Raw genomic sequence first — 57,671 nt, forward strand, 5'->3', positions numbered from 1 at the left:
AAACAAGAGAAAACGTTAGTAAATAGAGGGAGTATAAAATTTGTTACTTTGGGATACCGATATAACGGAATAGCCACGTCCGGCGCAAGCGCCCAGAACTAGGCGACTTACGAATCGCCCTACGATAAGTCATCATCGGTTGTAGCTAAGAGGAAGACCGACTAAATACGGGCTTGCCGCTCAGGCGTCAGCATACCACTGGTTTTAGTGGCATGATTCCTAAAACTTCAGTTGCTTCGTTCCATTCGCTACGTTGCTGACCGGGCGCCCTGCGCCTTTGTTCAATATTCCATTGGTACGGGTGATTATAAACTAACCAGGTTTGGAAATGCTATTTATATAGGTCGTAAGAAAAAAATCATAATAAGGATAGCATGGGAGGGAACTATTTTGTCTACGAGAGATTATATACAATTTATCACCGAACAGTTCGTCACTTATTTGGATATGCCTGCAGATGAAAAAAGACGACGAAAAGAAGCGAAAAAAAGATCGAAATGGTCGACCACAAACAAGTGGTTTGGTACACTTCCACTAGCCTTGAGGATAATGCGTCAACCATCGAATAAGCAGGCGAAATAAACGCCTGCTTCAGGTCATATGCTTTATAGAACTAGATGGCCACAACAGGATTAAGCTGTGTCCGATGCTAAGTAAAATAATCCACCATTGACGACTTGGTATGTAATTTTGGGTTGGAATCGTTCCTGTATTTCCTTGAGTTCTCGTTCCATTGTCTCATCTTCCGTATCTTCGGTGTAAAAATGATGTAATAGCGTGGTTTCTTCTTCTAATGCCTGTAAAGCTTCTATTGCCCATGAATGCTCTTGACTTTCTACATACTGATCGAGTACTGATTCAATACGTTTATAACCGCTATGAAGCTTAATCATTGGCGAAAGTGTATAGCAATAGTCGGAAATAGTCGTTTCAAGCGAAATGGCTTTTAGCAGATCCATCATATCCGATTTTAAAACGCCATTGATTAAATTGAGACCAATAGAAAACAGTTCATCGCGCTTATGTTTTCCTTGATAACTAATTTTAATATTTGTCACTAGCCAAGGGAAGAGTGGGGTATTCACATTTGGATTGAGTTGCTGAAATAGCTTGGTGTACTTTTCTGATTGCTGTAAATAACGTATAATCTGTTGTAGGCGTGGACTACCAAAATGGATCCATTCCCCCTTTTCCTGCCGCTTATCAGGGTTCGTTATTAGTGTAAGTTGCATGGGATCTCCTGGATAGCCCATTTTTTTTATATAATGCCAATAAAACGGCCTGTTCATAAGCACCTTGTCCATCTCTTCCGTAAGCTGAATGGTCAATACCCCATCATGATTTGTTAAAATTGGACAGTGATGTGCTTTGAAAAAATCATATAGAAATGCATTTAAATCATGTATCTCCATATTGCTTTTCCTCCTGTATATCAGATCTTTGTGCTGACTCAATTACAGCCGAGAGATTTTGCAGTTTGATTTTAGCTTCACCAACAGTTGCTGATTCTGCATAAATTTGTTCAATTTCTTTTTCCATATTATCAATGGATAACTCGCTTAAAATAGCATCTAAATCACCAATGACATGCTCAAATAGATGAATCTTCTCATACAACAGCTTCATAATATGTTCTTCCACCGTATCTCTAATTGCAAAATTATAGACAAACACATCTTTCTCTTGACCATAGCGATGAATACGTCCAATTCTCTGCTCTAAACGCATCGGGTTCCATGGTAAGTCATAGTTAATCATATAATTACAAAATTGTAGATTTATTCCTTCGCCTCCAGCTTCTGTGGCAATTAATACTTGGGCATGATCTTTAAATAGTTGGCGCATCCAGTCTTTTTTCCCCCGCTTAAATCCTCCACGGAAAGGAACAGAACTGATGCCATTTTGTTGTAAATAATATTGCAAGTAAAATTGCGTGGCACGATATTCTGTGAAGATAATCACTTTCTCGTTGCCAATTTTATTAATTAGTTCCACCACTTTTGCTGCTTTTTGATGGTGAGGTAATTGTTCAATTTTTTGTACCACATCTTGAATGGAATCTAATTGAGGGTTTTCTGCAAGTACTTTTTGCAAAGATAAATAGCACGCTTCTCTCGATGAACAAAATTCACGCAGATACGTGATTTTAGAAAATGCAGGAAATAGTGCTGTACCTGCTTCAAGCTTTTGATAAACCTCTGCTTCTTCGTTTGAAAACTCTGTCCAAATCGTTTTAATATGTCGTTTAATTTGATTTAAACCTGTTTCTTTTCTTGTGTTTCTTATCATTACTTTTTGGATTAATTGTTTTAAAAACAAATCTTGTTTCATATTTTTTCGGTCGTTTCCATAGCTTGCTTTGAAAGAATCATAGTTCCCTAAATGTCCTGGTTTTAAAATGGACACGAGGTTAAAAATCTCCAGCAATTCATTTTGAACAGGAGTAGCCGTTAATAATAGGCAGTACTTCTTCTTTAGTGACCGTACAAATTGGTAGTTTTTCGTTTTATGATTTTTTAACTTATGTGCTTCATCCACAAGGACAAAATCATAATCTAAGTTAAGAATGGTCTCCTGGTGTTGTACCCTTTTAGCAGTATCTAAAGAAGAAATAATAATATTACCTTGCTCCCAACTCATATTTTTACGATAAGCTACTGCTGGAATGTAAAACTTTTCGTTTAATTCTCTTTCCCATTGGTTTACTAAAGAAGCAGGAACTAAAATCAGAGCTTTTTTCACTAATCCACGAATCATATATTCTTTTAATACCAGTCCAGCTTCAATGGTTTTTCCCAATCCAACTTCATCGGCTAAAATGGCTCTGCCATGCATTTGTTCCATAACTTGTTCTGCAGTCCGAATCTGATGATCTAAAAAGGAAACGTGAGGCAAAAATTCTAACGCTCGTAATCCTGTAAAGTTAGGCACCATCGTTGTTTGTTCAGTGGCATAGGCCATGGAGAACAACTCCCAAGAAGAAAGAGGGACATTTTTTTCAAGTTTATCTTCAAGTTCCTTGATGAAGCTATCATCTTTTTCTACATAGATCGATTTCATGGTAACATTCCTTTTTTGTTGAATATATCGTTTCTCTATTTTATCTTGCTAAATATGTGCTATAATAATACACAATAAAATAGATGTTTCATTGATGGATTAGTACATAGTATAACCAAAACTACATTTTTCATAAAAGCGAATGAATACAAGGGGAGAGCTTACATAGATCCCATATAGTGAAAGTCAAACTATGTAACGCCGAAGGAGCAAGCAAAAGCGAATCTCTCAGGCAAACAGACTCTTGTAGGACGCAACTCTGGAGAGTGTCTACAGCAACGGTTGGCTGTGGACCACCCACGAAGCAAATACCAATCCTTGTATTGGTATGCAACTTTCTGGTAGCAGGACAGAGATTTCATGAAAAAACGATGGAATCTCTCTTTTTATTGCGCGTAAAAACCTAAATATTTGCAAGAATGGACTCTAGATTGATCCGTTTTTGAAGTATTGGAGTTAAGCGTGTAATCGTGCAAATCGATGCTAAAAAAGATTTGGCCCCAAGTGAGTTTTTTAAAAAAGAATAAGGGAGTGATTGGGATGAGTGAGTTAAAAAAAACGCCTTTATATCCAATTTACGAAGAGTATGGTGCAAAAGCCATTGATTTTGGTGGTTGGAACTTACCTGTTCAGTTTAAAGGGATTAAGCATGAGCACGAGGTAACGAGGACAAAAGCTGGGTTATTTGATGTGTCACATATGGGGGAAATCACAGTTAAAGGTCCAAAAAGTTTAGAATTTTTACAAAAAATGGTCACGAATGACGTAGCCAAGCTTACTCCTAACCGAGCGCAGTATACGTTTATGTGTTATGAAGACGGTGGTACGGTGGATGACTTTCTTATCTATATGCTGGCAGAAAATGACTACTTGTTAGTTGTAAACGCGGCAAATACGGAAAAAGACTTTCAATGGCTGTTAGATCATAATAACTACAGTAGTGCAGAAGTGAAAATTGAAAATGTATCAGAATATTACGCGCAACTCGCTTTACAAGGTCCTCTCGCAGAAGAAATATTGCAATCGTTAACAACGACAGATTTATCAGCAATTCGCTTTTTTAGATTTGAGTTGGATGTTGCCTTTACGGGAATAGAGGGAAGAGCAATTGTGTCACGTACGGGATACACAGGTGAAGATGGATTTGAAATTTATGTCCCTGCAGCTAGTGGAATCCCACTTTGGAAAGCGATTTTAGAAGCTGGTAAAGAAAAAGGAGCAGAACCGATCGGTTTAGGAGCCAGAGATACATTACGGTTTGAAGCGGCTTTACCTTTATACGGTCAAGAATTATCACCAACGATTACTCCAGTGGAAGCTGGTTTAACATTTGCCGTAAAGGTGAATAAAGCGGTCGATTTCATTGGGAAGCAAGTTCTGCAAAAACAAATAGAACAAGGTGCTGACAGACAGCTTGTAGGCTTGGAAATGATCGATAAAGGTATTCCTCGAACTGGATATGACATTTACGATGACTCGTCAAAGGTCGGTGTAATTACTTCGGGCACTCAGGCGCCAACGCTTGAAAAAAATCTAGGACTTGCTTTAGTGAGAAGTCCTTATGCGAAAGAAGGAACAGAGCTCCTCGTGCAGGTTCGCAAGCGGCAGCTACAGGCAAGAGTTGTTCCTACGCCTTTTTATAAACGAGAAAAATAGGGGGAGAAATCAATGGAATTTCGTTATTTACCTATGACTGAAGATGACAAACAAGCAATGTTAGCTAGCATCGGTATCAAAGATACAGAAGAGCTTTTTGCTGATATTCCAAGCAATGTACGTTTACAGCGTACAATGGAACTTAAAAAGCCTGCCAGTGAAGCAGATTTGATAAAAGAATTGGCACAATTAGCTGCAAAAAATGCAAATTTGAAACAATATACAAGTTTTTTAGGTGCAGGTGTATATGATCATTTTATTCCATCTGTTGTCGACCATGTTATTTCTAGGTCAGAATTTTATACAGCTTACACGCCGTATCAACCGGAAATATCACAAGGGGAGCTGCAAGCGATTTTTGAATTTCAAACGATGATTTGTGAATTAACAGGAATGGATGTTGCAAATTCGTCCATGTACGATGGTGGAACTGCTCTGGCTGAAGCAGTGAATTTAAGTGCCGCACAAACAAAGCGAAAAAAAGTTTTAGTGTCTAATGCTGTCCATCCGCAATATCGAGCTGTTATTGAGACCTATGCAAAGGGTCCTAATTTGGAAATCATTTATATTGATACAAAGGATGGAAAAACGGATGTAGCGAAACTTAAAGCTGCTTTGGATGAAGAAACGGCAAGTGTTGTTATACAGTATCCAAACTTTTTTGGGCAATTAGAACCGATGGAAGAGGTACAGCAGCTGATTGAAAATCAAAAGAAAACAATGTTTATTACATCCAGTAACCCATTAGCGTTGGGATATTTGACACCGCCTGCAGCATTTGGCGCGGATATTGTGGTTGGCGATACACAAGTATTTGGTATTCCGGCTCAATTCGGCGGCCCCCATTGCGGTTATTTTGCAACAACAAAGAAGCTTATGCGTAAAGTGCCGGGAAGATTAGTAGGTCAAACGATAGATGAAGATGGCATTAGAGGATTTGTTCTTACATTACAGGCGAGAGAACAACATATTCGTAGAGATAAGGCTACTTCCAATATTTGTTCAAACCAAGCGTTAAATGCTCTTGCCAGTGCAGTAGCGATGAGCTCAATCGGAAAGCATGGACTGAAGAAAATGGCAGCTATGAATATGAAAAAAGCACGTTATGCGATGAAAAAGTTACAAGAAGCAGGATTTACCATTGTTAGTAAAGGCGTGTTTTTCAATGAGTTTATTATTCAATTGGATAAGCCTGTCGCAGAAGTCAATGAGCGATTACTTGAAAAAGGGATCATTGGAGGATATGATCTAGCAAGAGATTATCCTGACATGAATGGGCATATGCTTATAGCTGTTACGGAAAACAGGAAGATGGAAGAAATAAATCAATTTGTTAAAGAATTGAGGGATATTCATGGCTAAGCAAGACTTTCCATTAATTTTTGAACGGAGTAAAGCTGGAAGAATAGGCTATAGTTTGCCAGAATTAGAGGTTCCTGATATCGATTTAGCGGAAGAACTGGAAGAAACTTATATTCGAAAAGAAGCACCAGATCTCCCTGAGATTAGCGAACTTGATTTAATGCGTCATTATACGGCTCTATCAAACAGAAATTATGGTGTGGATTCTGGTTTTTATCCATTAGGCTCATGTACTATGAAATATAACCCGAAAATGAATGAAGATGTTGCACGTATGGATGGGTTTAGTCATATTCATCCAGATCAACCTGAAAGCAGTGTGCAAGGGGCAATGGAAATGATGTATGATCTGCAAACTGCATTGTGCGAGATAACGGGAATGGATGAAGTCTCATTGCAATCTGCTGCAGGTGCGCAAGGTGAATGGACTGCGTTAATGATGATTCGTGCTTTTCATGAGGCAAATGGTGACTTTCACCGTACGAAAGTGATCGTTCCGGATTCAGCGCACGGTACGAATCCCGCTTCTGCGACGGTTGCCGGTTTTGAGTCTGTTACAGTAAAATCGAATGAAAAAGGACTGGTTGATTTAGAGGATTTGAAACGAGTAGTTGGTCCTGATACAGCAGCGTTAATGTTAACGAACCCGAATACGTTAGGCTTATTTGAAACGGAAATTGAAGAAATGGCAAAAATCGTGCATGACGCAGGTGGAAAGCTTTACTATGACGGAGCTAATTTAAACGCAATTATGGGCTATACACGCCCAGGAGATATGGGATTTGATGCTGTTCATTTAAATCTGCACAAAACATTTACGGGCCCTCATGGAGGCGGAGGACCTGGCTCTGGTCCTGTTGGTGTGACCGAAGAGTTAAAACCATTCTTACCGAAGCCGTTACTAGAAAAGCAAGGGGAAGCATACCGCTTTAACTATGATCTTCCTAGCTCAATTGGCAGGGTAAAACCATATTACGGTAACTTTGGAATTTATTTACGTGCTTATACGTATATTCGTACAATGGGTGCGGAAGGGTTAAAGCAAGCGAGTGAGTACGCTGTATTAAATGCGAATTACTTGATGAGACAATTAGAGGAAGAATATGATCTGCCTTTTGATCAACATTGCAAGCATGAATTTGTACTCTCTGGCAGACGTCAGAAAAAGCTGGGTGTACGCACATTAGATATCGCTAAGCGATTGTTGGATTATGGGTATCATCCACCAACAATTTATTTCCCGTTAAATGTAGAAGAGGCATTAATGATAGAGCCGACAGAAACGGAAGCAAAAGAAACACTAGATGGATTTATCGAGGCAATGAAAAAGATTGCTGCTGAAGCAAGAGACGAACCAGAACTAGTACAGGAAGCTCCGCATGACACGATCGTTAAGCGAATGGATGAAACAATGGCTGCTAGAAAGCCGATTTTGCGGTATGAAAAACAATAGCATAGCAGGTGGTTTTCTGTTTCTGCACGCTGTCGTGAGCTCAACCAACTAAAGTCATAACCAAAACCCAAAGGCAGTATAGCTGGTGACCTTTGGGTTTATTTGCGTTGATAAACTGATCGAAACTAGAAGTTTAAGATTGTTTAATCTTACCAGTCCACTTCTTAAAGCCGCCTTTTAAAACACTAATATCTTTATATCCTTTTTTATGCAAAAGTTGTGCGGCTCTTGCAGATCTTGAACCACCTTGACAATAAAGATATACTGGTTTGTCTTTACGCATTTCCACTAAGCGTTGTCTCATTTGCGTTACTGGTATATTTCTAGCGCCAAGAATATGACCGCGTTTGAATTCTTGCGGTTCCCGTACATCAATTAATTGAGCTTTACGGTAACCTTCACGAAATTGGTCTTCTGTTAATGTTTTCAAATACATGCGTTGTCGAAAAAACCGAAATATAAGGAAGGCTGCAAGAACTACGATGAGTATTACTAAAAATTCCATTATTTTTCCCCCGTCTTTCACATTTGTACAATCTCTATTATAGGTGGTAGAACGGGATTTTTCAAAAATTATACGAAAGCTTTTTATTTGTAGTAAGGTATGATTCATACGATACACAGGTTAATATAGTATTTAGAATAGTCTCGAAAAATATAGAGGATGGAGTAATTTAAGTGAAAATGCCAGCATCAGCAAGCGTGAGCAAAGAAAACCATATGTAAGGCTTTACGAGCATGCAGTAAAGTTTTAATTCGATATGTTGCATCTGGTGAAAACGTATCCTTGTAAAGCTCAACTTTTTCAGAGATCATGGGGCAATGAGATCTCCTCAGTTGCTAGTGGCACGGAAAGCAAAGTATATTTTTGGCGGGTTATATATTCTAACCATTATTTCTAGATTCCTCAGAATTTACTTTGAGAAAATACTTTTCCCTCAGCCTCTTTACGAATATTCAATAAGTATTATTAAATTTCCATAATAGGAAGTAAGCTAGCTCCAGCAAATAAGTAACAGATTCTTACTTAAGATGGGAGATGAAAACAATACCGATATGTGGTACGATGTTTTAGCTTGTTTCCTTTTCGTATTTCATGTATTCTTAATACAGAAACAATTTTGCCTTAGATAAAAAATTATTCTTGAAATGGAGGATATATAAATGCCTACACCAAGCATGGAAGATTATATAGAACAAATTTATAATTTAATGGAGTCGAAAGGGTATGCACGTGTTTCAGATATTGCTGAAGCATTAGAAGTACATCCTTCTTCAGTAACAAAAATGGTGCAAAAACTAGATCGAGATGATTACTTAAATTATGAAAAATACCGGGGGTTTATACTAACAGCTAAAGGAAAAAAAGTTGGCGAACGGTTAGTATTCCGACATGACTTGCTAGAAGAATTTTTGCAAATCATCGGGGTAGAGGATGAAAATATTTATAATGATGTAGAGGGTATTGAACACCATTTGAGCTGGAATTCCATTGATCGGATTGGCGATGTTGTCAATTATTTTAAGCAAGACGAAGCAAGAGTTGAAGAGTTGAAACGTACTCATCAAGAAGCAGAGTTAGAAAATAACTGATAAAAAATATTATTTACTGGTTAATCCATCCATAATTGCAGTGCATCGCTATTAATTTATCCCTAGGCTATATTGTCAAGATGCCGCTTACAAAAAAGTAATACCTTCTCAGTACCCTACTAGCTCGTCCTTTGTGTCGAAGTTTTCCCATTTGCTTTTACATGATTTATGGTTTTCTATTAGTTCATAGGACGAGTGTGGCTTTTGGGGACGCATGTTATGTACAGGATAGAGAATAAGCTAACTCTGATTTTCTACTATAAAAGGTTCTAATTTGCTGCCCTTCTGCTTACTTATAAAACTAATAGGAACGTGTTCATACAGAAGGTAATAATACGTACTGGCAGCTTAAAGCCGATGAATTTAAGATCCATGCTATGTAAAGCTGTTTCCTACTTTGATAAAGGAAATGACTTCTTTGCGTGCGATGTATTTGCTGTGGAAGCCGTAAGCCTTCCTTGTCAGATTTCAATGAATGACTAACGAATTCTATGAAGCTGCACAAAGCGTACTTTATTTTACCGGACATTTGAATAACCCCTAAAAAATGAAGCTTGTAAGCGATGAGGGGAGAATGCTTATGCGGATTGATGGTGTTTTTTCTGGAGGCGGCGTGAAAGCTTTTGCGTTTATTGGTGCAATGAAGCGGATAGAAGAAAACGGTTTTACATGGGAGCGTGTCGCGGGTACATCAGCTGGCGCAATTATAGCTTGTTTATTAGCGGCCAAATATACGCATCGAGAAATACAAACATTTATGGAACAATTGGATTTAAAAGATTTCTTAGATCCTCCAGCAATAGCAAAGTGGCTACCTGTAACAAAGTGGTTGTTTTTATATTATCAATTAGGAATATACAAAGGGAATAAATTAGAAAAATGGATTGCTGCAAAATTGGCGGCGAAGAACATTTACACGTTCAAAGATATACAACTAGGGTATTTAAAAGTCGTTGTCAGTGATATATCTTTAGGTAAACTAGTTGTTATTCCTGATGATTTGGAAAGAATTTACGGTATTTCGCCAGAAAAGTTTCCTGTAGCTAAAGCAATTCGCATGAGTGCAGGTTTCCCGTATTTTTTCATGCCCAACAAAATGACAGCAAGTAACCAAGGGAAAAGTTTGATTATTGATGGTGGTCTATTAAGTAATTTTCCACTATGGGTGTTTGAAAAAAAACCTCATAAAAGGACTCGTCCAATAATCGGTGTGAAATTAACTACTACCCCAATTCAAGAATTAAAACCTCGAAAAATTAAAACAGCACTCCATATGTTTCATGCTTTATTTCTTACTATGAAAGAAGCACATGATGCCCGATATATTTCCACAACAGATGCAAAAAACATCGTTTTTATTCCTGTGCGAAATATTGAAAGTACTGATTTCTATATTGATCAAACTACAAAGGAAACGCTTATTCAAGCAGGATATGAATATACAGATACATTTCTCGATCGATGGCCCAAGTAGTTTTCCTGATTTTCTTTTAGATAAGCAGACAAAACATAAGTACTTATCATCTGCGCGATATTTTCTGAAAATGGAAGTGAAGGCGTAAGTAGTAGATCAAGGTGAGTATAAAAGGATAAAGGATAAAGCAATTAATTAAATGCAGGTCATCACAACTAAGCTAAGATGAACAAAATGGATAGCTTCCTAGGAACAAAGACTCGGGGGCGTCCGGTTAGCAACGTAGCGACTGGAACGAAGCAACTAAAGTTTTAGGAATCACGGTGAGGTACGAACCAATGATGACTTATCGTAGGGCGATTCGTGAAGTCGCCTAGTTGTTGGGTTCATGCGCCGGACGTGGCTAGTCGGTTATTTCGTTACCCCCAAGCACCTCATTTATGCTTTCTTATCTTTTGAAAAAGAAAGGATCGTGCGTTAAAAAGACGCACGATCCTTTCTTTTATGTTTATTACCATCAATTACCCGTAAATGAGCTGCACGCTTGTTTCTTTTCTTTCGAAGTGCGTTAGATGGTTGTTCTTTTGTAGCGGTTGCTTTATGAACAGGTTTTTGTTGATGGTATTTGGCTTTTGATTGCTTTACCGCTTGCTTATATTTCTTCATTTCATTAGAAGAATTCTTTTTTCGAATAAACAAAAAATAGATAATCGTAAATAGAACGACTCCGACTCCGATAGAAATTAACATACTATTGATAAAACTGACGGTGTTTGTAAGTAGCTGTGTCGTTAGTCCAATCACAGCTAAACCAATAATTATATACACTGGAATAGAAATAGATTTTCGCTTCATGACGTGTCCTCCTATCTATATTTATATTTTAAATCTCATAAACTGCTCCGAGGAATCATTGCTTTTGATTGACTCTTTGGAATGAAACAAACCAAGTGTGGAAACCGGTGTTGCATGATTTATTGTTCTAAAAAGTATACTCGAGTATAGTTCCTGCTTGCTTCCTCTTTTTCTAGTGAGCGTATGGACGATATCTTTAAAACGATATATGTTTATGACCATCATTTATAGCATTACCTGTTTGATGATAAAATATTCCACTTTTATTCTTTGTAAGAAATAGATGGCGTAATTTTCTTATGTCTTCGCTTTTATTTTACTTCATTACTAGAGAAATAACTAGAAAAAACAGGATATAGTGAATGAATATATATTACCGGGATTGGTTCATCACAAATAGGTCATACTACATATTGGAGGTGTTCAGATTGAAAGAACAAAAGAAACAATTAGAACAAAACAAACATGAAACGCCAATGACTATATTGTCGAGATCGCTGTTAACAGGATTTATCGGGGGAGTAATTTGGAGCGCTTTTGGCACAGTTTTGTATTTTTTTAATTTTTCTCAAGTAGCTCCAAAATCGTTTGTTCTTAGTTCGTGGTTTCATGCAGATTGGATCGATACTTGGCTCGGAAATATTATGACCATTCTCATTATTGGAATCATTTCGATTGCAGTTGCGTTAGTTTACTTTTTGTTATTTAAAAAAGTAAATTCTGTTTGGATGGGAGTTGCTTTTGGGATTATATTATGGGGGGGCATTTTTTATGTGTTGAATCCCATTTTTACAACGGTTCCATCTGTTCAAAAATTGGATATCGATACTATTATATCAAGCCTATGTGCTTACATTCTTTATGGTACATTCATCGGCTATTCTATATCGTATGATTATCATGATTTACAAGGTGCTAATAATAACGCAAATCAACCTGAGGCAAAGCAGTCATAAGCTTTACACGGCAAATTATATTATTCAAATAGCTATCTTTATGATAAACTGGATACAGCCGATTTTTCTGTACAAAATGAACTAAGTGAAGGGATGAGAAGGATGAGCAAGCTTACCAAATTAAGACAATTGCTTCAAACAAAAGAAATAGATGGTATTTTAATCTCTAGTTCTATCAATCGTCGCTACATAACTGGTTTTACCGGTACAGCAGGTGTGGCATTAGTAAGTCAAACTGACGCTCGTTTCATTACTGACTTCCGTTATACGAAGCAAGCGAATGATCAGATTGCTGATTTTAAAGTAGTGGAGTATCAAAAGGGATTGAACGAAGAAATAAAAAGCCAACTAAAGGAAATGAACATTCAAACATTAGGATTTGAGAAAGAACATGTTACATATAGTCAGTATACAGCGTTTAAGGATACATTCGAAGTGGAATTGGTTCCTGTGGATAATATGGTGGAAGCATTACGGATTATAAAAACGAGCGATGAGTTGGACATTATGAAAAAAGCTGCAAAAATAGCAGATGATGCGTTTGAACATATTCAACCGTATATTAAACCTGGCGTAAGAGAGATAGATATTTCTAATGAATTGGAGTTTTTTATGCGTAAGCAAGGTGCGACATCTTCCAGTTTTGATATTATAGTAGCTTCTGGAAAACGTTCAGCTTTACCTCATGGCGTTGCCTCGGATAAAAAAATCCAATCTGGAGAACTTGTAACGATGGATTACGGCGCTTTGTATCAAGGCTACTGTTCTGATATTACCCGTACTGTAGCAGTAGGGGAAATCAGTGAGCAATTACATTCTATATATCATATTGTTTTAGAAGCACAATTACGTGGTGTAACCGCAATTAAACCTGGCATTACTGGAAAAGAAGCTGATGCTGCTACAAGGGATTATATTAAAGAGAAAGGCTATGGCGACTATTTTGGTCACTCTACAGGTCATGGTCTAGGTCTTGAAGTTCATGAGGCTCCTTCGCTATCTTTACGGTCAGAAAAACCATTAGAATCAGGTATGGTCGTTACCGTAGAGCCTGGTATATACATTCCTGAAGTTGGCGGTTGTAGAATTGAAGATGATGTGGTCGTAACAGAGATAGGAAATGAACGACTAACTTTAGCACCAAAAGAATTAATTCAGCTATAATGGAGGCATACTATGATTTCAGTGAACGATTTTAAAACAGGATTAACAATAGAAGTAGATAATGATATTTGGCAAGTAATGGAATTCCAACATGTAAAGCCTGGGAAAGGAGCTGCATTTGTCCGTTCTAAACTTCGGAATTTACGAAATGGTAATATTCAAGAAAGAACGTTTCGTGCTGGAGAAAAGGTAGGGAAGGCACATATTGAAACAAAGAAGATGCAGTACCTATATGCATCTGGTGATATGCATGCGTTTATGGATACCAATACGTACGAACAAATAGAGCTATCCAGTAGTCAAATTGACCATGAGTTAAAATTTATGAAAGAAAATATGGAAGTATCTATTGTGACCTATGAAGGGGAAGTGCTAGGAGTACAGCTTCCAAATAACGTTGAGTTAGAAGTAGTCGAAACAGAGCCAGGTATTAAAGGTGATACAGCAAGCGGCGGTTCAAAACCAGCTACGTTAGAGACGGGTCATACGGTTCAAGTACCTTTCTTTATTAATAAAGGAGACGTGTTGGTCATTAATACATCAGACGGAAAGTACGTATCAAGAGCATAAGTTTAAAAAACAGTCCATAGGGGCTGTTTTTTTAAACTATAAAATGAGGTGCTTGTGCCGAATAGCCACGTCCGGCTCCAGCACCCAGCAACTAGGCGACTTCACGAATCGCCCTACGATAATCATCATTGGTTCGTGGTTAAGAGGAAGGCCGACTAAAAACGGGCTTGCCGCCCTACGTCGGCATACTCCTGTTGCAGGAGCATGATTCCTAACTTTAGTTGCTTCGTTCCAGTCGCTACGTTGCTAACCGGGCGCCCCGAGTCTTTGTTCATACAGATAATTAACGCCTCTAGAAAAATGTCTATTATACTAATATATCATTTGTGAAATCTTACCATAGATTAAAAATTTTCTTTCAATAGCTATTCAAATTATCTTCCACATGTAATCGGCCGCTTCCATTTCACGAAGAACCTCAATAGGCTACTAAGCATAAAATCTAAATACAAGTCAAATGTTCCACTCATTTCTAAGATCCTTAGTTCGTGTCATTGCGATATAAACACTCAATAGGAAATGAAGAAAACCTCCATTCCATAAATTTTCACTAATTCATTATTACACGTTTACTGTAAAGTCATATTTCGTTTGTTGATGCATACATTTACTAATAAATGAAATTGCAAAAAAGTGAGGGTTAGAAGCTAATGGATGAAATAAGCAGACTTTTTCCTGAACGATTGCAAAAAGAATTAAATCGTATACTTGCACATAGATGGGACACTTTACAAGAAATTCGTTTAAGGCTTCAACAACCTATTGAACTTATCTTTAATCAGACTCATGAACAGCTTGCTCACTTAGTTCCGGACAAGCATGATTTTACTCATATCATTCAGCAATTAAGTGACTATTCCTTATATCGAATGGAAGAAGAGTTAAGGGAAGGATATATGACCATCGAAGGGGGACATCGCGTAGGATTATCAGGAAAGGTTAATACGTTACACGGGTCTGTAAAAGCTATTCAATATATTACGTTTTTAAATATTCGGATTGCCAAGCAAAAAGTTGGCACAGCGAATAAGGTGATCTCCTATTTATATCAACAAGGTTATGTTAATACGTTAATTATCGGGGCACCGCAAACAGGTAAAACAACTCTTATTCGCGATATAGCGAGAATGATCTCGTCTGGTTGGAAGCATATTCCATCGAATAAAGTCGGTATCATTGATGAACGCTCTGAAATAGCTGCTTCTATTAAAGGGATACCTCAACATGATGTCGGCGCAAGGACAGACGTGATGGATGCATGTCCTAAAGCAGAAGGAATGATGATGATGATTCGATCCATGTCACCTGAAGTTCTGATTGTTGATGAGATTGGCGGTCAGAAAGACGTAGATGCCTTAATGGAAGCTCTCCATGCAGGTGTTGCTGTGGTATGTACGGTGCACGGCCATTCCCTAGAAGAATTAAAGCGCCGTCCGGGTGTACAAGTATTGCTTGAAGGGAGGATTTTCGAGCGTTTTATTCTTCTTAACCGGACGGCAGCATCTGGGTATACGTACACGATTTATGATGCAAACCAAAGAAATTTGCTTACGGAAAAAATGGGGGGGTATTCATGATATGGATGGGAGCCATTCTTTTTATTACCACAACAACTTGGATTGGATTTGAATGGAGCAATCGGCTTGCCAATCGCCCCAAGCATATAAGACAAGTGAAGAATGCATTGCAAATATTGGAAGCAGAAATGATGTATAGTCACTTACCGTTACAAGAGGCTTTTTACACGATCCAAAAGCAGACACCTTTTCCCATTCATGCGTTTTTCGATCGGTTGTATAAAAATATGAATTATGAAAGTAAAGATTTTCAAGTTGTTTGGGAAAAGAGCTTAGATGCGTTTATGGATATATCTTGTTTAGGGAAGAACGAGCAAGAAATTTTGCGGCAATTTGGACAAACACTGGGAAAACATGATTTTCTGCAACAGCAAAAACATATCCAATTAGCTGCCAGTCATTTAGAACGGGAATTGGAAGCTGCTAATGAACAGTACCAGAGATACGGGAAAATGACGAAAAGTTTAGGCATATTATGTGGTGTATTTGTCGTATTGTTGCTTTTATAGGTGAAAGGAGTTTATCCCAATGTTTACTGACGCGACGATTTTATTTCAGATCGCAGGAATAGGAATTATTGTTGCTTTAATCCACACCATATTAAAACAAATGGGAAAGGAAGAAATAGCCCAATTTGCAACGTTAATTGGTTTTATTATCGTACTTGTACTCGTTATAGATGGTCTATCGGATCTATTTCAGCAGATCAAATCCGTATTTCTTTATCAAGGGTAATATGCGATGGATATTTTACAGATCGTGACGTTAGGTCTTGTAGCTAGTTTGCTTTATATTATTTTAAAAAATGTGAATCAAACATTTGCGTTTTTTGTGATTTTAATAACCGGTATTGTAATTTTTTTGTCTATTATCCAGCAAATCAATCATATATTTCAGCTGATTCGAACGTTAGGAGCTAAGGCGCAAGTAGATGGGATGTATTTAGAAACTATTTTGAAGATTATTGGTATTGCTTATATTGCTGAATTAGGGGCGAGTATAACAAAGGATGCTGGATTAACCTCGGTAGCAAAGAAAATAGAGCTTGCTGGAAAGATATTTATCTTATTATTGGCTATTCCAATCATAACCGCAGTCATTGAAGCCATTTTGCAATTTATACCTTCTGTATAATCGGGTGCTGTATTGTTGGCAAATAAATCCCGGAAAGGAGTTTTTATCGTGGATGAATTATAAACGTATATCTATGATTCTCTTATGTGCTTTTGGCTTTTTCTTTCTGGGATATGACAAAACAGCAGCAGAAACTACTAAAGAAACAGACGATTTAGTTGATGTGCAGGACAACATGTTAGAAGAGATATCTTTGGATGGAGTACAAGCTTATTGGAGTAAGCTTGTAAATGAATATGGCGGATATTTACCAGAACTTGAAAAATCAAGCGTGTATGAATTTATAAAAAACCAAAATTCCTTGTCGCCAAAAGCTATTATTATCGGTTTTATAGAATTTTTATTTCATGAACTTATTTTAAACGGCAAGCTATTGGGACTGCTTTTAATGCTAACCTTATTTTCAGCGATGCTGCAGACGATGCATAATGCTTTTGAGACGGGTACGGTTAGTAAAATAGCCTACTTTGTTGTGTATATTGTGCTTATCTTTTTGGCCTTAAATAGCTTCTATTCAGCAGTGACGTATACCAAAGAAGCAATTGACGGTATGAGCAGTTTTATGATTGCGCTTCTACCTTTAGTTTTAGGATTAATGGCATCCTTTGGAAACCTTGTTGCCGTTTCATTTTTCCACCCGATTATCATCTTTCTTATTCATGCGGGTGGACTGATTGTTGCTAATTTTATTTTACCGTTATTGTTTTTCTCTGCCCTATTAGTGATTGTTAGTAGTTTAACGGAACATTATAAAGTAACTCATCTAGCTAATTTATTTAAATCCATAGCAATTGGCACGCTTGGTATTTTTTTCACCATTTTTCTTAGCATTATGTCTGTACAGGGAGTAGCAAGTGCAATTCAAGATGGAGTAGCAATGAAAACAGCGAAATTTATCACCGGGAATTTTATCCCAGTGGTAGGCAGGACCATGACAGATGCGGCAGATACGATATTAAGTGCATCTTTATTGTTGAAAAATGCAGTAGGAATTGTTGGGTTAATCATTATTTTATTTATTGCTTTATTCCCAGCACTAAAGATTTTTGCTATTGCATTGATTTACAAACTAGCTGCAGCCATTTTGCAACCAATTGCAGACGGACCAGTAATTACTACATTGAATACGATTAGTAAGTACATTGTTTTTATCTTGGCATGTTTACTGGCAGTATCGTTTATGTTTTTCTTAGCGATTGTCATTATTGTCGTAGCAAGTAATATAACACTACTTTTACGGTAAGGTGGGCGAGCTTAAAATGGAAATGGTCATAGATTGGGTTACACAAATAATTTTATTTATTTTACTTGCTACAATTATCGATTTGTTTATTCCTGCTACTTCCATGAAGAAATATATTAAGCTCGTCGTTGGATTTATACTTATTTTAATCTTATTAAAACCAATATTTTTTATTTTTCAAATTGATGTTCAACGGGCATTAGAAACCTCTCTATCAGGGGTTTTTCAACAAAACAACCAGAATGATGCACTAGATAAATCCATTGAAACACAAAAAAATGAAATAGAAGACAAACAAGATGCATATATTTTAGAACAAATGGCTGTCCAACTAAAAGAAATTGCAAAAGATCCGCTTCAGGATAAATTCCAGACAGAGATTACAAATATTCAATTTCGATTTGCAAATGAACGAGAAAAGACGTATGAAAACTTGGATGAGGTCATTGTGCATGTAAATGAATCAAAAGATGGGGAGGGAGCAGTGCGAATCGTAGATGATGTAGTAATTGATTTAGACAGCCCGGAACAATCAAGAGAGGATAATAAGCTTCAAGACATAGAAGCGATGCTTAATGATTTATGGGAGATAGAACAAAAGAAACTTTCATTGCAGTGGGAGGGAGGGAGATCTTGATAGAAAAATTAAAGAAATTATTTCAAAAAGATGGGAAAAAACCACCTAAAAAAATTAGTTATATGATTATTTTAGCTTTAGTCAGTGTGATGTTAATCATCATCGGAAACATCTTTTCTTCCTCATCTGAAACAGATTTTGACGATCCAATACAACAACCGATAGAGCAGACTAGCGAACCAGATGCAAAGGAAACGGCATCTTCAAAGGAAACAACAACTTCAAATATGGAAGAACTGGAATCTATTTATACGAAGGACTTACAGGCATTATTAAATAAAATACAAGGTGTATCCGAAGCTGAGGTGATGGTAAACCTGGAATCTACAAGTATCAAGGTATATGAGAAAAACTTAATCAAAGGGCAACAAACAACAGAAGAAACTGATACAAATGGTGGAACCAGAGAAACAGAAGATGGTACAGAAGAAACACAGACAGTGTTGGTTAGACAAGGAGAAAAGGAAGTTCCCTTGCTTATTCAAACGAAAAAACCGCAAGTCAGAGGTGTATTTGTTGTAGCTAAGGGCGCAGATCATGCAACGGTTAAAAAATGGATTATTGAAGCTGTTTCCCGTGTGTTAGACGTACCTACACACCGGGTATCCGTAATGCCAAAGAATTAAGGGAGGAATAGAAATGTTGAAAAAACAAACTGTTTGGTTATTAACGATGTTAAGTTTAATGATTGTATTAAGTGTTTATTATATGACCTCACCTGATAGTGAAGATTTAGCTTATATAGACGATGGAAAGGACAATACGAATGAGGACGCGGTTCCTACTGACTCAGAAGCAAACGGTGATGCAGAGGTAGAGGAAATATCGAATGTAGGACAAGATGAACTTTTTACGACAATTCGTATGGAATTACAAGATAAGCGCAATATGGAAAAAGAGAGATTAACAGACGTTGTAGCTTCTAGCTCTGCCAGCGCCGCAGAAAAAGATGAAGCATTACAAGAAATCGATGCACTTGAAGATTTGGCATCGAAAGAAAAGATTTTAGAAGAGACCATTGTTGCTTCCGCTAATTATGAGGATGTACTTGTACGCTCTGATGATGATAGTGTAACTGTTCAAGTGAAAGTTGAAGAAAATTTACCAAAATCTGAAGCAGTTTCGATTATCCAAATGGTAAAAGATGAATTAGGGGATAAAAAAGTCAATGTATCCTACTTACCATCTGAAGTGCCAACCGAAAAAGATAAGTAAGGACATGAAATCCGGGGCAACTCGGATTTTTTGGTTTATCGTATAAGAAAGCATAAAAATTTTGGCTTTGGGATAACGATATAACGGAATAGCTACGTCCGGCTTCAGCGCCCAGCAACTAGGCGACTTTAGAAATGCGCCCTACGATAAGGCCTCAACGGTTCGAGGTTAAGAGGAAGGCCGACTAAAAACGGGCTTGCCGCTCAGGCGTTGGCATACTCCTGTTGCAAGAGCATGATTCCTAAAACTTTAGTTGATTCGATCCATTCGCTACGCTGCTAAACGGGCGCTCTGCGCCTTTGTTCTATTTAATACGCAACGATTTGTTTATCATTGGTTGAGCACCTCCTCCTTTACATGGAAGCTGATCGAAGCTTTGCTTTATCCTCGCTTTCCATTTATAGTTTGTTATAATTATATCGTAGGCAACTCTTCGTCAAGGATCTCTCATAATATACCTTGAAGTTTGTTCACCATTTATCGTAAAATATTAACAGGAGTTATTAGTACCTAATGATAAATTTAAAAATGAAGGGGTGCCCTAAATATATGCTAAATGTACAAGAAATACAGGAAATAATAAAGTTAATTGATCAAACATCCATTGAAGAATTCAAATATGAAACAAGCGGAGCGTCTATTTCGCTAAAGAAAGCTTCCGCAAATGGACAAGCACAAACAAAAAGCATTCCCGTGCAAACTGTATCTGGAACAGAGCAACTGGAAACAGAAAAAACGAGTGAAGACCATATACTAGATTCTGTTCAGGAGGAGCGTACGGTTGCTTTTGACCACGAAATTGTTTCACCAATGGTAGGAACGTTTTATGCAGCTCCATCCCCAGAAAAGGAAAACTTTGTATCGATAGGTAGTAAAGTGGATAAATCAACGGTAGTTTGTATCGTTGAGGCAATGAAGTTATTTAATGAGATTGAAGCTGAAGTTGACGGAGAAATCGTAGAAATATTAGTAGAGAATGGTGAGCTAGTTGAGTATGGACAGCCACTATTTCGAGTTAGTACAAAGTAAGGGGATGTAAAGTGTGATAAAAAAACTGTTGATCGCAAACAGAGGGGAGATCGCTGTTCGAATTATTCGGGCTTGTAAAGAAATGAATATTGAAACAGTAGCTGTATACTCCCAGGCTGACAGTGAGGCTCTACATGTTCAAATGGCTGATGAAGCCTATTGTATTGGACCAACTCACAGCAAGGATAGCTATTTAAACTTTACCAACATCATGAGTGTAGCGACGATGACCGGAGTAGACGCTATTCATCCAGGATATGGGTTTTTAGCAGAAAATGCTGATTTTGCAGAGATATGCCGTGCCTGTAAGATAACCTTTGTTGGCCCGACTCCAGAGGCTATTCAAAAAATGGGAATTAAAGATGTTGCTCGACAAACGATGAAAGCTGCAAATGTTCCCATTGTTCCAGGATCTGATGGGATTATTAAAGATGAAGAAGAAGCAAAAGCAATTGCTGATCAAATAGGTTACCCGGTCATCATTAAAGCTACTGCAGGTGGTGGCGGGAAAGGAATTAGAGTAGCCCGGACAGAGGAAGAATTAAAAAAAGGGATAGAAGTAACCCAAAAAGAAGCAGAAACCTCTTTTGGTAACGCTGGTGTTTATTTGGAAAAGTTTATTGAAGATTTTCGTCATGTGGAGATTCAAGTTCTAGCTGATAAACATGGCAATGTCATCCATCTTGGTGAGCGTGATTGCTCGATTCAGCGTCGGCTACAAAAACTAGTAGAAGAAGCGCCGTCTCCGGCAATAACGCCAGATATTCGTAAGAAAATGGGGGAGGCCTCTGTAAAAGCAGCTAAGGCAGTTAACTATGAAGGGGCTGGTACTATTGAATATATATTTGATCGGAAGACACAGCAATTTTATTTTATGGAAATGAATACACGTATTCAGGTAGAGCATCCAGTTACGGAATTAATTACTGGTATTGATCTGATTAAAGAACAGATTAAAATTGCTGACAACGAAGCATTAGCGTATACACAGGCTGATATTACCCTAGAAGGATGGGCGATTGAGTGTCGAATTAATGCGGAAAATCCGTTTAAGAATTTTATGCCGTCACCTGGAACCATCTCTATGTACTTGCCGCCTGGAGGACTTGGGGTCCGCGTAGACGCTGCGGTTTATCCTGATTACGGCATACCTCCCTATTACGATTCAATGATTGCCAAATTGATTACGTATGGTAAGACTAGGGAAGAAGCAATTCATCGTATGAAACGAGCTTTGGATGAATTTATTGTGGAAGGTGTTCATACAACGATTCCATTTCATCAACAGATAATGGAACATCCCGTATTTATAAACGGTGACTTTAATACAAAATTTCTTGAAGAAAATCCGATAGTCCAAGATAAAGCTGAATAAAATGAATAAAGGAGTGAGCATATGAGTGAACAACCATTACTAAACGTAAGTGATGACAATTTAGGTAAAGTTGAAATTGCCCCGGAAGTCATTGAAGTCATTGCAGGTCTAGCGGCATCGGAAGTGGATGGTCTTTATGCAATGCGAGGGAATTTTGCTTCTGGTGTAGTTGAACGATTTGGAAAAAAGTCTCATAGTAAAGGGGTAAAAGTGGAGTTAACCGATAATGGAATTGTGATTGATTTATACGTAATTCTACATTTTGGGGTTTCAATCCCAAACGTCGCCCAAATGCTTCAGTCCAATATTAGGCAAACGTTAAAAAATATGACCGCTTTAGAAATTGATGAGATTAATGTTCACGTTGTGGGAATTCAAATGGATGCTACAGAAGAAGGGTTAGAAAATAATTAGTCAGTTAGCTTCGAGTTAAGGCATATAGACGTTAGCATAACTTTAAGGAAGAAAGCCTTTCATGTGGAAACTACCTATTCTCATGAAAGGCATTTTCTTTTTCATTCTATATAAAGAAGTAAGCAAAGATAAAAGCTCGCGGCATATGGGTATGCTAGAACATAATTCTAGATAAAAGAACGGCTGTTACGATAAGCTATTTAGTGCAACAGAAAAAATGGTTGATTGTAGCGTTGCTGTTGGAATCGTGTTATGATTTTGGAAGAGATGAACTAAAGGAGTTAGTAAGGAATGAATAGACATGAAGCTAGAAAAAAGGCATTGCAAATTTTATTTTCTCTCGACATTAATGATATGCAACCCATCCATGAAATGGAGCATTTAGACGAACACGTAAAGAAGGATGCCTTTTTAAATATGCTTGTTAATGGTGTAGTGCATTACAAAGCGGAAATTGATGCAATGATCAGTGCAAAACTAAAGAATTGGAGCTTGGATCGAATCGCTTCTGTAGAAAAAGCAATTCTCCGTATTGCAGTATATGAAATGCAGTATGTAGACGATATTCCTATAAGTGTTTCTATCAACGAAGCAATTGAATTAGCCAATACGTTTGGAGATGAACAATCCGGGAAATTTATAAATGGTGTTTTATCACGCATAAATGAATAGTGTCACTTTCTATAGCCAGCTATACAGCATAAACGAAACCATCATACATAAATATGTGCCTGTTTAAAGCAGGAAAACTTATTGCTGATCGATCTTTCTTTCCATGGATGAGCAAAGGTTAGAAGAATGGTTCAGCTGTATTTGTTCACTTCCTTTTGACAAACTATGCCTGAGGTAAGTCTTTTTCAAAGTCACCTAGCACCACTCAAATTACTTCACGGAGATATTAATTTTTTCCCGCATATAAGGTGCTGTAAAAGGTGTTGTAAGACTTTCACTTCAGGATTAGTATAATCTTGTAATGCTACAAATCTAAGAGGGAGATAACAGCACTTTCATAAGCGGCCTTTACAGTATTAACAATCAGTGAAGGGATGAATGAAAATACCCTCCATTGACTGAAGATACACTTTATGAAGAGTTTGTCAAGGTAAACAAATGAACGGTAAAGTCCAATCACGGTGTCTATATATTACTGGATTGGAAAATAACTGGAGCTTTCATGTAAGTTAAAACTGAAGGGGGTACTTAAATTGCCAGCAGAAATCATAGATGGAAAAGCGTTGTCTTTCAAGTTAAAGGAGAAAATGAAGCAGGAAGTAGCTGATTTAAAAACAGTTGGTATCCATCCCCAACTTACTGTAGTACTTGTTGGAGATCATCCTGCTTCTAGGTCCTATGTGAATGGGAAGAAAAAAGCTTGCGACGAAACAGGAATAGGTTCCCGAATTATTGAATTACCGAAAACGGTTAGCGAATCGGAACTTCTCGACCATATACATACACTAAATAACGATCCTCAAGTACATGGAATATTAGTTCAGTTGCCACTTCCTGACCATATAAGTGAGCAACTGGTGATTGAAACTATATCCCCTGAAAAAGATGTAGATGGATTTCATCCAGTGAGTATTGGAAGAATGATGACAGGAATGGATACATTTTTATCTTGTACGCCATATGGCATCATAACTATGTTACGCTCAAAAAATATTCCGGTGGAAGGAAAGCATGCTGTTGTGATTGGCAGAAGTAATATTGTAGGTAAACCAGTAGCGCAATTGCTCATGAATGAAAATGCGACTGTAACAACCTGTCATTCTAAAACCAAGCAGCTTCATCAGTATACCCAAACAGCTGATATTCTTGTGGTGGCTGTAGGAAAAGCCCATGCTATTGATGCAAGCTATATTAAAGAAGGGGCAACAGTGATAGATGTGGGAATTAACCGCCTAGAAGATGGATCATTAACAGGAGATGTGGATTTCCAATCGGTAAAGGAAAAAGCTGCGTATCTAACTCCGGTACCTCGCGGAGTAGGGCCAATGACCATAACCATGCTATTAAAAAACACGATAAAAGCTGCAAAAGGGCTTGAGAACCGTGAAGGATAATTATTTAACTGTTACAGCATTAACGAGGTACATTAAACGAAAAATGGACACAGACCCACATTTACGCCAAGTATGGCTACGTGGTGAAATATCGAACTTCAAACACCATTCCAGAGGGCATATGTACTTAACCATTAAAGATGATCACTCGCGGATTCAGGCGGTTATGTTTGCAGGAAATAATCGAATGCTAAAGTTCATTCCAGAAAACGGTATGAATGTATTGATAAAAGGGGAAATTAGCATCTTTGAAGCTTATGGACAGTATCAGCTTTATATTCAGCACATGGAGCCGGATGGAATTGGCGCATTGTATGTAGCTTATGAGCAGTTGAAAGAAAAGCTGCAACAGCAAGGGTACTTTGACGAGAAATACAAACAAGAGATCCCTCATTTACCAAACAAAATTGGTATCATCACTTCACCAACAGGGGCGGCTGTAAAGGACATTATAACTACAATTAAACGTCGTTATCCCATTGTAGATTTGATCATTTTACCAGTATTAGTGCAGGGTGAAGCAGGTGCAAGCTCGATTAAACAGGCGATTGAAACAGCAAATGAAATCGGTGACTTTGATTTGCTGATTGTTGGTAGAGGTGGAGGTTCTATTGAAGAATTGTGGAGTTTTAACGAAGAAATCGTAGCAAAGGCTATTTTTGAGTCAACCATCCCCATTATTTCTGCAGTTGGACATGAAACGGATACAACCATCAGTGATTATGTCGCAGATTTACGTGCTCCCACACCAACAGGGGCTGCTGAAATGGCTGTTCCATCGAGGGAAGAGCTAATAGAGAAAATTGAAACGCTAAAACGGATAGCGATGAAAGATATGCAAGAAAAACTTAATCAGCAACGACAGCATTTGTCCAGACTAAAACAGGCTTACGCTTTTCGTTATCCACATCAATTGCTAAAACAAAAAGAACAAGAACTGGATGCCAACATGGAGCAATTGAAAAAGGGTATCATAGCAAAATTGGCAGAAAGCCAACAGCGTTATCAGTATTTACGCGCCCGTTTTATCGTCCAGCAGCCAGGAAAGCAAATAGAAAGAGCGAAGCAGCAGCTTCAACAGTTCATAAAGCAACAGCATGTATTGATGAAACAATTACATACAGAAAAGGTTCGCTCGCTTCATAATGAAATGAATAAATTAAGTTTGCTTAACCCATTAGAAATTATGAAAAGAGGTTTTTCCATCCCTTATACAAATTCAGGGCAAATTATAAAATCTGTACATGCTGTTGAACGAGGGGATAGAATTTCATTACGCGTTCCAGATGGACAGCTTAGGTGTCAGATTACAGAAGTGGAGGAGGAGAAACGAAATGGCTGAGAAGGAATTGACTTTTGAAGAAGCAATGCAGCAACTGGAGCAAGTTGTAGAAAAATTAGAAACGGGGGATGTCCCTTTAGAAAAAGCAATTACCTATTATCAAGATGGAATGAAGCTATCTAAGCTATGTACGGAAAAATTAAACCAAGCGGAAGAAAAAATGACAAAAATTATGAATGAGCAGGGAGATTTGGAACCATTCCCGATGCAGGAGGAAGCATAATTGTGGAGATGACAATGAAGCAGTACTTAGAAGAAAAGAAACAATTAATGGATCGTACGCTACAAAATTATGTCCAAAGATTACAAATCCCTCCCGCGTTGAAGGAGTCCATGCTTTATTCATTAGAAGCTGGCGGGAAACGATTACGTCCAATCTTATTAATGGCAAGCTATGAAGCATTTAATTTGGACATAGCAGTTACTTTAAGCTCAGCTGCTGCACTGGAAATGATTCATACGTATTCTTTAATCCATGATGATTTGCCAGCAATGGATGATGACGATTATCGCCGAGGTAAACTTACAAATCATAAAGCTTTTAATGAGGCGACAGCGATATTGGCTGGAGATGCTTTATTGACGTACAGCTTTGAATTAATTAGTAAAGATGAAAAACTAACCCCAGTACAAAAAGCAGTTTTAATGGCATTATTAGCTGAGACGAGCGGTCCGAAGGGAATGGTTGCAGGCCAAATCTTAGATATGGCCGCAGAAGACAAGACGATTTCCTTAAAAGAGCTAGAGCAAGTGCATGCGTTAAAAACAGGTGAATTGCTTCGTTTTGCCGTGTTTGCAGGTGCATATCTTGGAGGAGCAACAAAGGAACAATTAAACGCATTGGAAACATTCGCTTTTTATTTGGGACTCATTTTTCAAGTGCAGGATGATATACTAGATGTAACCGGCGACCAAGCAAAACTTGGAAAACCTGTAGGCAGTGATGTGCTAAATTTAAAAAGCACGTATCCAAAATTGCTTGGTTTAGATGGGGCAATGGAACAGAAAGAATGGTATGTATTGAAGGCGAAAGAAGCGCTTGAAAAGGCTGATGTTGCAAATTCCGAGTTGATGGATTTAACCGTTTATTTTAGTCAAAGAGATCATTAATTCCGTAGTTTTTTAATAAAAAATATGTTATAATCGAATTAGGATAGGAATGGTGCAGTATTCTAGTCAGTTCTCCGTACCTGAAGGCGGGCCTAAAAATTCGCCAAAGGGCACATCGATGAAGTTCCTTGTGCAGGCTTGAGGCGCCCAGCCTTGGGTCTGTGCTGGGAGTTAAGGTTATCGGGCGATCCACAAAGGCATGTGGGCGTTGACCCGATTTCCGCGGAGGCCCATCTCTGTAGTAACAACTAAGCCTAGTTGTCATTATGGAATGGGGTATGAACCTGCAGTATACGGTAAGGGACACCTAATATGCAGCGTAGCCTGCCTTGAGTGGTGACTGAGGGGATTAGAGTTATCAATAATAAATTAGATGGCCACTAATTTGTTATTGCCATCTCTATGAAATCAGCACTGCAAAAGAGGCTAGGGGACGGTTAAGAACTGTTGAGGAAATCTCCTAGACTGTTCATTCGACGTTTAAAAGGGATTATAGTGTGGACTAAGTGGTAATCCAGTCTAGCTCTTGGCGACAAAGCTAAGATGGTTTTAAAGGGGAACCGCCCATGTGGCAACACGGGGTAGCCATCTGGGAAAACCTACTGGACCTAAGCCGCAGTTTTTACCTTTTAAACGACCATTCCTTTGTACATAATAAGTTACGTATAACACGTTTTTAAATAATGGGGTATGAAATGAAATCACATGTAAAACGATCGATTAAATTTAGTTTAACTATTGCCGTTATCACTTTTGTGTTAGCGGCTATTTTTTCAGTTGTATCTTCTTCTATTTTAGGCGGAGTTGCCTGGTTTATCGGCTTATTCATTGTGCTTGTCATCGTTTTGGTTGGAGTTGCTTTTGATATGCTAGGAATCGCTTCTACAGCGGCACAAGAAGCTCCCTTTCATGCGATGGCTGCAGAGAAAGTGACCGGAGCAAAAGAGGCGGTTATTATTATTCGAAATGCAGATCGATTTGCCAGCTTTTGTAACGATGTAATTGGGGATATATCTGGAATTGTAAGTGGTACAGCTTCAGCTATAGTAGTACTTCAAATCGCAAATTTGTTAGGTTATGGAGAAGGATCATCCGTGCAAATTTTTATTTCGGTGGTATTGACAAGCGTTGTCGCTGCACTTACAGTTGGTGGCAAAGCATTAGGTAAATATTTTGCCATTAATGCTTCCACGAAAATTATTTTTTTTGCAGGAAAAATTATCTCCATTATGGAAAATAGATTAAAAATAAAAGTATTGCCTAAAAATTAATAAAAGAAGGACTTACCCTAATGAGTAAAAAGAGACTAGATGTATTGCTAGTGGAAAAATCACTGGCATCGACAAGAGAAAAGGCGAAGCGATTAATTATGGCTGGACAAGTCTTTGCTGAACAAGAGAGATTGGATAAACCAGGGATGCAAATTGATGAATCCACTCATTTAACGGTTAAAGGCAAGCTGTTTCCTTATGTTGGACGCGGTGGATTAAAGCTTGAAAAAGCATTAAAAGAGTTTTCAATAACGGTAAAAGATAAAATTGTTGTGGATGTTGGTTCATCTACTGGTGGTTTTACAGATTGCGCCTTGCAAAATGGCGCTGCATTATGTTATGCGATTGATGTCGGCTATAATCAGCTTGACTGGAAGTTGAGAAACGATGATCGGGTTATTGTGATGGAACGAACGAATTTTCGTTATGTTACGTTAGATATGCTCGAGGACGGAAAACCAAACTTTGCTTCTATCGATGTTTCTTTTATTTCCTTGCGGTTACTTTTGCCTGTATTAAAGTTGCTACTGAAAGACAATAGTGATATAGTAGCACTCGTTAAACCGCAATTTGAAGCAGGAAAAGAGCAAGTTGGTAAGAAGGGTATTGTTCGAGATCGTCGTGTTCATCAATCTGTCATCAGTCAAATGATTGATTTTGCAGAACGGGAAGAATATCAAGTGTTAGGCTTAACTTTTTCCCCAATAACTGGTGGAGACGGCAATATTGAATTTTTGCTACACTTAGGCTGGAAAAAACATGAAACATCACAACGATTTTCGGATCAAGACATAGAAAACTTAGTTTCTAAAGCACATGAAGAGTTGATACGAAAAAAGAATAAAAATAAATAATGCAAGTTTAAGAAATGGGGTCACCCGATGAGCAAAATACAACGTCATATAAAAATTCGAGAATTAATAACAAATAATGAAATTGAAACACAGGATGAGCTTGTAGATCGATTGAAAAATCTAGGATATAATGTAACGCAAGCAACTGTTTCTAGAGACATCAAAGAGCTGCATTTAGTAAAGGTAGCAACAACAAATGGGACATATAAATATAGTTTGCCTGCAGACCAACGCTTTAATCCGTTAGATAAATTAAAGCGTTTAGTCATGGACGCATTTGTGAAAATTGATTATGCAAGCCATTTTATCATATTAAAAACACTACCTGGTAATGCTCATGCTGTTGGTGCCTTAATCGATCAGCTAGATTGGGAAGAAATTATGGGGACCATTTGTGGAGATGATACCTGCTTAATCATATGCAGAACAGAAGCAGATGCATTAGCAATCAAAGAGCGTTTTATAGAGATGCTGTAATCAGAAGGTGGGGAATAAGGGCGTGCTTACGGAATTATCAATTCAGGATTTTGCGATTATCAACAAGCTTTCCATCACTTTTCACGAAGGATTAACTGTATTGACAGGTGAAACGGGCGCAGGGAAATCGATTATTATTGATGCAGTTCAATTGCTCGCAGGAGGAAGAGGCTCCGTTGAATTTGTTCGGCACGGTGCCAAAAAAGCAGACATTGAAGGGCTGTTTATTATCGAGGATGAGTCACACCCAGTATATAACGTTTGCCAACAGTACGGTATCGAATGTGAAGATCATCAGCTTGTGCTAAGACGAACAATGACCGCGAATGGTAAAAGTATTTGCCGTGTAAATAGCAAATTAGTGACGCTAGCCATTCTCCGTGAATTTGGGAAAACATTAATTGATATCCATAGCCAGCACGAGACACAATCACTAACGGATCCAGAGCAGCATATTGAGTTGTTAGATTTATATCAGCCCGAATTAATCAACAAGGCTAAAGACGAATATTTTAACCTATACGAACAGTTATCCAATTTGAAAAATCGTTATCGTAAATTAAGTGAAAATGAGCAAGAGACTGCGCAACGATTAGACCTGCTACAATTTCAATTAAAAGAATTGGAACAAGCTCAACTGCAACCAAATGAGGACGAACAGCTGGAAGAAGAAAGAAATACGTTAGCAAATTATGAACGAATTTATTCAGCCTTGCAACTAGCCTATAATTCCCTTTATGGGGAACAAAAAGGTCTTGATTGGGTGAACCAAGCCCAAATTGCCTTGCAGGATAACAGTAAGTTTGATTCATCGATTGCAGAAAAAGCCGAAGAGATAGCCAATTACTATTTTGGTTTAGAGGAGCTTACTTATGATTTGGGAAATCTAATTGAATTGTTACAATATAACCCCGAGCGTTTAAATGAGATTGAAGCTCGTCTAAGCGAAATCAATCGATTAAAGAAAAAGTATGGTGCTACGGTGTCTGAAATGCTGACATATATGGCAAAAATTGAAGAAGAAATCGAGCAAATTAACAATAAAGATTCTCATCTCTCGAAGTTAGAAGAACAAATCAAAGAAAAAGCGAAAGATGCTTTTTTGGAAGCTCAGGAGTTGCATGATATACGTCAAGCAGCTGCAATGGCTTTAACGAAAGAAATTCATAAGGAGTTAAAGGATCTTTATTTAGATAAAGCTCAATTTAAAGTTGATTTTGCTGAAAATAAGCTGGATCAACGAGAAGCATTGGATAAGCAATTGCATAAAAATGGATTGGATCATATAACCTTTTTGATCTCTACAAATCCAGGGGAGCCTCTAAAGCCATTAAATAAAGTTGCTTCTGGAGGAGAACTGTCACGCATTATGTTAAGCTTAAAAAAAATATTTGCCAGACATCAAGGAGTCACAAGTGTTATTTTTGATGAAGTTGATACCGGGGTTAGTGGGCGTGTAGCACAAGCAATTGCGGAGAAAATATATCACATTTCTCAGGAGTCACAGGTCTTATGTATTACTCATCTTCCTCAAGTAGCTGCAATGGCTGATACCCATAAACTAATTGAAAAAGAAGTAATGGATCATCGAACATCTACCAGTGTTCATGAATTGACCCGAGAACTGCAGATAAATGAACTAGCTCGTATGATTACGGGAACGAAGCTTACGGAAACAGCAGTAGATCATGGTAGGGAAATGTTAGAAATGGCAATCCAATTTAAATCAAAAGAGCATAATTTATAGCAAAAAGCCAGAAAATATATTATCTGGCTTTTTATTTTGTCCAAAAAATTTCAAAACATAAAAAGCATATCAGTTATTATCCCCTGTTGTAAACGTTTTTCATCCCCCATATAAGGTGCTGAAATCTGTACTGCGAGAAGTCTAACACCTAAATATCCTATTTCATAAGAGAGGTCTTTGTCATATCCTTGAGCTGCTAAAAGCCTTGGAGATGCATGAAAACCCACTTATTGAAGATTCGATTAACAAATTAAAGTGATTGGCATGTTGGAAAATTTTAAAAACAGCAACAATGGTAAGCGAAGTTTTAACCTATGTTATACATATCGAACTAAAAGCCTGTGAAGGTAATGTTAGGCAAGCTTGCTTATGTTTCACCAGTTTAAAACAACGTGAAAAAGCTTAAATTAAAGGTACAGATATAAAGGTGGTTTGGGTATGGAAAGAGGAGAGTGAATGAATTTGGAAAGAAAGCACAACAAAATACGCATTGGCATAGTCACAATTATTGCCCTGCTTGCATTTCCTTTTTTTACGCAACAAATAATTCCATTTAAAAGTCAGCCTTCGCAGGCAGCATCCACTTTAACTGATACCGGTGCTGGAAATACCACTGCAAAAGATCTATCACTAGCTGAGCTTACCGGTTTATCTTTCCACCAAGCAAAAGCAGAAGCGCATGATGATAAAAAGATAATCCCTGGAGGGCAATCCATCGGCGTTCAACTACAAACAAAAGGTGTCTTAGTTGTAGGACATCATGTAGTAAAAGGAAAATCAGGTGGCATCTCTCCAGGAGAAAAAGCTGATATTCAGGTGGGGGATGTTATTTTAGAAATTGATGGTAAAGAAATTAAAACAATGAATGATGTTAAACCGTTTGTTAAACAAGCTGGGGAAACAAATCATCCATTGGATATAAAATTAAAACGTGGAGAAAAAACGATCTCTACGGAGTTAAAACCTGCATTAGATCAACAAGGTAAAAATTACCAAATTGGATTGTATATTCGTGATTCAGCAGCTGGGATAGGAACGATGACTTTTTATGATCCAAGCTCAAAAAAATACGGAGCACTCGGCCATGTGATTTCGGATATGGATACGAAAAAGCCGATAGAAATTAACAATGGTGCAATTGTTCGTTCTTCGGTAACGTCAATTGAAAAAGGTAATAATGGAATTCCCGGAGAAAAGCAAGCCACATTTTCGCCGACAGATAATAAAATTGGTTCTATTACAAAAAATAGTCCATTTGGCATATTTGGAGAGCTGAATCAAAATTTGGAGGATGCTCGTAAACCAATGCCTATTGCTAAACCTCATGAAGTGCAAGAAGGTCCTGCAAAAATTTTAACGGTACTTGAGGGAGAAAAGGTTGAAGCATACGATGTAGAAATCGTCAGTAGCGTGCCGCAGACAAATGCAGCTACTAAAGGAATGGTTATTCAAATAAAGGATAAGGAGTTACTGAATAAAACGGGTGGAATTGTGCAAGGAATGAGTGGAAGCCCTATTATCCAAAATGGAAAAATTATTGGCGCAGTAACGCATGTGTTCGTTAATGATCCAACGTCTGGCTATGGTGTCCACATTGAGTTTATGCTACAAGAAGCTGGTATTAATGTTCCTAAAAATGGATCATCATTAAAAAAGGTAAGCTAAAGTAAGGACTTGTTTTGGAAACTTCTCCAATTCAAGTCTTTTTTCTTTTCAGCTAAAACCACTTATTTTTGTAAAGGAATGCATTAATTTGTGTCAAGAAACTCATATTTTTAGCGGTAGTAAAAAATAGATATGTTATAATTATGAAATAATAAATATTTTTCGACAAGCATATGTCTATATTTATCGAATATAATCGTATTTTTGAGTAAAACAGAGAAAAACAAAGCAAATTTCAAAAAAACCAAAGTTTTTTAATTAAAAGAAGGATATTTGTGATTTGTGTAGAATATGTAAAATAGTGAGAAGTTATGTATTACATAAAAGGAGGAGCTATTGTGGAAAAGATTGAAATTTGTTTAGTGGATGATAATCGTGAATTGATCAAACTAATGGAAGACTATTTTGAAGAGCAGGCGGATATTGAAGTAATTGGGACAGCTTTTAACGGAAGAGACTGTTTAACGATGCTTGAAGATATGGAGCCGGATGTGTTGGTGTTGGATATTATTATGCCTCATGTGGATGGGCTTGCCGTGCTAAACACATTGCGTTCTTCAGGTGGAAAAACACCGCATGTCATTATGTTAACAGCTTTCGGTCAGGAAGAAGTAATGAAAAAAGCAGTGGATCTTGGAGCAGCCTATTTTATTTTGAAACCTTTTGACTTAGATAACTTAGCTGAACAAATTAGACAAGTACAGGGAACTGCTGTTTATTCAACAGGTGTTTCCAAAGTCCAGCGAAAAGAGAAGAAAAAACAGGATTTAGAAGCAAGTATAACGAATATTATTCATGAAATTGGTGTTCCAGCTCATATTAAAGGTTATATGTATTTACGAGAAGCGATTACGATGGTCTTTAATGATATTGAGCTCCTTGGTTCGATTACCAAGGTTTTATATCCGGATATAGCTAAGAAATATAACACAACAGCTTCTCGTGTAGAACGGGCAATTCGACATGCTATTGAAGTAGCGTGGAGCAGGGGGAACATTGATTCCATTTCTGACTTGTTTGGATATACGATCAGTATTTCCAAAGCAAAACCAACGAATAGTGAATTCATTGCCATGGTGGCTGATCATCTACGTTTGGAGCATAAAGCAAGCTAATATTGCTCTAAAAGCTAAAAAACATATCCTCCATTGAAGGCGGATATGTTTTTTAGAATAGAGAAATTTGACAATTTCCCTATTGCGTGTAACATGTAAACCATTCTTATTTTACAAAAAAAGCAGTGTATAATGATTGTACAGCTTTTTCCAAATCTTCTGCTTTGATTCCAAACATCATGGAAACTTCTGAGGAACCTTGGTTAATCATTTCAATATTTACATTTGCACTGGAAATAGCAGACGTTGCTTTTTGAGCAACGCCAATTGTGCGGACAAGTCCTTCACCAACTATCATGATCATAGCCAGATTCCGATGAATTGAAATTAGGTCTGGTTGCAGTTCTTTTTGAATGCGTTTCAATACTTGCTTCTCTTTTTCTAGAGGTAAATGCTTTTCACGAATAATGATTGACAAATCATCTATGCCTGATGGTGCATGCTCAAAAGAAATACCTTCATCTTCTAAGATAGAAAATACTTTTCGACCAAAACCAATTTCCCGATTCATTAAGTATTTACTGATGTATATACTGCAAAACCCTGTGTCGCTGGCGATCCCGACAACACACTTCTCGCTTGGCTTTTTCTCAGAAACAATTAATGTTCCTGGCGCTTGAGGATTGTTCGTATTTTTAATACATACAGGTATTTCTTCGCGGTAAGCTGGGATGAGCGCTTCATCATGAAACACTGAAAATCCCGCGTAAGATAATTCGCGCATTTCTTTATAAGTAAGCGTAGTGATTTTCTTAGGATTGTGTACAATTGACGGATTAACAGCATAGACGGAGTCTACATCGGTATAATTCTCGTATAGGTCTGCTTTAATCCCTGCAGCAATAATGGAACCAGTAATATCAGAACCTCCACGTGAGAAAGTAATTAATTTACCTTCTTTTGTATAGCCAAAAAATCCAGGAATTACTAAAATCTCTTTTGTTGATCGTAAACTATAAATTTTTTTAAAGCTTTCTGGCAATATTTTTGCATTTCCCGGTTCATCGCTTACCGTCACACCAGCATCGTGAGGGTTCAAATAGCGCGCATTTAAACCACAAGAAGCAAGGTATGCGCTCAGAATTTTAGCTGAACTATCTTCGCCAACAGCTTTTAATGCATCCAACCTTTCTGCAGGATTAGCATCATTATGTAACTGATTTTCAATGGTTTGTTTAATATTATCTAAAATAGAAGCAGATAACTCAAGCTGTTCGATAATTTCAGCAAATCTTCGCATAATAGGATCTATATATTGGTTTACGGAAGTGCCTTGTTCGTGGGCATCCCATAGTTCAATTAACATATCTGTTATTTTTTTATCTGTTTTGTATCGTTTTCCAGGTGCGGAAACGACAATAAATTTCTTTTGGAGGTCCATCTTAATAATATCGGCAACTTTTTTTATCTGTTTTGCACTAGCGACAGAGCTTCCTCCAAATTTTGCTACTTTCACGCCAAATTCCTCCCGCTGTATTTTTATTTTTCATCATATCATAAATTCAGTTTATTTTGCACATTAAAAATAAATAAACAGCAACTGTAATTAAAAAATGGTTCGTTATGTGGAAAATAATTTTATGTTCAAGAAGTGATAAAATAAATTTCACCAACGAGTAGGATTAAGATTATATGTCGCATAAAAAGAACAAGGACGAAAACGTCCGTTTAGCAATATCAATGACGTCTTATCGTAGGGCGATTTCGCGAAGTCCGTTCCCTATATAAAAAAAGATGGGTGCTTATTCCCCATCTGCATAACATTTTTTTTTCAGTTGTTGAGTTCTTTGGCGTTTTCGATCCCGATGGATAATAAACCCACCGATAAAGGCTAGTCCAGCTAAAAATAAAATAAGTCCAACGATAAATTGGATACTGTTATGAAAAAATATTGGATAAAAAGAAGCAAACAATGTGTCTCTCATCAATTTTATTCCAATTGCTGCAACCACGCCAGGAATAAATAACAGAATTATAGCTATGATTCGAACCATCCCATATTTCCCTCCATTAATGTCACGTTCAGTATAGCAAAAAAATATATAAAAAGAAATAAAGTAAAGCTCTAATCCTTTATGGACTCTCTTATCCCTATGAATTGTATTACTGTAAATACTATAGGCTAAATCGCATCATACATAACGCGTTTTGACGTCTAGTGGCTCTAATTAAGGGAATGAATCAAATGACCTGCGGGTAACTACCATTTCAAATAAGGATTTGTCATTTGCAAAAAACAGAAAATATATACAACTCATCTTTGACTTTAAAATACTAAAAATTGTTTTGCTCAGTCAGTGAAGAAGGACGGTCATGGAAAACGAAGATAGCTTACGGAGAGCTATTGGACATAACACTAAAGGCTTTTTATAGAACTAGAGGTCAAACAAAATCGACGAGGAAAGAAATATAACGTAAAAAAGTATTGACAAATTTGAAGATAAATCACAATTGCATTACTTTGCATACTAACGTAAGATAGAAATATGCAAAATAGTGCAATATGGGATGGTGGGGAAATGAAGCGCGTTCTTATCGTTGGTGCTGGTAAAGGTGGAAGTGTGTTACTAAATATTTTAAACGCTACACATACGATGAAAGTGGTTGCTGTAATTGACACTAATCTATCTGCTCCAGGTATCGAGATGGCCAAAGAATCGGACATCCCTGTGAGTCAATCGTGGAAACAATGGGTTGACAAAGATATTGACATCATCATTGAAGCAACTGGTAATGAACATGTGCTAGAAGAGTTATTAGAGCGACGGGAACGAAAAACAGTTGTTATTCCTGGAACAGTTGCTTATATTATTTCTGAACTGTTTGATGAAAAGCAGGAGCTTTTAGAAAAAATAGCACTGCAAATGCAAAATCAAAATTTAATTTTAAACAATATACGTGACGGTATGATTGTCGTGAACAATTATGGCATCGTTACTTTTGTCAATAAAAGTGCGGAAACGATTATTGACCTAGCTAAAAGTGAACTAGAAGGGGAACGAATTGAAAACATCATTAAAAATACTAGACTGCCTGAAGTGTTAAAAAGCCGAAGACGAGAAATTAATCAGAAATTAACATTGGAAAATGGTAAGCAAATTATTGCAACACGAATTCCTATTATTCGTGCGGATAACCGTCTTTTAGGCGCTTTTGCTGTTTTTAAAGATATTACAGAAGTCGTCCATTTAGCGGAGGAAAATACCGACTTAAAAGAAATCAAAACGATGTTAGAGGCTATTATTCATTCTTCTGATGAAGCTATAAGCGTTGTAGACGAACAGGGGCTAGGTTTAATGATTAATCCTGCCTATACTAAAATAACTGGCTTAGCTGAAACAGATGTGATTGGGAAGCCAGCAACTACTGATATTTCTGAAGGTGAAAGTGTACATATGCGCGTCCTACAAACAAGAAGAGCGGTGAGGGGAGTGTTGATGAAGGTCGGCCCGAATAAAAAGGAAGTCTATGTCAATGTGGCTCCGGTTATTGTAGACGGAAAATTGAAAGGTAGTGTTGGTGTACTGCATGATATATCAGAAGTGCAATCATTAACGAATGAATTAAAACGCGCACGCCAAATCATTCGTAATTTAGAAGCAAAATATACATTTGACGATATTATTGGTACTTCATCGGAAATGAAAATTGCTTTAGAACAAGCAAAAGTAGGTGCGAGAACACCTGCTACCGTTTTGCTTCGAGGTGCTTCTGGAACAGGGAAAGAATTGTTTGCTCATGCGATCCACAATGAAAGCGACCGTAAACATTATAAGTTTATTCGTGTAAACTGTGCAGCTATCGCAGAGTCGATTTTAGAAAGTGAACTATTTGGTTACGAAGAAGGAGCCTTTACCGGTGCTAAACGGGGGGGAAAGAAAGGTCTGTTTGAAGAAGCGGATAATGGCAGCATTTTTTTAGATGAAATTGGTGAGCTATCCTTGCATATGCAAGCCAAATTACTACGCGTTCTGCAAGAAAATGAAATTGTTCGCGTAGGAGGAACAACACCGATTACAATAAACGTGCGGGTGATTACAGCTACCCATGTGAACTTGGAAAAAGCGATCATGGCCAAAACGTTTCGGGAAGATCTTTACTATCGGTTAAATCGCTTGCCTATATTTATTCCGCCTTTAAAAGACAGACTCTCTGATCTTTCTCTACTGGCTAAGCATATTATTACAAAGATTAATCAAGATTATGGTAGAGACGTGCAAGATCTATCCGAAGAAGCTTTAGCGGTTTTAAAGAATTATCATTGGCCAGGCAATATTCGCGAACTGGAGAACGTACTTGGTAGAGCTATGATCTATATGGGAATACATGAAAAAGTGATTCAGCAATCGCATTTGCCAAATTTAACGAGTGTGGTTGCAGACCATACTTTTTCGTCCCCTATTAAAGCAAACCACCAACCTTTGCAACGTGCTATAGAACAATATGAAAAAAATTATATTCAACAGGTTTATGAACGCAATGACTATAATAAAACGAAAACAGCTAAGGAATTGCAAATCTCGATTCGAAATCTTTATTATAAGGTGGAAAAGTACCAGATTGCAAAACCTGACCTGCAATAAAATGCAGGTTTATGAAATTTATTGCAGACTAAATTCTGGCAAATGAAACGCTTTCAACTTGTGGGTTTTGGCACATAATTTGCTATATGACTGTGGAGCGAATCGTAAGGAGGATCATATGGACAGTTTGATAGAATTAAAATTTGCCGCTAAAAAGGAAGATAAAAAAGTCGTCTCTGTAGCAAATGCCGAAGACGAGAATATTTTGCAGGTTGTAAAAATGGCATTGGAAGAAGATTTATGTCAGTTTTTATTAGTTGGCGATGAACTGAAAATCATGGAGTTAGCGAAACAAATTGGGCTTGATTTGTATAATTGGCGAGAAAAAGTCACTATTAAACATGAAACTGATATGACAAACATAGCACAATCAGCCATCCGCGCTGTGAAGCAAGAGCAAGCAGATATTGTTATGAAAGGGAAAATACCGACTAAAAAGGTCTTGCAAGCAGTGCTACACAAAGAGCAAGGCTTGCGAACGGGGAAGGTTTTGTCTCACGTGGCAGCATTTGAAGTCCCAAGTCAAGAAAAATTAGTACTATTAACAGATGCTGCTATGAATATTGCTCCAGATATTCAACAAAAGGCAACCATCGTTAAAAATGCAGTGAAAGTGGCACAAAATATTGGTATCAGCCTACCTAAAGTAGCTGCTTTAGCACCAGTAGAAGTAATTAATCCTGCAATGCCATCCACAGTTGATGCAGCGGCATTAACACAAATGCAACGGAGAGGACAAATCGAAAACTGTCTCCTTGATGGTCCGCTAGCTTTTGACAATGCTGTTTCTAAAGATGCTGCAGCTCAAAAAGGAATTTCATCTGAAGTTGCTGGAGATGCAGATATACTCCTCGTTCCTTCCATTGAGGTGGGTAACGCCTTATACAAATCATTTGTGTATTATGCACAAGCAAAAGTAGCGGCAATTATTAGTGGAGCTAAAGCACCAATTGTGTTAACGTCACGAGCTGATCCAATCGAAAGTAAATTATATTCGCTGTCCCTTGCAATTATGACAGCTACACCAAATAGGAGGGAACTTTAATGGAACTATTTCGTTATATGGAACATGATGATTATGAACAGGTCGTATTTTGTCAGGACAAGAACTCTGGTTTAAAAGCAATCATTGTTATTCATGATACAACTTTAGGTCCTGCTTTAGGTGGTACAAGAATGTGGACGTATGAAACTGAAGAAGCAGCTCTTGAGGATGCGCTTCGGCTAGCTAAAGGAATGACGTATAAAAATGCTGCTGCCGGCTTAAATTTAGGCGGTGGAAAAACAGTTATTATTGGGGATCCGAAAACAGATAAGAATCCAGAAATGTTTCGTGCGTTTGGGCGTTATATTCAAGGACTAAATGGGCGCTATATCACAGCTGAGGATGTAGGAACAACAGTACATGATATGGATCTTATTCATATGGAGACAGATTTTGTAACTGGTATTTCCCCTGAATCAGGCTCTTCTGGAAATCCTTCTCCAGTAACTGGGTACGGGGTTTATAAGGGGATGAAGGCAGCTGCTAAGGAAGCATTTGGCGATGATTCATTAACCGGGAAGACGATCGCTGTACAAGGTGTAGGTAACGTCGCCTATGCACTTTGTGAACATCTACATAAAGAAGGAGCACGCTTGGTCGTTACTGACATTAATCAGGCAGCGATACAGCGAGCAGTAGATGATTTCGCTGCTGAAGCAGTTGAGCCAGATGCGATTTATGATGTAAATTGTGATATTTATGCACCATGTGCGTTAGGTGCAACGATTAATGATGAGACCATTCCAAGAATGAAAGCAAAAGTGATAGCTGGTTCTGCTAACAATCAATTGAAAGAGTCACGACATGGTGATATGATTCACAAGCAGGGAATTATTTATGCTCCTGATTATGTCATTAATTCTGGTGGAGTGATCAATGTTGCCGATGAATTACAAGGGTATAATTATGACCGAGCAATGAAAAAGGTAGAAACCATTTATGACAGCTTACAAAAAGTGTTTTCCATTGCTAAACGTGACCATATTCCTACTTATCTAGCTGCTGATCGGATGGCAGAAGAAAGAATTAAGTCTGAATATCGTTCCAGAAGCCAGTTTTTATTAAATAGTCACCATATTTTAAGTAGAAGATAAGCTAACTCCACCATCCGTGGCTTATTTCTCCACGGATGGCTTCATTGTCAAAATGCAAAGCGAAAATACATGAGGAGCGATGTGTATTGCAGGCTATCTTTAGGACCCTTGTTATCAACCCTGGTTCAACATCGACCAAAATTGGTGTGTTCGATAATGAAGGGTGTATATTCGAAAAAACAATTCGACATGCTGTGGAGGAAATACAAGGTTTTCAGTCCATCAGTGAACAGAAATCTTTTCGTAAAGTTGTTATATTGGAGCAACTTGATTATGAAGGAATTAACATCTCTAAACTGGATGCGGTTTGTGCTCGAGGCGGTTTAATTCGGCCTATAGCAGGTGGAACGTATGAAGTGAATAAAGCAATGTTAGCTGACTTGGAAATGGGCTATAATGGGCATCACGCTTCAAATTTGGGCGGCATTATTGCAAATGAAATTGCTTCTGCACTCCATATTTCAGCATATATTGTAGACCCGGTCGTAGTGGATGAGCTAGCTGATATAGCACGCTATTCCGGTATACCTGAAATACCTAGAAAAAGTATTTTTCATGCACTTAATCAAAAGGCAGTTGCCCGCCGAGTTGCCAAACAGTTAGATGGAACGTACGAAGGAATGAACTTCATTGTGACACATATGGGAGGCGGGATAACCATTGGTGCTCATCATCATGGAAGAGTGATTGATGTGAACAATGGTTTGCATGGAGAAGGACCTTTTTCTCCTGAGAGAGCAGGTACGGTGCCAGTTGGTGATTTAGTTTCAATGTGCTTTTCAGGGCAATATTACTTAGAAGAGGTCATGCGTAAAATTGTTGGTAATGGCGGATTAATGGGCTATTTACAAACGAGTGATGCTACAGAAGTTGAAAAACGAATTGCTTGTGGTGATACATATGCTAAACAAATTTATGAAGCAATGGCTTATCAAGTCGCTAAAGAAATTGCTGCAATGAGTTCTGTATTACATGGCAATGTGGATGCTATCGTGTTGACGGGCGGTCTAGCATATGGCAAATCTTTTACCAATATGATTATAGATCGAGTGGATTGGATAGCTGATACCGTTGTTTATCCAGGCGAGGATGAGTTGCAAGCTTTAAATGAAGGTGTACTACGGGTATTGCGTGGAGAAGAGAAGCCAAAGGTCTATCCAGGCCAGGCATGATAAAAAGGAGTGAATAAATTGGCAACAGAATATGATTTAGTCGTACTTGGAGGTGGAACGGGCGGTTACGTAGCTGCAATCCGCGCCTCGCAGCTTGGAATGAAAGTAGCTGTTGTAGAGAAAAGGGAGCTAGGGGGTACGTGCTTACATCGAGGTTGTATTCCTTCAAAAGCATTGTTGCGCAGTGCTGAAGTATACAGGCAGACGAAAGAGGCAGCTTTGTTCGGAGTAGAAACGGAATCAACAACGCTAAAATTCCCTCTCGTACAAGCGAGAAAGCAGAAAATAGTCGACCAATTGCACCAAGGCGTTAAAGGATTAATGAAAAAAGGAAAAATTGATACATACTATGGTCATGGTCGTATTTTAGGTCCGAGTATATTTTCTCCAATGGCTGGAACCATTTCTATTGAACATGGTAACGATCAAGAGAATACGATGCTTATTCCCAAGAATGTATTAATTGCCACTGGATCAGAGCCCAAAACATTGCCGGGGTTAGAAGTGGATCATTCCTTTGTGATGACATCAGATGATGCATTGCGATTAACGGAGTTACCAGATTCGATCCTGATTGTCGGTGGGGGCGTCATAGGAATTGAATGGGCGTCGATGCTAGCTGATTTTGATGTCGAAGTGACAGTTATCGAATATGCGGAGCACATCTTATCTACCGAAGATGAGGCAATTGCGAACGAGGTACAAAAATTACTGAAGAAAAAAGGAGTGTCGTTCGTAACGAGAGCAAAAGTATTGGCAGATACTATCCAAAAAGACAGTCAGATTACTTTGGAAGCAGAAATAAATGGTGAAAAGCAATCATTTCAAGCAGATAAAATGCTTGTATCTGTAGGTCGAAAGGCGAATATAAGTAATATAGGTCTGGAAAACACGGATATTGTTGTAGACCATGACGTGATTCAGACCAATGCATTTTATCAAACAAAAGAAACACATATCTATGCTATTGGTGATGTTATCGGTGGTATGCAACTTGCCCATGTTGCCTCACATGAAGGTATAGTTGCTGTAGAACATATGGCAAATCAAGCCCCATTGCCTATTGACTATTTGCAAGTACCTTCCTGCATCTACTCGAACCCCGAAGTAGCAAGTGTCGGTTTAACCGAAAAACAAGCGAAAGAACGAGGTTATGACGTAAAAGTAGGAAAATTTCCTTTTCAGGCAATTGGAAAAGCACTTGTTTACGGAGAAACAGATGGTTTTGTGAAAATCATTGCTGATAAACAAAATGATGATCTATTAGGCGTCCATATGGTTGGACCTCATGTAACCGATATGATCTCTGAAGCTGGTTTAGCAAAAGTGCTTGATGCTACTCCATGGGAGATTGCGCACTCTATTCATCCACACCCAACCTTAGCAGAGGTGTTTGGTGAAGCAGCACTTGCTGTCGATGGAAACCAAATACATGGATAAATAATTGAAGGAGGGAACTTTTTATGTCAGAAAAAGACTATCAAACTTTAGGACTTACGGATAAGCAGGTTTTGGATATTTACCGAGTGATGTTACTTGCCCGAAAAATTGATGAACGAATGTGGTTGCTTAACCGTGCTGGGAAAATTCCATTTGTTATATCCTGTCAAGGACAGGAGGCTGCGCAAGTCGGAGCAGCGTTTGCGTTAAATCGAGAAAAGGACTATGTTGCTCCTTATTATCGTGACATGGGGGTCGTGCTGGCGTTTGGTATGACGACTACAGATTTAATGCTATCTGGCTTTGCTAAAGCCGAGGACCCAAACTCTGGTGGAAGACAAATGCCTGGTCACTTCGGGCAAAAGAAAAATCGGATACTGACAGGTTCATCACCGGTAACGACACAGCTTCCACATGCAGTCGGCGTCGCATTAGCTGCTAAAATGAAGCAGGATCCTATTGTTTCGTTTGTAACATTAGGCGAAGGGTCTTCTAACCAAGGTGATTTTCATGAAGGATTGAATTTTGCAGGAGTACATAAACTTCCTGTTATTACAATGGTAGAAAACAATCAGTATGCCATTTCTGTCCCTATCGAAAAACAAATTGCTAGCAAAACGGTGGCTGAGCGAGCACAATCGTACGGTATGCCAGGAGTTATGGTAGATGGAAATGACCCGTTAGCAGTTTATGATGCTGTGAAACAAGCACGTGAACGAGCAATGAACGGAGAAGGCCCGACATTAATAGAAGCTGTTTCTTATCGTCTAACAGCTCATTCCAGCGATGATGATGATCGGTTGTATCGGAATAGTGAAGAAGTAGATGAAGCAAAGAAAAAAGATTCCATCGTCACGTTTGCAAAGTATTTAAAAGATGCAGGCGTTTTAACGGACCAATTGGAAAAAGAAATGAATGAAACGATTCAGAAAGAAGTAAACGAAGCAACTGACTATGCAGAGAATGCCCCATATGCTGAACCGGAAGATGCATTAAAATTTGTTTATGAAAAGTAAGGAGGGGGAAATACAATGCCAGTAATGTCTTATATTCAAGCAGTAACTACTGCTTTACGTGAAGAGATGCAACGAGATGAGAATGTGTTTGTTTTAGGGGAAGATGTTGGTAAAAAAGGTGGGGTTTTTCGTGCTACCGATGGTCTATATGAAGAATTTGGCGAAGCAAGAGTGCTGGATACGCCACTTGCAGAATCAGCTATTGCAGGAGTCGGTATAGGCGCGGCAATGTACGGTATGCGTCCTGTTGCGGAAATGCAATTTGCAGACTTTATTATGCCGGCAGTTAATCAGATCATTTCCGAAGCAGCCAAAATTCGCTATCGTTCTAACAATGATTGGCATGTGCCGATGACCATTCGTGCTCCTTATGGCGGAGGTGTCCATGGGGCACTTTATCACTCCCAATCAGTAGAGGCAGTATTTGCTAATCAACCAGGATTAAAAATAGTTATGCCTTCTACACCGTATGATGTGAAGGGCTTATTAAAAGCAGCTATTCGTGACAATGACCCGGTACTCTTTTTTGAACATAAACGTGCGTATAGGTTATTGAAGGGGGAAGTACCAGCAGAGGATTACGTTCTACCAATTGGCAAAGCTGATATAAAGCGAGAAGGTTCCGATATCACCGTCATTACATACGGTCTTTGTGTCCACTTTGCTCTACAGGCAGCAGAAAAACTAGCTGAAGAAGGAATTAGTGCCCACATTTTAGACCTACGAACGGTGTATCCTTTAGATCAAGAAGCAATTATTAATGCGGCGAAAAAAACTGGAAAAGTGCTTTTAATTACAGAAGATAACAAAGAAGGAAGTATTATTGGCGAAGTAGCGGCAATCATTGCCGAGCATTGTTTATTTGATTTGGATGCACCTGTACAACGGCTGGCAGGTCCAGACGTTCCTTCTATGCCATATGCACCAACAATGGAGAAGTTCTTTATGATGAATCCGGATAAAGTAGAAAAAGCAATGCGTGAATTAGCGGAATTTTAATTTGCTGTTAGGAGGTTAAACAATGGCGATAGAAAAAATCAACATGCCACAGCTTGGTGAAAGTGTAACGGAAGGCACCGTAAGTTCTTGGCTCGTTCAGGTTGGAGATGAAGTGAATAAGTATGATCCGATTGCAGAGGTTCTGACAGATAAAGTCAATGCAGAGGTCCCTTCCTCTTATAGTGGAACGATAAAGGAATTAGTTGCTAAAGAAGGAGACACTATTGAAGTAGGCGAATTGATGTGTTATATCGATACAGGTGGAGAGTCTGAGGAAATAGAAGAAGAAAGCCAGCCTGAATCAGAAAAAACAGAACAGGAGGAAGCCATACCTGTGACCGATCAGTCGATGAAAAAGCGTTACTCTCCTGCAGTATTACGTCTCGCTCAAGAACATGATATTAATCTAGAACAGGTAGCAGGTACCGGTAAATCGGGAAGAATTACTAGAAAAGATGTGGAGAAAATCATTGCTTCTGGAAAAATTCCTACGCCTAGTAAAGAGCAGCCCGATTTTAAAACGGAAGAACAAGTATCTCAACAGCTTGCCAAACCTTCTGCTACACCAAAACCAAATACGTATCCTGGCGATATCGAAATTCCTGTTACTGGAGTACGAAAAGCCATTGCGCAAAATATGGTACGCTCAACACAAGAAATACCGCATGCTTGGATGACAGTGGAAGTAGATGTAACGGACTTGGTAACGTATCGAAATGCGATAAAAGATGACTTTAAAGTAAAAGAAGGCTACGGGTTGACCTTTTTCGCTTTTTTTGTGAAAGCTGTAGCCCAAGCGTTAAAAGAATTTCCGCAGCTTAACAGTACATGGGCAGAGGATAAAATCATCCAACGTAAAGATGTGAATATCTCTATCGCGGTAGCAAAAGAGCAAGAGCTGTTTGTACCTGTTATCCATCATGCTGACGATAAAAGCATTAAAGGGATAGCAAAGCAAATTCATGAATTAGCTGTTAAAGCTCGGACAGGTAAATTAACTGCAGATGATATGAAAGACGGCACATTTACAGTCAATAATACCGGTTCATTTGGTTCCATTCACTCTATGGGAGTCATCAATTACCCACAAGCGGCTATTTTACAAGTGGAGTCGATCGTTAAACGACCCATGATTGTCAATAATATGTTCGCTGCAAGAGACATGGTTAATTTATCATTATCTTTAGATCATCGAATTTTAGATGGATTAATTTGCGGTCAATTTTTAGCTCACGTGAAAGCTATTTTAGAACAAATGAATGCACAAACGGTGAATGTTTATTAAATAAGTATAACCTGCTGTTTCTAGTGATAGATACATCGGAAACAGTAAGGTGATTGACATTAATTGTAAATAAGCTGATAGATGGCTGTCGGTTTACAATTACAGCTGAGTGATTAACAAGCAATGCATTTCATTCTAAGCTTAAAGAAAATAGTTATGACAGGAGCTTCATATATCGTAAGTCATCATAAAAAAGATACTTTAACTAGCAAATGCATTTAATTGAAATATTGTTTTAGTACTGGTATTCTAACAACAAGGTTATAAAGTATCATTATAATAAGGGGTTTGATTTTTTATGGATTTTAACATATTTATGAATGATGTGGTCAACGCTGCAAGAGAAGATATAAGAGAAGCAGGTTATGAAGAACTTACTACTCCAGAAGCTGTTGATGAAGCTCTGTCGCGCAAAGGAACAACTCTGGTTATGATTAATTCGGTTTGTGGGTGTGCTGGTGGTATTGCTAGACCAGCTGCTGCAAATGCAGTTCATTATGATAAACGTCCAGATCATTTAGTTACCGTGTTTGCTGGCCAAGATAAAGAAGCTACAGAAAGAGCAAGGACGTACTTTGAAGGATACCCACCATCCTCACCATCCTTTGCTTTTCTGAAAGACGGAAAAATTGTCACCATGTTGGAGCGTCATGACATTGAAGGTCATAATGCGATTGATGTGATTAGAAGTTTGCAAGAAATTTTTGAAAAACATTGTGAAGAAGTGTAGGTGCATGATAAAGTAAGAAAGGGCTGGCTGTCACTATTTATAGGTCAGCCTGTTTTTACGTTATGAGAGGTGGAATAGCTTAGAAAAACGGCTGGATTTTGGTCAACTCACGGCTAAATGAATGAACTTCCAACCATGAGTGAAAGACAATTATGAACTAATTTTAAAGGAGAATGACGCTTGAAGATTGGGTATCGAACGATAAAAACAGCTATCGGAACTCCAATCGCTATTTGGATTGCACAATTGTTAGGAGTTACTAATTTCGTTTCTGCAGGTATTTTAACCATTTTATGTATTCAACCATCAAGAAAGCGATCTTTTTTAAGCGCTTGGAACAGGTTTTTAGCCTGTATTATTGCATCTGTGTTTTCCATTGCTTTCTTTCATTTTATTGGCTATCATCCAATCGTGGTTGGTTTGTTATTAATGGTTTTTATTCCGGTAACTGTCCTTCTTAAAATTACGCAAGGTATTGCTACTAGCAGTGTGATTATTTTAAATTTATATGGAGCGCACTATTTAGATTTCGATTTTTTAGTGGACCAATTCTTATTAATTGTTGTCGGAATTGGAACAGGACTTGTCATGAATTTATATATGCCAAGCTTAGATCGTAAACTAAAAGAAAAACAACAAGAATTGGAGAGAAATTTTCAATTTATTTTGCATGAAATTGCGCTTTATGTCCGAAATAAAAATATTGATTGGGATGGCAAAGAAATAACAAGAATTGGAGAGATCTTAGAAGAGGCAAATGATTTAGTAGAGCGGGATAAGGAAAATCACCTATTACGAAGTAAGCATATCTATCGTGACTATTTCAAAATGCGTACTCGCCAGTTTGAATTGTTGCAACGGATGTTGCCTTTAGTTACCAGACTGCCTAAAAAAGATACTATTTCAGAAAAAATAGCCAACTTTTTTGAATCTTTATCGGAGGCTGTGCATCCAGGAAATACAGCTATCATCTATCTAGAAAAATTAGAAAACCTACGTAAAGAGTTTGATGAGGAAGATCTTCCTTGCTCTAAAGAGGAATTCGAGACAAGAGCTAATTTATTTCGGCTACTGCATGATATTGAAGATTATTTGATTGTAAAATTGAAATATAAAGAAAGCGATATTGTGAGAAAAAAGAAGCAGATGGAGAGTTAATGCAATATTAGGCGATTAGACAGTAGACAACAAGCGCCCGCTTCAGAAACAGAGATTATTTTCTGTTTCTGAAGCGGGCGTTTAGATTTCCTAATAGATTTAAAAAGAACTAAATAAACAACGCCAGTCCTGCTGTCAAAGTAGAAAGAAGCATTGCAATAATCATAATATATACAACAATTTTAGTTCTACGTTGTCGCTTTGATTGTCGAGACATATAGATCCCCCTTACATACATTCAATTTATCATAAAGATGGTTTACTCAGGCTCATTAATACAAACTATATAACATGGATTAAAAAAGTGTAATATAACATGCAAGCCTTCGTTTAATTTGAAGAATGGAGCAAACTAACTCATGTAAAAAACATCATGTTTTTCCAGTGCTATTCTTAATTCGAACAACCATCGCATGTTATGAAATTATATATGTTCTGGTAATAGCTTTATTTTACCTTGAAACTAGCAATTGGACAAGAGTTTGAAGTGTTATTTTTATTAAACGAGGTCTGTTTAAATGAATTGATAAATATGCATGATATATAAGCTAGTTAAAGGGGGAAGATGATGAACGGGCGTTTATCGGTATCCAAACAAATTGCGCATATTGGCATTGCTGTACGTTCTATTGGAGAGGTCTTGCCTTTTTACAAAGAAGTTCTTGGGTTACAGGTTGTAAGACAGGAAATAATGGAAGAAGAGGGCGTATTGGTTGCTTTTTTACCAATTGGTGAATGTTTTCTGGAATTAATGGAACCATTGGATGAGCATTCTCCTGTTTTTAACTATATTGAGAAACACGGGGGAGGCATCCATCATGTAGCAATAGAAGTAGATCAGTTACATCATCATATCAAAATATGGGAGCGAAGCAACGTTCCATTACTAAATAATTACCCAAAAAAAGGAGCATGGGGCAAGCGCGTTGCTTTCATCCATCCAGTTGCAGCGCATGGCGTTCTGTTTGAATTTTGTGAGAGGCAGGCAAATAGAAATGGACATGTATGATAAGTTAAACGAGTTGTACGAAAAACGGCGCAGGTCAAAGCTAGGTGGGGGAGAGCAGCGAATCGTGCAACAGCATAAAAAAGGAAAATTGACTGCCCGTGAACGTATTTCCTATTTGTTGGATGCAGAAACCTTTATTGAACTGTATCCGTTTATAACACAACGTTCTATTAAAAATGGAGTATTAACAGAAAACCATGCATATGGTGATGGAGTTGTTACAGGTTATGGTAAAATAGATGGAGAGGCCGTATATATTTATGCTCAAGATTTTACTGTTATGGGTGGGACGCTTGGTGAAATGCATGGCAAAAAAATTGCTGCTGTGTTAGATTTAGCTGCTCAAAATAACAGCCCGTTTCTTGGATTAATTGATTCAGGCGGGGCCCGCATTCAGGAAGGTGTAGCAGCCTTAGATGGCTATGGGCAAATTTTTCGCCGTAATGTTCGCTATTCAGGCGTTATACCGCAAATTTCTGTCATCTTAGGACCAAGTGCAGGTGGAGCTGTATATTCACCAGCGATTACAGATTTTGTGATTATGGTCCAAGATACATCACAAATGTTCATTACTGGTCCGAAAATTATTGAACAGGTTACAGGAGAAAAAATCACTGCAGAACAACTTGGTGGGGCTTTCATTCACAATAGCAAAAGCGGTAACGCACATTTCATTGCCAAAACGGAAAAAGAAGCATTGGATATAGTTCGCCGCTTAATTTCATATATGTCGTCAGCACAGGGGCGTTCCTCTGTCTTACCGTTTCATTATGATTCTGCTAAAGAAAATGATTTAATGAAAATAGTACCTGTAGAAAGTAAAACGTCCTACGATGTCAAGCAAGTCATTCAATCGATTGTAGATCCGTCTAGTTTTTTGGAAGTGCATGCCCATTTTGCCAAGAATATTGTCGTCGGGTTTGTGCGTATTGGAGGAAAAAAGGTTGGGATTGTTGCAAATCAGCCGAGGTATTTAGCAGGTAGTTTGGATTTAGATGCGAGTGATAAAGCTGCTCGGTTTATTCGTTTCTGCGATGCATTCCAAATCCCTGTAGTAACATTGGTTGACGTAACTGGATTCTTTCCTGGAGTAAACCAAGAACATCAAGGTATTATTAGACATGGAGCCAAACTACTTTATGCTTACGCAGAAGCTACTGTAGCCAAAATAACTATCATTTTGCGTAAAGCGTATGGTGGAGCATATGTTGCGTTAAGCAGCAAGTCCATTGGTGCTGATATTGTGTTTGCATGGCCAAATGCAGAAATTGCTGTGATGGGCGCAGAAGGTGCAGTGTCCATATTGTATACCAAAGAACTATCAATAAGTAAAGATCCAATTTCACTGATGAAGGAAAAAATTTCTACATATAAGAAACGCTTTGCTACACCTTATGAAGCTGCAGAATTAGGCTTAGTCGATGATGTGATTGATCCAAGAGAAACGAGAGGAAAAATAATCGCGGCATTGGAGATGCTAAAGGATAAACAAGTGGTGTCTCCCGTAAAAAAACATGGGAATATCCCATTATGATAAAGAAATGAAAGAGGATGATTTACATGGTTAATGAACATCGTTTGGTAGATGAATTTTTAGAACTTGTACAAATTGATTCAGAAACTGGGAATGAAGAACAAATAGCGTCGGTATTAAAAAATAAATTTGAAGCGTTAGGCCTTGAAGTAATTGAAGATAATAGTAAACCAACTACAGGTCATGGTGCAGGAAACTTAATTTGTAACTGGAAAGGGGATCTTTCGAGCGCTGAAACCATTTACTTCACCTCACATATGGATACGGTCGTACCAGGAAAAAATATTAAACCGAACATCAAAGATGGATGGATTACCTCAGACGGTACAACCATTCTAGGTGCAGATGATAAAGCTGGTTTAGCGGCTATTCTGGAAGCCATTCGCGTCATCAACGAAGAAAACATCAGTCATGGAGATATCCAATTTATTATAACTGTTGGCGAAGAGTCTGGACTAGTAGGCGCAAAAGCTTTAGACACTTCTTTACTTCATGCTAGTTATGGCTATGCACTGGACAGTAATGGGGAAGTTGGGGACATCGTTGTTGCAGCACCGACACAAGCAAAGCTTCATGCGATTATTAAAGGAAAAACCGCACATGCTGGTGTCGCACCGGAAAAGGGAATTTCGGCAATTACATTAGCTGCAAAAGCGATTGCTAAGATGCCATTAGGCAGAATTGACGAGGAAACAACTGCTAATATTGGTCGCTTTGAAGGTGGAAAACAAACGAATATTGTAGCAGACCATGTGGAAATACTTGCAGAGGCAAGATCGCTTGTTCCAGAAAAAATGGAAGCACAAGTTGCCAAAATGAAGGAAGCGTTTGAGAGTACTGCTAAAGAACTTGGTGGCGCTGCGGAAGTTACAGTTAAGGTGATGTATCCAGGGTTTAAGCAGCAGGCCGGAGATAAAGTGGTTGAAGTTGCAAAAAAGGCAGCCCAAACAATTGGTAAAAAAAGTCAATTACTGCAAAGCGGTGGAGGTAGTGATGCTAACGTAATCTCTGGACATGGTATACCTACAGTTAATTTAGCTGTCGGCTATGAAGAAATTCATACAACGAATGAACGAATAAAAGTGAAAGACTTAGTGGAGGTTACGAAACTTGTGACCGCCATTATTCAAGAGGCAGCTAAAAACTAAAAATCAGCCTCTCTAAGTACGTTTTGCTTAGGCTTAGAGGGGTTTAGTTTAAATTACTTCATAAAGGAGTAATCAAGATGAATGAAGCAGTGCATAAACAGAGGAGAATTATTTTTCATGTAGATATGAATAGCTTTTATGCTTCTGTTGAAATGGCTTATAACCCAAATCTTAAAGGTAAACCTCTAGCCATTGCCGGTAATCCAGAAGAAAGGAGGGGAATTGTTGTAACGAGCAGTTATGAAGCTCGTGCCAAAGGAGTTAAAACAACGATGAATGTGTGGCAAGCTAAAAAATTATGTCCAGAGTTAATTGTTATGCCCCCTAATTTCCCTCGTTATCGAGCAGCATCGAAATCAGTGTTTAAAATATTTTCTGAGTATACCCCTATTGTCCAGCCCGTGTCTATTGATGAAGGGTATTTGGATGTTACAGAAGCAGCGAAAGAAGTACATGCGGTTGATTTGGCAACACAATTACAACAGCGAGTATTAACAGAGCTTGATTTGCCGTGCAGTATTGGGATTGCTCCCAATAAATTTCTTGCTAAAATGGCTTCAGATATGAAAAAGCCACTTGGACTTACTATTTTAAGGAAGCGGGAATTGCCGACTAAATTATGGCCACTCCTGATTGGCGAGATGTATGGTGTTGGTGAGAAAACAGCAGCGAAACTAAATACAGCAGGCATTTATACGATTGGTGATTTGGCAAAAAAAGATGTATACCACTTAAAACAACTTCTTGGTATTAATGGAGAACGTTTACATAATAGGGCAAATGGCATCGACAATCGGCCAGTCGATCCTGATGCCATTTATGATTTCAAAAGCATTGGTAATTCGAAAACATTGGCTCATGATACGACGGATGATAAGGAAATATATACATTGTTACAAGCCCTAGCAAGCAAAGTAGAACAACGAATGAAACGAAAACGAACTGTTGGCAGAAGTGTGCAGCTAATGATTCGATACCACGATCGCCGCACTATTACGAGAAGCAAAAAGCTTCATTATTATTTATATGATAAAAAAGATATTTTGCTAGAAGCTAATGATCTACTGCAAAAACATTGGAATTTGGAGCCAATTCGCTTATTAGGAATTACGGTAGGGGATTTAGAAGAGCAGCAACAGCTCGCCAAACAGCTTGACTTATTCACATATGAAAATGAAGCAGAGAAAGAGAAGTTGTACGAAGCAATTGAGCACTTATCCAGTAAATACGGCAAAAATCCATTTATTCGATTAGAAGATGACATTTCTGAAGGAGCACAACAACCGACGACAAGCTTCCAAAAAGATTTCCTAGATGATTTTAAAAGCTAAAGGCTAGACGATTACCCTTAGCTTTATTCCGTATATAATGTGCTGCAAGACTCCCACTTCAGAAGTTGAATAAAATCTGTACAACAACAAGTCTAAGTTGGATATAACAACACCTAAATACGCCCGATTCGTGCCTCTAACCATCAGCAGGGATGCATGGATTGAAGTTGCACTTTATTATATCAATCGCTGTTTTTTACAATATACAAAACGCACTGTTAAAATTCAATATGCAAAGGTGGAGAGCGAGTGAATAAAAAACGGAAAATTATAACTTGTTTTTCACTTTCTATTATAGGAATGATGGTTACCTATTATAGTGGAACATATTTCTTAATACACACAAAGGAAATTTCATCTGCCGAAATAGTCGACAAATACTCCAAAGAGAATGAATTTTATATTTCCGTGAAGACTGAAAAGAACCAAGTTGTTGATATCCAAGTAGAAACTAAATCAACATGGGATTTAATTGAACTAACAGAAACTTATCATATGACATATTCTTGGCATGGTAATTCCCCTCCAAGACTAATTAAAATTACGAAGAATTAGCTCCGAATTCAAATTAAAATATATGCAACGGTTTTTGACTTCTTAGAGCACACTTCATTCTTTTTACTCTATAAATCATAATGTTATATTGGACTTAGACAAACAGCTTTGGTATGGAAGATATAGATGAAGGTAGTACGGTTTAATTCAAATCCATAATGGGAGGATGATAACAAAAAATGATAGGTTGTAAAAAATTATATTTTTTTCTAAATGCTAGTTGTGGAAATTATTTAGATTACTATATTATTATTATGTAAACTGATTGGAATGAATTTAAAGTTGAATAATAGTAACTTTGGAGAAATGAATGGAAGATTATTAAGTACGAAAGTTAAAATGTTGAAAGCTTGTCAAATTAGCGGAACAGAAAATTATGGTTACTTGAGGCAAAAAGCAATAAAAAAGTAACGTGAATTCAATTCTCCGTGTTTTCGATTAGTGAATTCATGATAGAGGTAAGATGTGGAAGATAGTTATATCCAATGATGTTAGATATGGAAAAAGGGATTTCCGGGATCAAGTAAAGTTAGTGAACTCCTAGATGAAAAATATCCTATCTACCCTTATCTAGCAGCTTCTAGATTATGGGTACTTCTTAAGATTTAGCTACATAGTCCTTAAACCTATGTTAGGTATAGAAGGAGCAGTTTTTCAATAGCGCGACCTCACTTAAAAAGGAGCCGTTATTTTCCGCTTAGACTTCTCTATATCTACTCGAGTCACGAAGTAGGGGTTACGGGCTCCTTGCACCTAGGATAATAAAGTAAAAATGAGGTGCTTGTGGAGAACGAAATAACCGACTAGTCATGTCCGGCTCCATTCTCAGGAACGATGCGACTTTAGAAATGCACCCTACGATAAGGCCTCATCGGTTCGCCTGTAAGAGGAAGGCCAACTACAACAGGTTTGCCGCCCAGCCCCAGTTTTAGTGGCATGATTCCTTTATCCCGTAAAAAAGGCGTTGTAAACTCCCACGGTCTAAGAATGGAAGATGTGAGACGAACAAGTCGAAGCGGAGGTAACAGCACCTAAATCCCTGATTCGTTCAAAGGCCTTTAGGTCATACCTTTGTAATACTAACCATCAGCGGGGATGAAGAAAAACCCCGCTCCCTTTATCTTTCGTTGATTCGTTCCATTCGCTACGTTGCTAACCGTGCGCTCTGCGCCTTTGTTCCTTCATACCTATTACTTCATAATTTTTTTCAAAATGGTCTCCGATAATTTACCACCTGGATAACGAAATGGGACATCAAATTTAGTTGATTGCTTCATGATGCTTTTTTTGTGAGAAAATGTATCAAAGCTGTATTTACCATGATAAGCTCCCATTCCACTTTCACCAACGCCGCCAAAAGGAAGATGCGGATTCGCCAGATGAAAAACAGTGTCATTAATACTGCCGCCTCCAAAGGAGAGATATTGCATAATCTGTTGCTGCGTGTTCCCGTTTTCACCGAAATAATATAAAGCTAGCGGTTTTTCTTGCTTTCGAATTACACTAACAGCCTCTTCGATTTCATCAAACGTTAAAACAGGTAGGATAGGCCCAAATATTTCCTCTTGCATAACAGGATCGTCCCATGTGATTTTATCAATAATAGTCGGTTCTATTTTTAATGTGATCGGATCTGTTGACCCGCCATGTACAATCGACCCATTTACTAGATAGTTTGATAAGCGATTAAAATGTTTTTCGTTAATAATTCGAATATAATCTTTATTGGATAAAGGATTACGGCCATAAAAGTTGCGTATATATTTTTTCATAGCTTTGAGTAATTTAAATTTCACTTTTTCGTGTACATATAAATAATCTGGCGCTACACACGTTTGTCCAGCGTTTGTAAATTTTCCCCATACAATTCTTTTTGCAGCAAGATTAATGTTAGCATCTTTATCTACAATCACAGGGCTTTTGCCGCCGAGTTCTAAAGTAACTGGTGTAAGATGCTTACTAGCTTCCCTCATAATGATCCTTCCAACTGCTGTGCTTCCAGTGAAAAAGATATAATCAAACCGTTGTTGTAATAATTCCTGTGCAGTTTCCTTTTCCCCTTCCACAACGGTTAAATATGAGGGGTCAAAATAAGTTTCCGTTAACTTTTTTAATAAGGCTGAAGTTGCTTTAGCTTCTTCTGATGGTTTAATGATGACACAATTGCCAGCAGCAAGTGCGCCAATTGCTGGTGCAAGTGCTAGCTGTAGTGGATAGTTCCAAGGTGAAATGACCAAACAAACTCCGAGAGGTTCTTTAATTATATAATTCTTGGTACCTTTATGGGTAATCGGTGCAGATACTTTAATCGGCTCCACCCAATTTTGCAATTGTTTTAGCGTATGGTCAATTTCCATGAATAAAAAGCCTAATTCAGTTGTTAGTGTTTCGTGTTTTGATTTATTTAAATCAGTCTTTAATGCTTGATAGATGCTTGCTTCATTTTCCTTTAACATTAATTTTAATTTTTGTAGCTGTTGCTTACGAACTATATAATCCATCGTATTTCCATTAAGAAAAAACGTTCGCTGGTTGGCAACAATTTGTGCTATGTTCGTCAATGAAAGCCCTCCTCTATGTAATGGTAAATCTGGAAAAATCATTGGCTAATTCTGTATTGGGAAATATCTCTCGGGCTTCCTGTAACAGCTGTGCAGTTGCTTCTTGCTGGTAACGCGAAGAAATATGCGTCAAAATGAGCTGTTTACAATTACTTTCACTCGCTAATTGTGCGGCTTCTAACGTAGTAGAATGGAAGTAACGGTGTGCAAGATTTTGTTTATCTTTTCCAAAGGTCGCTTCATGAATAAGCATATCGGCATTTTGAGCCAAGCGTATGTGGTCTTTAGAAAATCGAGTATCACTAATCACAGAAACAATTTTTCCTTTTTTTGGCTCTCCCAACACTTCTTTTCGGTAGATAGTCCCTATGTGAGGTATGGTGACATGTTCGTTTTCTTTTATTTCCTGATAGATGGGACCTGGTTCAATTCCTTTATCCTTTAGTTTATTAACGAGTAATTCTCCTGGCTTATCTTTTTCAACAACGCGATAGCCAAAGCACGGAATTCCGTGTTCTAATAATTGAACAAAAACTTGAAACTGCTCTGTATCAATGATCATTTGATCGGTTACTGCAACGAAAGATAGGTCATAAGTTAAATGTGTTTCACTCAAAGCCAAGCTTGTTTCGACATATTGTTTTAATCCCTTTGGGC

Annotated in this window: 55 protein-coding genes and 1 riboswitch (1 of these 56 running past the window's edge); of the genes, 46 read left to right on the forward strand and 9 right to left on the reverse strand. The window is 38.0% G+C overall.

Annotated features, from left to right (window positions below; all coding sequences use genetic code 11):
- Window positions 1–390: 390 nt before the first annotated feature.
- On the forward strand, window positions 391–582 hold the full coding sequence (locus D1839_RS11870) for a YqzE family protein (protein ID WP_120380123.1): 192 nt from the start codon (window positions 391–393) through the stop codon (window positions 580–582).
- A 50-nt stretch (window positions 583–632) separates the two neighbouring features.
- Here D1839_RS11870 and D1839_RS11875 read toward each other — a convergent pair whose 3' ends face one another.
- The gene (locus D1839_RS11875; RefSeq protein ID WP_120380124.1) at window positions 633–1,412 is read right to left on the reverse strand and encodes a YqhG family protein; all 780 of its coding nucleotides are present in this window, start codon (window positions 1,410–1,412) and stop codon (window positions 633–635) included.
- On the reverse strand, window positions 1,399–3,060 hold the full coding sequence (locus D1839_RS11880) for a DEAD/DEAH box helicase (RefSeq protein WP_120380125.1): 1,662 nt from the start codon (window positions 3,058–3,060) through the stop codon (window positions 1,399–1,401). Before D1839_RS11880 ends, D1839_RS11875 begins: the two co-directional genes overlap by 14 nt.
- Before the next feature lie 142 nt (window positions 3,061–3,202).
- Window positions 3,203–3,314, forward strand: a riboswitch (glycine riboswitch).
- Between the two features lie 286 nt (window positions 3,315–3,600).
- Here D1839_RS11880 and gcvT point away from each other — a divergent pair.
- Genes gcvT through gcvPB form a run of 3 tightly spaced genes read left to right on the forward strand, consistent with a single transcriptional unit; the run spans window position 3,601 to window position 7,531 of the window.
- Window positions 3,601–4,716 carry a glycine cleavage system aminomethyltransferase GcvT gene (gene gcvT / locus D1839_RS11885; RefSeq protein WP_120380126.1) on the forward strand — a complete coding sequence of 372 codons (1,116 nt, stop codon included), beginning with the start codon at window positions 3,601–3,603 and terminating at the stop codon, window positions 4,714–4,716.
- 12 nt (window positions 4,717–4,728) lie between these two features.
- Window positions 4,729–6,078: an aminomethyl-transferring glycine dehydrogenase subunit GcvPA gene (gcvPA, locus tag D1839_RS11890; protein ID WP_120380127.1), complete on the forward strand. Its 1,350-nt coding sequence runs from the start codon at window positions 4,729–4,731 to the stop codon at window positions 6,076–6,078.
- Complete coding sequence (gcvPB, locus tag D1839_RS11895; protein WP_120380128.1) at window positions 6,071–7,531, forward strand: aminomethyl-transferring glycine dehydrogenase subunit GcvPB; 1,461 nt, start codon at window positions 6,071–6,073, stop codon at window positions 7,529–7,531. Before gcvPA ends, gcvPB begins: the two co-directional genes overlap by 8 nt.
- Window positions 7,532–7,664: 133 nt before the next feature.
- Here gcvPB and D1839_RS11900 read toward each other — a convergent pair whose 3' ends face one another.
- The gene (locus D1839_RS11900) at window positions 7,665–8,036 is read right to left on the reverse strand and encodes a rhodanese-like domain-containing protein (RefSeq protein ID WP_120380129.1); all 372 of its coding nucleotides are present in this window, start codon (window positions 8,034–8,036) and stop codon (window positions 7,665–7,667) included.
- Window positions 8,037–8,695: 659 nt separating this feature from the next.
- Here D1839_RS11900 and mntR point away from each other — a divergent pair.
- A complete protein-coding gene (gene mntR / locus D1839_RS11905) occupies window positions 8,696–9,124 on the forward strand; it encodes a transcriptional regulator MntR (protein ID WP_120380130.1) in 429 nt (142 codons plus the stop codon).
- A gap of 580 nt (window positions 9,125–9,704) precedes the next feature.
- Entirely contained in the window at window positions 9,705–10,598 is an 894-nt protein-coding gene (locus D1839_RS11910) for a patatin-like phospholipase family protein (protein WP_120380131.1), read from the forward strand.
- A gap of 417 nt (window positions 10,599–11,015) precedes the next feature.
- Here D1839_RS11910 and D1839_RS11915 read toward each other — a convergent pair whose 3' ends face one another.
- Complete coding sequence (locus tag D1839_RS11915) at window positions 11,016–11,393, reverse strand: SA1362 family protein (RefSeq protein ID WP_120380132.1); 378 nt, start codon at window positions 11,391–11,393, stop codon at window positions 11,016–11,018.
- Window positions 11,394–11,821: 428 nt separating this feature from the next.
- Here D1839_RS11915 and D1839_RS11920 point away from each other — a divergent pair, with 428 nt between their 5' ends.
- From D1839_RS11920 to spo0A, 25 genes are all read left to right on the forward strand, one after another.
- On the forward strand, window positions 11,822–12,349 hold the full coding sequence (locus tag D1839_RS11920; protein ID WP_199690099.1) for a YqhR family membrane protein: 528 nt from the start codon (window positions 11,822–11,824) through the stop codon (window positions 12,347–12,349).
- A 102-nt stretch (window positions 12,350–12,451) separates the two neighbouring features.
- Window positions 12,452–13,513, forward strand: a complete 1,062-nt coding sequence (locus D1839_RS11925; protein ID WP_120380134.1) for a M24 family metallopeptidase — start codon at window positions 12,452–12,454, stop codon at window positions 13,511–13,513.
- Between the two features lie 12 nt (window positions 13,514–13,525).
- Window positions 13,526–14,083 (forward strand): elongation factor P, encoded by a 558-nt coding sequence (efp, locus tag D1839_RS11930; RefSeq protein WP_050353049.1) that lies wholly within the window; start codon window positions 13,526–13,528, stop codon window positions 14,081–14,083.
- 650 nt (window positions 14,084–14,733) lie between these two features.
- The gene (gene spoIIIAA / locus D1839_RS11935; protein ID WP_120380135.1) at window positions 14,734–15,660 is read left to right on the forward strand and encodes a stage III sporulation protein AA; all 927 of its coding nucleotides are present in this window, start codon (window positions 14,734–14,736) and stop codon (window positions 15,658–15,660) included.
- Window positions 15,657–16,169 (forward strand): stage III sporulation protein SpoIIIAB, encoded by a 513-nt coding sequence (gene spoIIIAB, locus D1839_RS11940; RefSeq protein ID WP_120380136.1) that lies wholly within the window; start codon window positions 15,657–15,659, stop codon window positions 16,167–16,169. The genes spoIIIAA and spoIIIAB overlap by 4 nt, the downstream gene beginning before the upstream one ends.
- A 19-nt stretch (window positions 16,170–16,188) precedes the next feature.
- Window positions 16,189–16,395 carry a stage III sporulation protein AC gene (spoIIIAC, locus tag D1839_RS11945; RefSeq protein WP_021291150.1) on the forward strand — a complete coding sequence of 69 codons (207 nt, stop codon included), beginning with the start codon at window positions 16,189–16,191 and terminating at the stop codon, window positions 16,393–16,395.
- 6 nt (window positions 16,396–16,401) lie between these two features.
- Entirely contained in the window at window positions 16,402–16,794 is a 393-nt protein-coding gene (gene spoIIIAD / locus D1839_RS11950; protein ID WP_120380137.1) for a stage III sporulation protein AD, read from the forward strand.
- 52 nt (window positions 16,795–16,846) lie between these two features.
- Window positions 16,847–18,037 (forward strand): stage III sporulation protein AE, encoded by a 1,191-nt coding sequence (gene spoIIIAE / locus D1839_RS11955; protein WP_120380138.1) that lies wholly within the window; start codon window positions 16,847–16,849, stop codon window positions 18,035–18,037.
- A gap of 16 nt (window positions 18,038–18,053) precedes the next feature.
- Window positions 18,054–18,674 carry a stage III sporulation protein AF gene (spoIIIAF, locus tag D1839_RS11960; RefSeq protein ID WP_120380139.1) on the forward strand — a complete coding sequence of 207 codons (621 nt, stop codon included), beginning with the start codon at window positions 18,054–18,056 and terminating at the stop codon, window positions 18,672–18,674.
- On the forward strand, window positions 18,671–19,300 hold the full coding sequence (gene spoIIIAG, locus D1839_RS11965; RefSeq protein ID WP_199690100.1) for a stage III sporulation protein AG: 630 nt from the start codon (window positions 18,671–18,673) through the stop codon (window positions 19,298–19,300). The genes spoIIIAF and spoIIIAG overlap by 4 nt, the downstream gene beginning before the upstream one ends.
- A 13-nt stretch (window positions 19,301–19,313) precedes the next feature.
- A complete protein-coding gene (locus tag D1839_RS11970) occupies window positions 19,314–19,889 on the forward strand; it encodes a SpoIIIAH-like family protein (protein WP_120380141.1) in 576 nt (191 codons plus the stop codon).
- A 513-nt stretch (window positions 19,890–20,402) separates the two neighbouring features.
- Complete coding sequence (accB, locus tag D1839_RS11975; protein ID WP_199690101.1) at window positions 20,403–20,918, forward strand: acetyl-CoA carboxylase biotin carboxyl carrier protein; 516 nt, start codon at window positions 20,403–20,405, stop codon at window positions 20,916–20,918.
- Between the two features lie 13 nt (window positions 20,919–20,931).
- Window positions 20,932–22,293 (forward strand): acetyl-CoA carboxylase biotin carboxylase subunit, encoded by a 1,362-nt coding sequence (accC, locus tag D1839_RS11980; RefSeq protein WP_120380143.1) that lies wholly within the window; start codon window positions 20,932–20,934, stop codon window positions 22,291–22,293.
- A 21-nt stretch (window positions 22,294–22,314) separates the two neighbouring features.
- The gene (locus D1839_RS11985; protein WP_120380144.1) at window positions 22,315–22,707 is read left to right on the forward strand and encodes an Asp23/Gls24 family envelope stress response protein; all 393 of its coding nucleotides are present in this window, start codon (window positions 22,315–22,317) and stop codon (window positions 22,705–22,707) included.
- Between the two features lie 291 nt (window positions 22,708–22,998).
- The gene (nusB, locus tag D1839_RS11990; protein ID WP_050353038.1) at window positions 22,999–23,379 is read left to right on the forward strand and encodes a transcription antitermination factor NusB; all 381 of its coding nucleotides are present in this window, start codon (window positions 22,999–23,001) and stop codon (window positions 23,377–23,379) included.
- A 533-nt stretch (window positions 23,380–23,912) separates the two neighbouring features.
- A complete protein-coding gene (gene folD, locus D1839_RS11995; protein WP_120380145.1) occupies window positions 23,913–24,773 on the forward strand; it encodes a bifunctional methylenetetrahydrofolate dehydrogenase/methenyltetrahydrofolate cyclohydrolase FolD in 861 nt (286 codons plus the stop codon).
- The gene (gene xseA, locus D1839_RS12000) at window positions 24,763–26,115 is read left to right on the forward strand and encodes an exodeoxyribonuclease VII large subunit (RefSeq protein WP_120380146.1); all 1,353 of its coding nucleotides are present in this window, start codon (window positions 24,763–24,765) and stop codon (window positions 26,113–26,115) included. Before folD ends, xseA begins: the two co-directional genes overlap by 11 nt.
- Window positions 26,108–26,338 carry an exodeoxyribonuclease VII small subunit gene (locus D1839_RS12005; RefSeq protein WP_120380147.1) on the forward strand — a complete coding sequence of 77 codons (231 nt, stop codon included), beginning with the start codon at window positions 26,108–26,110 and terminating at the stop codon, window positions 26,336–26,338. The genes xseA and D1839_RS12005 overlap by 8 nt, the downstream gene beginning before the upstream one ends.
- 8 nt (window positions 26,339–26,346) lie before the next feature.
- Window positions 26,347–27,225, forward strand: coding sequence for a polyprenyl synthetase family protein (locus D1839_RS12010; RefSeq protein ID WP_286164792.1), 879 nt, complete (start codon window positions 26,347–26,349; stop codon window positions 27,223–27,225).
- A gap of 695 nt (window positions 27,226–27,920) precedes the next feature.
- Window positions 27,921–28,496 carry a hypothetical protein gene (locus D1839_RS12015; RefSeq protein WP_120380149.1) on the forward strand — a complete coding sequence of 192 codons (576 nt, stop codon included), beginning with the start codon at window positions 27,921–27,923 and terminating at the stop codon, window positions 28,494–28,496.
- 20 nt (window positions 28,497–28,516) lie between these two features.
- The gene (locus D1839_RS12020) at window positions 28,517–29,350 is read left to right on the forward strand and encodes a TlyA family RNA methyltransferase (RefSeq protein ID WP_120380150.1); all 834 of its coding nucleotides are present in this window, start codon (window positions 28,517–28,519) and stop codon (window positions 29,348–29,350) included.
- A gap of 27 nt (window positions 29,351–29,377) precedes the next feature.
- Complete coding sequence (gene ahrC, locus D1839_RS12025) at window positions 29,378–29,827, forward strand: transcriptional regulator AhrC/ArgR (protein WP_120380151.1); 450 nt, start codon at window positions 29,378–29,380, stop codon at window positions 29,825–29,827.
- A 22-nt stretch (window positions 29,828–29,849) separates the two neighbouring features.
- Window positions 29,850–31,574, forward strand: a complete 1,725-nt coding sequence (recN, locus tag D1839_RS12030; RefSeq protein WP_120380152.1) for a DNA repair protein RecN — start codon at window positions 29,850–29,852, stop codon at window positions 31,572–31,574.
- A 456-nt stretch (window positions 31,575–32,030) separates the two neighbouring features.
- Window positions 32,031–33,239: a SpoIVB peptidase gene (spoIVB, locus tag D1839_RS12035; RefSeq protein ID WP_120380153.1), complete on the forward strand. Its 1,209-nt coding sequence runs from the start codon at window positions 32,031–32,033 to the stop codon at window positions 33,237–33,239.
- Window positions 33,240–33,577: 338 nt separating this feature from the next.
- Window positions 33,578–34,354, forward strand: a complete 777-nt coding sequence (gene spo0A, locus D1839_RS12040) for a sporulation transcription factor Spo0A (RefSeq protein WP_120380154.1) — start codon at window positions 33,578–33,580, stop codon at window positions 34,352–34,354.
- A gap of 106 nt (window positions 34,355–34,460) precedes the next feature.
- On the opposite strand, the gene D1839_RS12045 is transcribed toward spo0A, so the two are convergent.
- Both D1839_RS12045 and D1839_RS12050 read right to left on the reverse strand, forming a co-directional pair.
- Window positions 34,461–35,810: an aspartate kinase gene (locus D1839_RS12045; protein WP_120380155.1), complete on the reverse strand. Its 1,350-nt coding sequence runs from the start codon at window positions 35,808–35,810 to the stop codon at window positions 34,461–34,463.
- A gap of 286 nt (window positions 35,811–36,096) precedes the next feature.
- On the reverse strand, window positions 36,097–36,348 hold the full coding sequence (locus tag D1839_RS12050; protein ID WP_120380156.1) for a DUF2627 domain-containing protein: 252 nt from the start codon (window positions 36,346–36,348) through the stop codon (window positions 36,097–36,099).
- A gap of 525 nt (window positions 36,349–36,873) precedes the next feature.
- Here D1839_RS12050 and D1839_RS12055 point away from each other — a divergent pair.
- From D1839_RS12055 to D1839_RS12100, 10 genes are all read left to right on the forward strand, one after another.
- Window positions 36,874–38,937, forward strand: coding sequence for a sigma 54-interacting transcriptional regulator (locus tag D1839_RS12055; RefSeq protein ID WP_120380187.1), 2,064 nt, complete (start codon window positions 36,874–36,876; stop codon window positions 38,935–38,937).
- A gap of 118 nt (window positions 38,938–39,055) precedes the next feature.
- Window positions 39,056–39,982 carry a phosphate butyryltransferase gene (gene yqiS / locus D1839_RS12060; RefSeq protein ID WP_120380157.1) on the forward strand — a complete coding sequence of 309 codons (927 nt, stop codon included), beginning with the start codon at window positions 39,056–39,058 and terminating at the stop codon, window positions 39,980–39,982.
- A complete protein-coding gene (locus tag D1839_RS12065) occupies window positions 39,982–41,076 on the forward strand; it encodes a Leu/Phe/Val dehydrogenase (protein WP_120380158.1) in 1,095 nt (364 codons plus the stop codon). Before yqiS ends, D1839_RS12065 begins: the two co-directional genes overlap by 1 nt.
- An 86-nt stretch (window positions 41,077–41,162) precedes the next feature.
- Window positions 41,163–42,248 (forward strand): butyrate kinase, encoded by a 1,086-nt coding sequence (gene buk, locus D1839_RS12070; RefSeq protein ID WP_199690103.1) that lies wholly within the window; start codon window positions 41,163–41,165, stop codon window positions 42,246–42,248.
- A gap of 18 nt (window positions 42,249–42,266) precedes the next feature.
- Window positions 42,267–43,688, forward strand: a complete 1,422-nt coding sequence (lpdA, locus tag D1839_RS12075; protein WP_120380160.1) for a dihydrolipoyl dehydrogenase — start codon at window positions 42,267–42,269, stop codon at window positions 43,686–43,688.
- Window positions 43,689–43,711: 23 nt separating this feature from the next.
- Window positions 43,712–44,704 carry a thiamine pyrophosphate-dependent dehydrogenase E1 component subunit alpha gene (locus D1839_RS12080; RefSeq protein WP_120380161.1) on the forward strand — a complete coding sequence of 331 codons (993 nt, stop codon included), beginning with the start codon at window positions 43,712–43,714 and terminating at the stop codon, window positions 44,702–44,704.
- A 15-nt stretch (window positions 44,705–44,719) separates the two neighbouring features.
- Window positions 44,720–45,703 carry an alpha-ketoacid dehydrogenase subunit beta gene (locus tag D1839_RS12085; protein WP_120380162.1) on the forward strand — a complete coding sequence of 328 codons (984 nt, stop codon included), beginning with the start codon at window positions 44,720–44,722 and terminating at the stop codon, window positions 45,701–45,703.
- A 22-nt stretch (window positions 45,704–45,725) separates the two neighbouring features.
- Entirely contained in the window at window positions 45,726–46,988 is a 1,263-nt protein-coding gene (locus D1839_RS12090; protein WP_120380163.1) for a dihydrolipoamide acetyltransferase family protein, read from the forward strand.
- Window positions 46,989–47,286: 298 nt separating this feature from the next.
- Complete coding sequence (locus D1839_RS12095) at window positions 47,287–47,718, forward strand: BrxA/BrxB family bacilliredoxin (RefSeq protein WP_120380164.1); 432 nt, start codon at window positions 47,287–47,289, stop codon at window positions 47,716–47,718.
- 180 nt (window positions 47,719–47,898) lie between these two features.
- Window positions 47,899–48,876, forward strand: a complete 978-nt coding sequence (locus D1839_RS12100) for an aromatic acid exporter family protein (protein WP_120380165.1) — start codon at window positions 47,899–47,901, stop codon at window positions 48,874–48,876.
- A gap of 109 nt (window positions 48,877–48,985) precedes the next feature.
- Here the strand turns inward: D1839_RS12100 and prli42 are convergent, their stop codons facing one another.
- The gene (gene prli42, locus D1839_RS12105; RefSeq protein ID WP_199690104.1) at window positions 48,986–49,093 is read right to left on the reverse strand and encodes a stressosome-associated protein Prli42; all 108 of its coding nucleotides are present in this window, start codon (window positions 49,091–49,093) and stop codon (window positions 48,986–48,988) included.
- 351 nt (window positions 49,094–49,444) lie between these two features.
- On the opposite strand from prli42, the gene mce reads away from it, so the two are divergent.
- The 5 genes from mce to D1839_RS12130 all read left to right on the forward strand — a co-directional run bounded on the left by mce (window position 49,445) and on the right by D1839_RS12130 (window position 54,453).
- On the forward strand, window positions 49,445–49,885 hold the full coding sequence (gene mce, locus D1839_RS12110; protein ID WP_120380167.1) for a methylmalonyl-CoA epimerase: 441 nt from the start codon (window positions 49,445–49,447) through the stop codon (window positions 49,883–49,885).
- Entirely contained in the window at window positions 49,872–51,419 is a 1,548-nt protein-coding gene (locus tag D1839_RS12115; RefSeq protein ID WP_120380168.1) for an acyl-CoA carboxylase subunit beta, read from the forward strand. Before mce ends, D1839_RS12115 begins: the two co-directional genes overlap by 14 nt.
- A 26-nt stretch (window positions 51,420–51,445) precedes the next feature.
- Window positions 51,446–52,567, forward strand: a complete 1,122-nt coding sequence (locus D1839_RS12120) for a M20/M25/M40 family metallo-hydrolase (RefSeq protein ID WP_120380169.1) — start codon at window positions 51,446–51,448, stop codon at window positions 52,565–52,567.
- Between the two features lie 77 nt (window positions 52,568–52,644).
- Window positions 52,645–53,898, forward strand: a complete 1,254-nt coding sequence (locus tag D1839_RS12125) for a DNA polymerase IV (protein ID WP_120380170.1) — start codon at window positions 52,645–52,647, stop codon at window positions 53,896–53,898.
- A 249-nt stretch (window positions 53,899–54,147) separates the two neighbouring features.
- Window positions 54,148–54,453 carry a hypothetical protein gene (locus D1839_RS12130; protein WP_120380171.1) on the forward strand — a complete coding sequence of 102 codons (306 nt, stop codon included), beginning with the start codon at window positions 54,148–54,150 and terminating at the stop codon, window positions 54,451–54,453.
- A gap of 1,190 nt (window positions 54,454–55,643) precedes the next feature.
- Here D1839_RS12130 and D1839_RS12135 read toward each other — a convergent pair.
- Together D1839_RS12135 and rnz are read right to left on the reverse strand one after the other, a co-directional pair.
- Window positions 55,644–57,014 carry an aldehyde dehydrogenase gene (locus tag D1839_RS12135; protein WP_199690105.1) on the reverse strand — a complete coding sequence of 457 codons (1,371 nt, stop codon included), beginning with the start codon at window positions 57,012–57,014 and terminating at the stop codon, window positions 55,644–55,646.
- A 13-nt stretch (window positions 57,015–57,027) separates the two neighbouring features.
- Window positions 57,028–57,671, reverse strand: partial view of a ribonuclease Z gene (gene rnz, locus D1839_RS12140; RefSeq protein WP_120380173.1) — the 3' portion only. Its footprint extends 274 nt past the window's final position; only the last 644 of its 918 coding nucleotides appear in the window; the start codon falls outside the window, past its right edge; the stop codon is at window positions 57,028–57,030.

Source organism: Roseburia sp. 1XD42-34 (assembly GCF_009917385.1).
In the GTDB taxonomy this organism is placed as follows: domain Bacteria; phylum Bacillota; class Bacilli; order Bacillales; family Amphibacillaceae; genus Virgibacillus.

Excerpts from the sequence above, each read along its gene's own strand:
- D1839_RS12115 (WP_120380168.1), top strand. The coding sequence starts at position 49,872 with ATGGACATGTATGATAAGTTAAACGAGTTGTACGAAAAACGGCGCAGG.
- D1839_RS12005 (WP_120380147.1), top strand. The coding sequence starts at position 26,108 with ATGGCTGAGAAGGAATTGACTTTTGAAGAAGCAATGCAGCAACTGGAG.
- D1839_RS11880 (WP_120380125.1), bottom strand. The coding sequence starts at position 3,060 with ATGAAATCGATCTATGTAGAAAAAGATGATAGCTTCATCAAGGAACTT.
- gcvT (WP_120380126.1), top strand. The coding sequence starts at position 3,601 with ATGAGTGAGTTAAAAAAAACGCCTTTATATCCAATTTACGAAGAGTAT.
- spoIIIAB (WP_120380136.1), top strand. The coding sequence starts at position 15,657 with ATGATATGGATGGGAGCCATTCTTTTTATTACCACAACAACTTGGATT.
- D1839_RS12055 (WP_120380187.1), top strand. The coding sequence starts at position 36,874 with ATGAAGCGCGTTCTTATCGTTGGTGCTGGTAAAGGTGGAAGTGTGTTA.
- mntR (WP_120380130.1), top strand. The coding sequence starts at position 8,696 with ATGCCTACACCAAGCATGGAAGATTATATAGAACAAATTTATAATTTA.
- spoIVB (WP_120380153.1), top strand. The coding sequence starts at position 32,031 with ATGAATTTGGAAAGAAAGCACAACAAAATACGCATTGGCATAGTCACA.
- D1839_RS11915 (WP_120380132.1), bottom strand. The coding sequence starts at position 11,393 with ATGAAGCGAAAATCTATTTCTATTCCAGTGTATATAATTATTGGTTTA.
- D1839_RS12050 (WP_120380156.1), bottom strand. The coding sequence starts at position 36,348 with ATGGTTCGAATCATAGCTATAATTCTGTTATTTATTCCTGGCGTGGTT.
- D1839_RS11985 (WP_120380144.1), top strand. The coding sequence starts at position 22,315 with ATGAGTGAACAACCATTACTAAACGTAAGTGATGACAATTTAGGTAAA.
- prli42 (WP_199690104.1), bottom strand. The coding sequence starts at position 49,093 with ATGTCTCGACAATCAAAGCGACAACGTAGAACTAAAATTGTTGTATAT.
- nusB (WP_050353038.1), top strand. The coding sequence starts at position 22,999 with ATGAATAGACATGAAGCTAGAAAAAAGGCATTGCAAATTTTATTTTCT.
- D1839_RS11875 (WP_120380124.1), bottom strand. The coding sequence starts at position 1,412 with ATGGAGATACATGATTTAAATGCATTTCTATATGATTTTTTCAAAGCA.
- D1839_RS11925 (WP_120380134.1), top strand. The coding sequence starts at position 12,452 with ATGAGCAAGCTTACCAAATTAAGACAATTGCTTCAAACAAAAGAAATA.
- accB (WP_199690101.1), top strand. The coding sequence starts at position 20,403 with ATGATAAATTTAAAAATGAAGGGGTGCCCTAAATATATGCTAAATGTA.
- ahrC (WP_120380151.1), top strand. The coding sequence starts at position 29,378 with ATGAGCAAAATACAACGTCATATAAAAATTCGAGAATTAATAACAAAT.
- D1839_RS12010 (WP_286164792.1), top strand. The coding sequence starts at position 26,347 with ATGACAATGAAGCAGTACTTAGAAGAAAAGAAACAATTAATGGATCGT.
- yqiS (WP_120380157.1), top strand. The coding sequence starts at position 39,056 with ATGGACAGTTTGATAGAATTAAAATTTGCCGCTAAAAAGGAAGATAAA.
- spoIIIAA (WP_120380135.1), top strand. The coding sequence starts at position 14,734 with ATGGATGAAATAAGCAGACTTTTTCCTGAACGATTGCAAAAAGAATTA.
- D1839_RS12120 (WP_120380169.1), top strand. The coding sequence starts at position 51,446 with ATGGTTAATGAACATCGTTTGGTAGATGAATTTTTAGAACTTGTACAA.
- D1839_RS11900 (WP_120380129.1), bottom strand. The coding sequence starts at position 8,036 with ATGGAATTTTTAGTAATACTCATCGTAGTTCTTGCAGCCTTCCTTATA.
- D1839_RS12085 (WP_120380162.1), top strand. The coding sequence starts at position 44,720 with ATGCCAGTAATGTCTTATATTCAAGCAGTAACTACTGCTTTACGTGAA.
- efp (WP_050353049.1), top strand. The coding sequence starts at position 13,526 with ATGATTTCAGTGAACGATTTTAAAACAGGATTAACAATAGAAGTAGAT.
- D1839_RS12020 (WP_120380150.1), top strand. The coding sequence starts at position 28,517 with ATGAGTAAAAAGAGACTAGATGTATTGCTAGTGGAAAAATCACTGGCA.
- D1839_RS12090 (WP_120380163.1), top strand. The coding sequence starts at position 45,726 with ATGGCGATAGAAAAAATCAACATGCCACAGCTTGGTGAAAGTGTAACG.
- mce (WP_120380167.1), top strand. The coding sequence starts at position 49,445 with ATGAACGGGCGTTTATCGGTATCCAAACAAATTGCGCATATTGGCATT.
- gcvPA (WP_120380127.1), top strand. The coding sequence starts at position 4,729 with ATGGAATTTCGTTATTTACCTATGACTGAAGATGACAAACAAGCAATG.
- D1839_RS11970 (WP_120380141.1), top strand. The coding sequence starts at position 19,314 with ATGTTGAAAAAACAAACTGTTTGGTTATTAACGATGTTAAGTTTAATG.
- D1839_RS12095 (WP_120380164.1), top strand. The coding sequence starts at position 47,287 with ATGGATTTTAACATATTTATGAATGATGTGGTCAACGCTGCAAGAGAA.
- D1839_RS12125 (WP_120380170.1), top strand. The coding sequence starts at position 52,645 with ATGAATGAAGCAGTGCATAAACAGAGGAGAATTATTTTTCATGTAGAT.
- D1839_RS12015 (WP_120380149.1), top strand. The coding sequence starts at position 27,921 with ATGAAATCACATGTAAAACGATCGATTAAATTTAGTTTAACTATTGCC.
- spoIIIAD (WP_120380137.1), top strand. The coding sequence starts at position 16,402 with ATGGATATTTTACAGATCGTGACGTTAGGTCTTGTAGCTAGTTTGCTT.
- D1839_RS12080 (WP_120380161.1), top strand. The coding sequence starts at position 43,712 with ATGTCAGAAAAAGACTATCAAACTTTAGGACTTACGGATAAGCAGGTT.
- spoIIIAF (WP_120380139.1), top strand. The coding sequence starts at position 18,054 with ATGGAAATGGTCATAGATTGGGTTACACAAATAATTTTATTTATTTTA.
- spoIIIAE (WP_120380138.1), top strand. The coding sequence starts at position 16,847 with ATGAATTATAAACGTATATCTATGATTCTCTTATGTGCTTTTGGCTTT.
- D1839_RS11910 (WP_120380131.1), top strand. The coding sequence starts at position 9,705 with ATGCGGATTGATGGTGTTTTTTCTGGAGGCGGCGTGAAAGCTTTTGCG.
- gcvPB (WP_120380128.1), top strand. The coding sequence starts at position 6,071 with ATGGCTAAGCAAGACTTTCCATTAATTTTTGAACGGAGTAAAGCTGGA.
- D1839_RS12065 (WP_120380158.1), top strand. The coding sequence starts at position 39,982 with ATGGAACTATTTCGTTATATGGAACATGATGATTATGAACAGGTCGTA.
- spoIIIAC (WP_021291150.1), top strand. The coding sequence starts at position 16,189 with ATGTTTACTGACGCGACGATTTTATTTCAGATCGCAGGAATAGGAATT.